Genomic DNA, 57,671 nt, shown 5'->3' with positions numbered 1-57,671 from the left:
GAAACCAGACATGGTGGCAACTGGCAAAAGAGGCGCAAAAAAGTGACAGCAAACAGAATGCGCCTCGCTTAATCCAGATTGATAGCTCCTCAGATATCACGCTGTATCAGATAACCCTCAAAAACGCGCCGAATTTCCACGTAGTGGGCAACCGCAGCAACGGGCTGACCCTGTGGGGGATCACTATCGACACCCCCGCTTTCGCACGTAATACGGATGGTTTTGATCCTATGGGCTCGACGAACGTGACGCTCACCCACAGCGTGATCGACACCGGGGACGATAATGTCGCCATTAAAGCCGGGAATGCCAGCGCATCCCATATCTCCATTGTGGATAACCGCTTTGGCTCCGGGCACGGCATGTCCATTGGTAGCGAGGTCAATAAAGGTGTGAGTGATGTGGACGTCAACCAGCTCACCCTGAACGGCACAACCAACGGGCTGCGCATTAAAAGCGACCGTTCGCGCGGTGGTCTGGTCACCGGAGTCAACTATCGCAATATCTGCATGGAAAACGTGAAAAACCCGATTGTTCTGGACACGCGCTACGAACCTAAAGAAGGGCATCTGCTCCCCATCTTTCGCGATATCACGTTTGATCATGTGAAAGTGCTTACGGCAGGTACGCTGACATTTCAGGGAGACAGCGACAGCAATCCGATTGTGACCACCCTGAAAAATGTGACGCTTGCCAGGGGTTCGGAAATGCACAAAAAATACGCCATTATCCAGGACACAATCGCGCCAGGCCCCACGGGATCATGCCCTTGAGATAAACACATGGGAACATCGCAAAGCAAAATATGGCCGTCATAGCGAAAGACCTCATCACTGCTGCAAAAGTGACGGCGCTAAAAGCCAGCAATTCCGTGCTCACCCAGCCAGGCCACCAGCGTCTTAACCACCGGCTCCTGAATAAAAGTCGTGACCTGGCGGGCTTTCCGGGCACCGATGCCCGGCAGGCGCTGCCACGCCTGGTCGCTTCGGTCCTGCATCTGCTGCCAGTGGGTATCCCCGGCGGCCTGAATTGCCGACGTCGTTAACGGCAGACCAAGGGCATAAACCCAGCGCACAAAGGGCCGCTCCCGGGCAAGTTCGAAGCGATGCCAAAGCTGCCGTCCGCGAGCAGGTGTTATCCCGGCTGTTTCCTGTAGCTGCGTTTCTGTTAACGCCAGCCAGGAAAAGAGATGTTCAAACCGATGCGCCTGATGCAATACACGCCAACCCGCCTCCCCCAGCCCTTCAATATCCAGCGCCTGCTTTGAACTCAGCCACGTCAGCCGGGCCAGAAATTGCTCCTGACATTCTGGCGAGGCATAAAAACAGGTGAGCGGCGTGAAAACCGGGGCAGGCGGCTGCGGTTTAACGCGAACCTGCCCGCGCCAGACCACATCATCAATGCGTGGGATCCCTTGCCCTGCCAGGCTTACCACTACCCGATCGCCAGGCGCAATATCCAGTTCCTGCCAACGCCGCACGGAACCAACATTGACCCGCTGCACACGTTTATCGTCCAGTTGTACCGGCTCCAGATGGGCAACGACGGCAATTTTCCCGGTACGCCCGACGGTAAAGCGGATATTTTTCACCTCGGCGACCTGTTCGACTGGCGGATATTTCCATGCCGCGACCCAGACACCCTGCCCCGGGAGCCACTGTTTTCCTTGCGGCTCTTGAGCACTTCGTACCACCACGCCATCTGTCACAAAGGGCAGCGCGGTAGTGAACCAGCGCTCGCGAAGGACCGCAACCTCATTGATATTGCTGACGGGCACACTGTAGCGTTCCACCCAGTCAAACCCTGCCTGCGTTAATAATTGCAGGCGATGCGCTAACGCTTGCGGCCCGTCCGGCCAGCTCCAGACAAAGACGGCAATGTCGCTTAACACATCCGACCCACCTCGTCTCATCATGGCGCCCGCCACTTTGGCCCGGGCGTTCATGCCACCCATCTGTTTTTGAATATGACCATCCCGCTTTAAAAACAGCTCGCCCTGTAAGACGCTGTTTGCCAGTGCGCCGGTAACAGTTTGCGGCAGTGCGGGAATACGGCGGGCATTCTCCGTCCAGTCTTCGCCTGCCAGGCCATTCCCCCGACTGATGACCCGCTCCAGTTTGCCGTGGCGATAGACCAGTGTGACCGCCACGCCGTCCACTTTCGGCTGTGCCCAAAGCGCTGCTTTACCCGCCATCCATTTACGCAGCGCGTCTTTATTACGCAGTTTATCAACCCCCGTATGGGCAATCGGGTGCCTTACCGTACCGCCCGCTACGGCTGGCGCATCACGGACCGTCTCCTGCCCAAAACAGCGCCGCCAGTTCGCAAGCTGGGCATTGAGATTGTCGTAAACATCGTCGCTCACGGCGCTCGCGCCCTGCAACCAGTAATCCTCATTCCACTGCGCCATCTGTTTTTCCAGTTGTGCAATCTCTTGTTCTGCTCGCGCTGGCGCCCACACCGGGCAGGCCGCGTTACTGCATACGCTCCAGACCACCGCGCCGATCATCATAAATATCCTTATCCACATTTCGCCGTCTCCTTAGCTGAATGCAGCGGGTATATCGCGACGGAAATAGGTTTTCGAGACAGTAAAACAGAGTTTGCGAGGTGGGTTCCGGCGTTTTTCACCGTTTGCAGAAAAAGGGTGGCAAATCAGGGAAAAGGCGCGCAAAACACCATTATCCACAGTAAAAAGTGTGACGAGGGCTACGTCACGTTGCGCCGTTGTGTATAATAGGCACGTATGTAAGTTTCCTTTCGCAATTCACATACAAAAGACTCTCATGGCTCAAGGCACGCTTTATATTGTTTCCGCCCCCAGTGGCGCGGGTAAATCAAGCCTCATTCAGGCTTTATTAAAAACCCAACCGTTGTATGACACCCAGGTTTCTGTTTCACACACCACGCGCGCGCCGCGTCCGGGTGAAGTGCACGGTGAACACTATTTCTTCGTTAATCATGCCGAATTTAAAGCGATGATTGATGATGACGCCTTCCTTGAACACGCCGAGGTATTTGGCAATTATTACGGCACATCGCGCGCTACGATTGAGCAAGTTCTTAAAACCGGCGTAGATGTATTCCTGGATATTGACTGGCAGGGCGCGCAGCAAATCCGCATGAGAATGCCGCAGGCGCGCAGCATCTTTATTTTGCCGCCGTCGAAAATCGAGCTGGACAGACGTTTGCGTGGTCGCGGTCAGGACAGCGAAGATGTTATCGCAAAGCGCATGGCGCAAGCAGTTGCGGAAATGAGCCATTACGCAGAGTATGATTACCTTATTGTGAACGATGATTTCGATACCGCCCTGGGCGACCTCAAAACCATCATTCGCGCCGAACGTCTGCGTATGGGCCGCCAGATGCAGCGACATGACGCTTTAATCAGCAAACTGTTGGCAGACTGAACTCACATTCAGTATCATGCCCAGTCCATCACCATCTGTGGAGCATTTTAAATATGGCACGCGTAACTGTTCAGGACGCTGTAGAGAAAATTGGTAACCGTTTTGACCTGGTACTGGTCGCCGCGCGTCGCGCTCGTCAGATGCAGGTAGGCGGAAAGGATCCGCTGGTACCGGAAGAAAACGATAAAACCACCGTTATCGCGCTGCGCGAAATCGAAGAAGGTCTGATCAACAACCAGATCCTCGACGTACGTGAGCGCCAGGAACAGCAAGAGCAGGAAGCCGCTGAATTACAAGCCGTTACCGCTATTGCTGAAGGTCGTCGTTAATCAATAAGCGGGTCGCCCTTGTATCTGTTTGAAAGTCTGAATCAACTGATTCAAAACTACCTGCCGGAAGACCAGATCAAGCGTCTTCGGCAGGCGTATCTCGTTGCACGTGACGCTCACGAGGGCCAGACACGTTCAAGTGGTGAACCCTATATCACGCACCCGGTTGCCGTAGCCTGTATCCTGGCCGAGATGAAACTCGACTACGAAACGCTGATGGCCGCGCTGCTACATGACGTGATTGAAGATACCCCCGCAACCTACCAGGACATGGAACAGCTATTTGGCAAAAGCGTTGCCGAACTGGTAGAAGGGGTGTCAAAGCTTGATAAGCTCAAGTTCCGCGATAAGAAAGAGGCGCAGGCCGAAAACTTTCGCAAGATGATTATGGCGATGGTGCAGGATATCCGCGTCATTCTCATCAAACTCGCCGACCGTACCCACAACATGCGCACGCTGGGCTCTCTTCGCCCGGATAAACGTCGCCGCATCGCCCGTGAAACTCTCGAAATTTACAGCCCGCTGGCGCACCGTTTAGGTATTCATCACATCAAAACCGAGCTTGAAGAGCTGGGCTTTGAAGCGTTGTATCCGAACCGTTATCGCGTCATTAAAGAAGTGGTAAAAGCTGCGCGCGGTAACCGTAAAGAGATGATTCAGAAGATTCTTTCTGAAATTGAAGGGCGTCTGCAGGAAGCGGGAATTCCGTGTCGCGTCAGCGGTCGCGAAAAACACCTGTACTCCATCTACTGCAAGATGGTGCTCAAAGAGCAGCGTTTTCACTCGATTATGGATATCTACGCCTTCCGCGTTATCGTCCATGATTCCGACACCTGCTATCGCGTGCTGGGCCAGATGCACAGCCTCTACAAACCGCGTCCAGGTCGTGTTAAAGATTATATCGCCATTCCAAAAGCGAACGGCTATCAGTCTCTGCACACCTCGATGATCGGTCCTCATGGCGTCCCGGTTGAAGTACAAATTCGCACCGAAGACATGGACCAGATGGCGGAAATGGGGGTCGCGGCGCACTGGGCCTATAAAGAGCACGGCGAAACCAGCACCACCGCGCAAATCCGCGCCCAGCGCTGGATGCAAAGCCTGCTCGAACTGCAACAGAGCGCAGGCAGCTCGTTTGAATTTATTGAGAGCGTTAAATCTGATCTCTTCCCGGATGAGATTTATGTTTTCACCCCGGAAGGCCGCATCGTGGAACTGCCAGCAGGCGCGACCCCGGTCGACTTCGCCTATGCGGTTCACACCGACATCGGCCACGCCTGTGTGGGCGCACGTGTCGACAGGCAGCCGTATCCTCTGTCGCAGTCGCTTTCGAGCGGGCAAACCGTAGAAATCATTACCGCGCCGGGCGCTCGTCCGAACGCGGCATGGCTTAACTTTGTCGTGAGCTCAAAAGCGCGTGCCAAAATTCGTCAGTTGCTGAAAAACCTCAAGCGTGATGATTCGGTAAGCCTTGGCCGCCGTCTGCTCAACCACGCACTGGGTGGAAGCCGTAAGCTGGCGGAAATTCCGCAAGAACATATTCAGCGCGAACTGGACCGCATGAAGCTTGCCTCGCTTGACGATCTGCTGGCGGAAATCGGCCTCGGCAACGCCATGAGCGTGGTAGTGGCGAAGAACCTGCAGCAGGGCGAAGCGACGGCGACAGCGCAAAGCACCGGTACCGCCGCGAGTGTCAGTGCCAGTGGCGGACATTTGCCGATCAAAGGTGCGGATGGTGTGCTGATCACCTTCGCGAAGTGCTGTCGTCCGATTCCCGGCGACCCGATTGTAGCGCATGTTAGCCCCGGCAAAGGGCTGGTTATCCACCATGAATCTTGCCGTAACATCCGTGGCTACCAGAAAGAGCCAGAGAAGTTTATGGCCGTTGAGTGGGACAAGGACACCGCGCAGGAATTTATCACCGAAATCAAGGTAGATATGTTCAACCATCAGGGCGCACTGGCGAATCTGACCGCGGCAATCAACACCGCGTCTTCCAATATTCAAAGCCTGAATACGGAAGAAAAAGACGGCCGCGTTTACAGCGCCTTTATCCGTCTGACGTCTCGCGATCGCGTCCACCTGGCGAACATCATGCGCAAAATCCGCGTCATGCCGGATGTGATTAAAGTCACTCGTAACCGAAACTAGTATGTCCTACACCAAAGCATTCGAATTGCATCGAGGCAGCAAGCGAATGAACCCCCAGGCGCGAACAGAAGTACGTAACTGGGGCGAGAGAGTGCAGCTAACGCTGAGGCAATTTGAAGGATGAAGTGTATATGAATGCACAACGTTATGCGCGAATCCGCGAGATGCTAGCCAGACGTCAACCGGACCTGACCGTCTGCATGGAGCAGGTCCACAAACCGCATAACGTTTCTGCCATTATCCGCACCGCAGACGCCGTCGGCGTACATGAAGTTCACGCCGTCTGGCCGAGTCGTCGCATGCATACCATGTTGTCATCCGCTGCGGGCAGCAACAGTTGGGTGGAAGTGAAAACGCACCCGACCATCGGTGACGCCGTTTCCCAACTGAAAGCGGCTGGCATGCAGATCCTGGCGACACACCTCTCAGACAAAGCCGTAGATTTTCGCGAGATCGACTACACCCGTCCCACCTGTATTTTGATGGGGCAGGAGAAAACCGGGATCAGCCAGGAAGCATTAGATTTGGCGGATCAGGACATTATCATCCCGATGATCGGTATGGTGCAGTCGCTGAACGTCTCCGTCGCCTCGGCGCTTATCCTCTACGAAGCCCAGCGCCAACGGCAAAACGCCGGCATGTACCTGCGCGAAAACAGCATGCTGCCGGATGAAGAACAGCAGCGTCGGCTGTTTGAAGGTGGTTACCCGGTACTGGCGCGCGTGGCAAAACGCAAAGGTCTGCCTTATCCCCGCGTCAACGAGCATGGCGAAGTGGACGCCGACGACGCCTGGTGGGCCACCATGCAGGCTGCGAGATAACGCCTATGCAAGGTCGCCTGTTGGATGCCGTTCCCCTCAATACCCTTACCGGCGTTGGCGCGGCGCAGGCCAGCAAACTTGCAAAAATCGGCCTGCACACGGTGCAGGATTTACTGCTGCACCTGCCTCTACGCTACGAAGATCGCACCCAACTCTACCCCATTGCCGACCTGCTGCCGGGCATTTATGCCACGGTGGAAGGCGAAGTGCTGAACTGCAATATTACCTTTGGCGGGCGTCGGATGATGACCTGCCAGATAAGCGACGGTTCCGGCATTCTGACTATGCGTTTTTTTAACTTCAACGCGGCGATGAAAAACAGCCTCGCGACCGGGCGTCGCGTGCTGGCCTACGGTGAAGCAAAACGCGGGAAGTTCGGCGCAGAGATGATCCACCCGGAATACCGTGTTCAGGGCGATCTCAGTACCCCGGAATTACAGGAAACCTTAACGCCTGTTTATCCGACGACCGAGGGGATAAAACAGGCGACGTTGCGCAAGCTCACCGACCAGGCGCTGGACCTGCTTGCCACTTGCGCGATTGCTGAACTGCTACCGCCAGAGCTGGCACAGGGGCTGATGACACTGCCGGAAGCCTTGCGCACTCTGCATCGTCCGCCGCCGACACTGCAGCTTGCTGAGCTGGAAACCGGGCAACACCCGGCGCAAAGACGTTTAATTCTCGAAGAGTTACTGGCACACAATCTCAGCATGCTGGCGTTGCGTGCCGGGGCGCAGCGTTATCACGCAAAGCCGCTGAATCCTCAGGATACGCTGAAAAATGCCCTGCTGGCCTCGCTGCCGTTCAAACCTACCGGCGCACAGGCGCGCGTGGTGGCAGAAATTGAACGCGATATGGCGCTCGATGTGCCGATGATGCGCCTTGTACAGGGCGACGTGGGTTCCGGGAAAACGCTGGTGGCGGCGCTGGCGGCATTGCGGGCGATTGCCAACGGCAATCAGGTGGCCCTGATGGCGCCGACCGAGCTGCTGGCTGAACAACACGCCAACAATTTCCGCAACTGGTTCGCGCCGCTCGGCGTGGAAGTGGGCTGGCTGGCGGGTAAGCAGAAAGGCAAAGCACGCCAGGCGCAGCAAGAGGCCATTGCCAGCGGCGAGGTACAAATAATCGTCGGCACGCACGCCATCTTCCAGGAACAGGTGCAGTTTAACGGCCTTGCGCTGGTGATCATCGACGAACAGCATCGGTTTGGCGTACATCAGCGCCTGGCGCTGTGGGAGAAAGGCCAGCAACAGGGCTTCCATCCCCACCAGTTGATCATGACTGCAACACCCATTCCGCGCACCCTGGCGATGACCGCCTATGCCGATCTCGACACCTCGGTTATCGACGAACTCCCACCGGGCCGAACGCCTGTGACCACCGTTGCCATTCCGGATACCCGACGCAGCGATATTATCGATCGCGTACGCAACGCCTGTACCGGGGAAGGTCGCCAGGCCTACTGGGTCTGTACGTTGATTGAAGAGTCCGATCTGCTGGAAGCCCAGGCAGCGGAAGCCACGTGGGAAGAGTTAAAGCTGTCCCTGCCGGAGCTAAATATCGGCCTGGTCCACGGACGCATGAAGCCTGCGGAAAAACAGGCGGTGATGCAGGCCTTCAAACAGGGCGAGATGCATCTTCTGGTGGCGACCACCGTGATCGAAGTGGGCGTGGACGTGCCCAACGCCAGCCTGATGATTATCGAAAACCCGGAGCGTCTGGGTCTTGCGCAACTCCACCAGCTACGCGGCCGTGTCGGACGCGGCGCGGTAGCCTCACACTGCGTGCTGCTCTACAAATCACCGCTGTCGAAAACCGCGCAAAAACGCCTGCAGGTACTGCGCGACAGTAACGACGGCTTTGTGATTGCGCAAAAAGATCTGGAGATTCGCGGCCCCGGCGAACTGCTCGGCACCCGTCAGACCGGGAATGCCGAGTTCAAAGTGGCTGATTTGCTGCGCGACCAGGCGATGATCCCGGAAGTGCAGCGCATTGCCCGTCATATTCACGAACGCTATCCCCGGCAGGCCGAAGCCCTTATCGAGCGCTGGATGCCGGAAACAGAGCGCTATTCAAACGCCTGATTACTGTTTGTGATAGACGTTATCAAAACTGACGTTCATGCCGCCGCAATAGCCGCTATCACGAACGATTAAGTTGCCATTAACCAGTTGTGCCGCCCCGCTGCAAGTGTATTCCTCTTTCGGGTTTCCCCAGTGCAGCGCATTCCCTTGTGGCGTTATTGTCTCATCGAGATCGCCGGTATGGACAATGTCATATCCTTGCGAATCTTTTCCGCCATACCAGGTCGCCTGTCCCTCGATGTTAATCTGCCCTTTCCCCACAGACGTAATATGAATTTCATTGTCACCCAATTCGGCATGCCATTTACCGGTCCATTCGGCGAGCGTCGCGTTGTGAATCGGCTGCTTTTCTAAGGACTTAGTGGGCATCCAGCCGACAAATTCATGCTTTTTCCCTGAGTACCAGACGCAGCTCCAGCCCGGCACTTCTTGTGCTACCAGTACCGTGTCACCCGCCACCAGATACGGTTTTGTTGCGCACACTTCACCCTGTCCCGGGCAGCCGTCATCGTCGCGGTAAAAATGCACGTTGGCATTGGCATCAGTTTTCACTTTCGCCTGGTTGAAGACGCCTGGCCAGGTGGGGAAACTGCCATTACGACAGGTATGCAGATCGTATTCGTCAGCGAGACATCCGGCGGAGAAAAAGGCCAGGGCGAGCAGTATTTTTCCTTTCATATCAATCCCTAATTTTTAATTATCATGCGCGATTGCCGATGATTTTAGCATTGCGCAAATTCTGCGGAACGATAAAAGCGCGAACCACCTAAAATCGGGGGGCCTTAGAACCCAACTTGCCGCTCTCAACATTCTTTATAAAAGTACGTTTTATTGTTTAGCAACCGTTTGCTTTTACCAAACAGTCCGATAGAATCTCCGCTTTTCCATCAGGGGATTGTTTGCGATGTCTGTCAACACCATCGAGTCCGAAAATGCGCAAACGGTTGCGCATACCCAGCCCAGTGAGCTGATCTACCGCCTTGAAGACCGCCCACCGCTGGCGCAAACCATTTTTGCCGCGCTACAGCACCTGCTGGCGATGTTTGTTGGTGTTATCACGCCAGGCCTGCTGATTTGCCAGGCGCTGGGTTTACCGGCTCAGGATACGCAGCACATCATCAGCATGTCGCTGTTCGCCTCCGGCGTCGCATCCATCATCCAGATTAAAGCCTGGGGCCCGGTCGGGTCCGGCCTGCTGTCTATTCAGGGCACCAGCTTTAACTTCGTTGCGCCATTAATTATGGGCGGAACCGCACTGAAAACAGGCGGCGCCGATGTGCCGACGATGATGGCCGCCTTGTTCGGCTCCCTGATGTTGGCAAGCTGTACCGAGATGGTCATCTCCCGCATTCTGCCGTTTGCCCGCCGCATCATTACCCCGCTGGTCTCCGGCGTGGTGGTGATGATCATCGGCCTGTCGCTGATTCAGGTCGGCCTGACGTCTGTGGGCGGTGGCTTCGGCGCGATGGCAAACCATACCTTTGGCGCGCCGAAGAACCTGCTGCTGGCAGGTATCGTTCTTGCCATCATCATTCTGCTGAACCGCCAGCGTAACCCGTACCTGCGTATCGCCTCCCTGGTCATTGCGATGGCGGTCGGCTATCTCGTCGCCATGATGATGGGTATGCTCCCGGCTTACAACGCGCCGGGCAGCACCTTTATGATCCCTACGCCACTGTATTATGGCCTGAGCATCGACTGGAACCTGCTGCTGCCGCTGATGCTGGTGTTTATGATCACCTCGCTGGAAACCATCGGTGATATCACTGCAACCTCTGACGTTTCTGAGCAGCCGGTTTCCGGCCCGGCCTATATGAATCGCCTGAAAGGCGGCGTACTGGCAAACGGTCTGAACTCCTTTGTTTCTGCGGTGTTCAATACCTTCCCGAACTCCTGTTTCGGGCAGAACAACGGCGTGATTCAGCTCACCGGCGTCGCCAGCCGTTATGTGGGTTTCTTCGTTGCCGTCATGCTGATGGTGATGGGTCTGTTCCCGGCCGTTGCCGCCTTCGTTCAGCAACTGCCTGAGCCGGTACTTGGCGGTGCAACGCTGGTGATGTTCGGTACCATTGCCGCATCTGGCGTACGTATCGTTTCCCGCGAGCCGCTGAACCGCCGCGCAATCATGATCATCGCCCTGTCGCTGGCCGTTGGCCTGGGCGTCTCCCAGCAGCCAATGATTTTGCAATTCGCCCCTGACTGGCTGAAAAACTTGCTCTCTTCCGGCATCGCTGCCGGTGGCATCACCGCTATCGTACTGAACCTGGTTTTCCCTACCGATAAGCAGTAATCCCAACAGAGGCAGCGGATGTTTTCCGTTGCCTCTGTAACGCTCTTTCACCATTCGTGCCTTGAGGAATGCGCATAAATCGTGCATAACTCCTGTACAGGCTTACGAGGGTGGAAGATCATGAAATTTATTGGAAAGCTGCTAATTTTCGTCTTTGTCGTCCTGCTGCTGGCGATGGTGGCCGGTTATTTCCTGCTGCAGACCCGCTGGGGTGCAACGCAGGTTACTAACTGGGTAAACGAAAAGAGTCAATATCACCTCACCGTTGAGGCCATTGACCACCAGCTTTCCTCGCCTTCCCATGTGCTGTTACGCAACGTCAATTTTGGCCGTAAAGGGCAGCCCGCTACGCTGGTCGCCAAAACCGTTGATATCGGCCTGAGTAGCCGCCAGTTCACCGATCCTCTCCACACCGACACCATTTTGCTGCAGGACGGCACGCTGAATCTGTCCCCGGCCACCGCGCCGCTCCCCTTCCAGGCTGACCGTCTGCAACTGAGCAATATGGCTTTTAACAGCCCGGCGACCGGCTGGGATCTGAGTGCGCAACGCGTCACCGGCGGCGTAAGCCCCTGGCAGCCTGTCGAGGGCAATGTGCTCGGCACGCAGGCGCAAATTCAGATGAGCGCGGGTTCGATGACGCTTAACGGCGTGCCCGCCAGCAATGTGTTGATTCAGGGCAGCATTGATAAAGGCACGGTCACATTAACCACCATCGGTGCAGATATGGCGCGGGGTTCGCTGACCGGGAATGCACGACGCGACACGGATGGCGGCTGGGTGGTGGATAACCTGCGGCTGACTGATATTCGCCTGCAGAGCGACAAATCGCTGAAAGATTTCTTTGCACCGCTCACGACTCTGCCGTCGTTGCAAATCGGGCGGCTGGATGTGACCGATGCCCGTCTGCAGGGGCCAGAATGGGCAATTGCCGATCTGGACCTGACGCTGCGTAACCTGACGCTAACCAAAGGCGACTGGCATACGGATGACGGCCAGTTGTCGATGAATGCCAATGAGTTTATCTACGGTTCGCTGCATTTGTTCGACCCGATTATAAACGCGGAATTTACCCCGGCGGGCATCGCGATGCAGCAGTTCACCACCCGCTGGGAAAACGGAATGGTGCGCACATCCGGCTACTGGACGCGCAGCGGAAAAGCGCTGGTGCTGAACGATGCGGCCATCGTCGGGCTGGAATATACGCTGCCTGCCAACTGGAAGCAGTTGTGGATGGACACCCTGCCCGACTGGCTGAATAGCGTCACGCTGACCAGGTTCAGCGCCAGTCGCAACCTGGTGATTGATATCGACCCGGCTTTCCCGTGGCAGTTGACGTCACTGGATGGCTACGGCACCAACGTGCAACTGGCTCGCGACCACAAGTGGGGCGTGTGGAATGGCGATGTGAAGATCAATGCCGCCGCTGCGACCTTTAACCGGGTGGATGTGCGCAGGCCGTCGCTGGCGTTAAGCGCCAACGGCAGTTCGGTGAACATTACCGAGCTGAGCGCCTTTGTCGAGAAAGGGATGCTGGAAGCCACTGCCGTGGTCGGTCAAACGCCGGACCGCACCGTGCGGGTGAGCCTGAACGGGCGTGGCGTGCCGATGAATGTATTGCAGCAGTGGGGATGGCCCGCGTTGCCGATCGGTGGCGACGGTAATCTGCAGTTGAGCGCCACGGGCCGTATTCAGGCCGATGCGCCGTTAAAACCAACGGTTGATGGTGAACTTTCCGCCGTGAATGCCCAGCAACAACAGGTGAAACAGACGATGCGCGGCGGCGTGGTGTCAGGTGGTGAAGCGGCCGCGCCCGCGTCGGCACCTGTGCCAGCGCCGGCTGAGACACAGCCCACGCCATAACCCTTTTCCCCGGTGGCGCTTCGCTTACCGGGGCTACCGTTGAGGAGGGACGCGTTGTTTACGCCGCCATCCGGGAACCTGGCAACCGTGCCGCCAATGCCCCTCACCCCTGCCCTCTCCCTCAAAGGGAGAGGGAGAAAGGCACGCCGCATCCGGGAAAATCACGTCACATTCAAACGCCCATACTCATGGCATAACAACCACTTCACGGGTACATCCTCGTCGATGGTTGGGAAACGCCCGCCGGGCTCGAGGAAATGGTTATCGCGCTTATCGTCATTCACCATCGAAATCTCCCAACCGAGCACAAACGCTTTCTCGGCCCAGAAACGGTGATACAGACGCGGCGGCAGACACACCCCCTGCCCCGGTTTTAACACCAGCGTCTCACCGGGCTTAAACGTACGCCGCCGCCCGTCCACACGCACCTCCACCGAACGCCGCTCGTCAAACAGCGCCTCATCCGTCGCCCAGCCGAACTGCATACACAAATCGCCACCGCCCCGGTTCAGAATGTCTTCCATTTTATGGCGATGAAAATGCCACGGCGTCTGCTGCTCCTGCTGGATTTGCAGCATCTTTTCGGCATACGGCTTCGGGTAGGCGGCTGAATTCAGCGCACCGTTACGCAACGTCAACAGCGTCAGGCCGGTTTTGCTAAAATCGCCGCGGCCAAAATCGGTGATATCCCAGCCCAGTTGCAGATCCAGCACCTCACTCCATTCATCCAGCCGCTGTTTTCGCCAGGCATCGACGGTGAAAAAGGCAAACTCCGGCAGGCACACCCGGAACGTCTCGGCGATGGCGTGCGCTTTATCAATGGCATAGTTAATCTGTGAACGTTTCATTCTATTCTCCCGGTTCGAATGGCAAGCCAGGCAGCGCCGCGCATGCCGCTGCTGTCGCCGTGATGGGCTTTCACGATAGGGGTAGAGAAATGATCGGTAAAAACGAAAGGGGCGACGTCAGCTTCAAGATTCGCGATAAGCGGCTCTGCATTCGACAACCCACCGCCAATCACAATCACGCCAGGGTCGAGAAGATTCACCACCGTTGCCAGGGTGCGGGCAAGCTGTTGGCGAAACCGCGTCACCTGCCGCACGGCGTTGGTTTCACCCTGCTGCGCCAGCGCCACAATCGCATCACCTGTAAGATGTTGCCCACTGAACAACCTGTAGCGCTCGCTCAACCCCGTCCCGGAGACAAACGACTCCACGCAGTTATCCTTACCACAATAACAACGCACCGGCGGGCCATCGTGCTGCTCGCGGTATCCCGGCAGGGTAATGTGACCACACTCGGCGGCATTTCCCCACGCGCCAACAAATGGCTGGCGGTGAATGGCTATCCCGCCGCCGCAGCCGGTACCGAGCGTGATACCAAACACCACTTCATGCCGCTGCCCCGCACCGTCACAGGCTTCCGACAAGGCGAAACAGTTGCCGTCGTTCGCCATCACCACTGTCTGCCCCAGTAACTGCTGGAGATCCGCCTGCAACGCGCGGCCATTAATGACCTGAATATTGGAATTTTTAATCAGCCCGCTCAGCGGCGAGACGCTCCCCGGCAGGGCAATCCCCGTCATCATCGGCTGCTGCATGTCATGGCGAATCTGGTCAATAAAGGCGACCACCGACTCCACAAACTGCGGATAGCTCGCTTTTTGCGTCGGGCAGCGGTAGCGCGCCTTTTCCTGCCCTTGCGCATCCATCACCACTGCCGCGATTTTGGTGCCGCCGATGTCCAGCCCCAGGTAGTACATATCCCTTTCCTTATTGCGAAAGAGGCGGGCGAACCCGCCTCCATGGCTTTAGTAGAGTGACGCTTTCCCGGTTGATCCAAACAGCTTCATTTTGTAGCGGATCACCTCCCGAGCGGCGTTGATCGCGTCCGGGTAGATCACGTTCGGATCCCACCAGGTTTCGCGGGCGAGGATCTCACGCACTTTCTGGAAGTAAGCGTATTTCATGTCGCTGGAGATGTTGATTTTGCCCACCCCCAGGGTCACGGACTCGGCGATTTCCGCATCCGGGTTCGCCGAACCGCCATGCAGCACCAGAGGAATATCCAGACGCCCGGCAATGTCGCGCAGAATGTTCATTTGCAACTTCGGCTGCATGCCTTTCGGGTAGATACCATGCGCCGTACCGATCGCCACCGCCAGAGTGTCTGCCCCGGTGCGGGCAATAAAATCCTCTGCCTGTGCCGGGTCGGTATAGGTGACTTCCGACACACCGCCTTCCACGGACGTGCCCGTTTGCCCGATGGTGCCCAGCTCCCCTTCCACCGAAACGCCCACCGCATGCGCCAGGCGCACCACTTCTTTGGTCAGCGCCACGTTCTCCTCATAGGGTAGTAGCGAGCCGTCAATCATCACTGAGGTGAATCCACACTGGATCGCCCGTAACACATGCTCGACCGATGCGCCGTGATCCAGATGCAGGGTGAACGGCACCGGGCTGCGCATGGTGATATCGCGGACATAGCCGAAAAAGCTATCCCCGACAAAATCGTGTTCGCTGGGGTGGATGGAGATAATCGCAGGCGTGTTGGTGGCTTCCGCTTCTTCCACCACCGCGCGGATGAAGCAGCTATCCGCCACGTTGAACGCACCAATGGCGAAACCGTGCTGGCGGGTGGGTTTCAGTAACTCTTTCATCGAAATTAACATGTTAATTCTCCAGTTTCGGGGTGTAGCAAGCCCTGCCGGTGCGTCGTTGCAGAGGCATAGAAGGCGTAACAGAAAAAAGAATCAGGCTTTGCCGATAGCGCCGCTGGCCTGTAGATACGGGATAATGGCTTCTTCGCTGGCCTGCTCCATGGCGATCAGCACATCCACCAGTTCGCGGGAACTGTCATGACACAGGGTATGCAGCAGCGCGGCCTTTCCAGCTTCGAACACCGCCGCGCCGACATTGATCTTGGCGACGCCAAAGGACGGGCAACGCTGCATCTGGTCAAACGGAGTGCCGCTGCCGCCGTGCAATGCCAGCGGGACCGTCGATTTGCGGGCAACCTCTTCCAGGCGCTGAAAATCGATAGCTGGCGTGATGCCGGGGGCGTACATGCCGTGCGCGGTGCCGACGGAAACCGCCAGCAGATCAATCCCGGTCTGCGCAATAAACGGTTCAACGTCGGCGGCCTGCGTCATGAGATCCGCATTGGTGGCGTGGTCATAGCGCGGCGCATCGGCCAGATGGCCCAACTCCCCTTCCACACACAGCCCGGCACTGGCGGCCAGCTCAACAACTGCGCGGGTCTGGCGGATGTTCTCTTCCAGCGGGAAGGCAGAGGCGTCAATCATCAGTCCGCTAAACCCGGCGCGAAACGCCTGGCGAATGCGCACCGGATCTTTCCCATGGTCAAGGGCCAGCGTGACCGGCACCGTGGCCTCGTCGGCCAGCGCTTTCACCACCGCCACGGCAACCGGTGGTGGGAAATGCGCCAGATGTCCCTGATACAGGTTCAGGATAATCGGCGCGCGATGTTTCTCGGCAACCCGCACCGCCGCGCGGGCGCTTTCGAGGTTCATACAGTTGATGGCCAGAAGCGCATAATGTTCACGCCAGGCTTTGGTCACCATACTTTTCATGTCGGCAAACATACGGTCTCCGTTTATTCCAGGGTGAAGGTGATCTCTTCGTCTTTCAGTTTCTTATCGCTAAGCTCGTCAAACTCTTCGTCACGTTCGGTCACCGGTTTCTTCCACAGCGAGAGCATCACGCCGCAGATAACCGTGCCTATCCCCAACGCCAGGCAGAACAGCAGCGGATGGGTAAACAGCGGCACCACAAACATGCCACCGTGTGGAACCGGGCTTTCCACGCCCCACACCATGATCAGGCCACCCGCAATCGCCGAGGCCACCACACAGGAGCCGACCACGCGCAGCAGGTCACGCGCCGCAATCGGGATAACCCCTTCGGTAATCATGCAGATCCCCATCGGGAAGGCGGCTTTCAGCGCTTCACGTTCGGCGCGGGTGTATTTGTGGCGCGTCAGCAGGAAAGAGAGGGTGATGCCGAACGGCGGAATAATGGAGCCGACAAATTTCACCGCTTCCGGCCCGTATACACCGCTGACTAGCAGACCATCGGCAAACAGCGACATGGTTTTGTTCACCGGGCCGCCGAAGTCAAACGTTGCCATCGCGCCAAGGATCGCCCCCATCAGGAAGCGAGAACCGCCCTGCATCGACTCCAGCATGTGGATCAGCGCTTCCTGCAGCCAGGCGATGGGTTTGCCAATCAGGGTCATCATCAACAGGCCGCCGATAATGGTGCTCAGGACGGGCAGTACCATGATGGGCATCAGCCCCTGCATGGATTTCGGCAGACGGATGTAGTGTTTAAGCAACAGGACGGTGTAGCCCACCAGGAACCCACCCAGCATCCCGCCGATAAACCCGGTATGAATTTGCCCACAGACAAAGCCGACAATCAGGCCCGGCGCGAATCCGGGACGGTCAGCAATGGAGTAGGCAATGGCAGCGCTGATCAGGGGGACAATCAACCCCATTCCCCAGCCGCCAATCTGATTGAGCATCCAGGGGATGGTGCCCGTTTTTTCTCCAACGTTTGTGCCGCCGAGTACCTGGCCGAGGGCAATACAGATGCCCGCCGCCACAATTAACGGAATCATCCACGAGATGCCCGTCAAAAGATGTCTTTTTATTTCCTGCGAAACAGGAACTTTATTTTCACTCATGTGACCTCCAGATAAGGATCACGCATTAGCTAATGATTTCTCGACCTTTTCAAGAAACTGAACGGGTGATTTAATGACAATTTCGGTTTTAACTCGCACGATACGCTTATTAATGAAACGTTCTTCTCCTTTTATTTTGACATCGACCGCAAGAATAACGACGTCGGCTGCGGAAATATCTTCCACCAATAACTCATTTTCAGTACCGATAGTGCCCTGAGTTTCAACTTTAATATTATGCCCAAGCGCTTTTGCGCCTTTAATTAACTTCTCGCGGGCAATATACGTATGTGCAATACCTGCCGTACAGGCAGCGACACAAACAATATTCATAAGATGCTCCACTTTTTATTTAGCAAACATCGGATTCGGCATATTGACTAAACAAGTCAATAATCTTTTGTGGACTACGTTCGACCAGTAATTGCTCGATGATCTCTTCATCCGCCAGTGCACCCGCCACCTGAGAAAGCAGGCGAATATGCGTCGTGTTTTGATCTTCAAGCCGTACAGCAAATAAAATAATGCAGCGCACATTACTGCCATCCAGGGTTTCCCAGGGAATATCCTGGCGTGTGCGTCCAATCGCCAGGGTGGTATTGACCACCGCTGAAGATTTACCATGAGGTATCGCGATATGGTTTTCGAAGCCGGTCGACCCTTCTGATTCACGTTGCCAGACATCCTGAATAAACGTTTCCCGGCAACTAATAGCGCCATCTTTTTGCAACAGGTCGGTTAATTCCTCAATCGCCTCCGTTTTATTTGTAGCTTTCATATCTAAAATAACGCGATTCGTATTCAGGATTTTTGTTATGTCCATTAAACATACCTCATGGATTCAGATATTAATGTTCGACGACCAGAGACGTCGCACGATGCAATTTTTCCGTAATAACCGTTTCCGTCACACGCTTAATATCGGCATCATTAAAAAAGGCGGTGACGTATACCACCGGCAGAGCAATGGCCGGCAGATTGATCGTCGAGACAACCAGTTCAATATCGTCCGTCAGAACGGACGGCAGGCTTCCCGCAGAGACCACGCCAACGATGGTCCAGTCCGGGAAGGCGCGCAGAATGCGGCTTTTCAACAGATGTGAGGTTCCGATACCCGTCGAGCAGACCAGCAATACGCGCTTGCGGGCGATCTGTCGCTCCATCGCAGCCTGAAAATGGACGGTCAGATAACCGATTTCATCCTCCGACACCGCCTGTTCCCCCCAGCCGCTGAATACCCGATTCACCGCGCACTGGGTCAAGCGCCAGACGTCCTGCAATTCGCCTTTGATATCATCAAGCAGCGGGTTACGAATGCGAATCTGGTAATTCAGGCGGTTAATCAATGGCTTAATATGAATCAACAGCCCGTCATAGAGCGCGACATCCTGGCTAAAGTCGCTGTCGACCATATCGGCGAAGGTCGCGATAAGCCGGTGAGTAATCAGCCGGGCTTCGTCGCTGGAGTGCATATGGCCAATCATGCTGACGTCGTTATGCTCTTCAATCACCACACCGGACGAGATAATGTACTGATAAATAAACCAGACTTCGTCTTCCGGCAGCGGATGGGCGATGCGCTGTTCAATCCGCTGGATCATACGACTGGCAACGGCAAAGATGTTTTCATCAAAGGTACTGGCGTTGTCGTCTTTTTTTGGCAGCGCATTGCCGCGGGTAATGCGGTACATCATGATCAAAATATGGGTGAAAATATTGACGTAATAGGGTTCACCCAAAGACCAGCAAAGATCGTTTTCCATCTCCTGCAATAATGACTGAACGAATAAAACATCTTCTTCACCAAAGTAATGGACCAGCGCGTTATAACTGCCCGGATCGAGGCGGGAATAGATTACGCTTCCCGGTTCGTTATGGTTAATAACACCATTGATCAGCGAAGCCATTGCCTGACGCACGCTACTTTCGCTGCCTTCGATATGCGTTCCGCTCTGGCTGCGAATTAACGTCAATCCCAGCGGGGCAATCCAGGACTCAATCACTTTCAGATCATTCACAATTGAGGCGCTACTGATAAAATAGCGCTCCGATAATTTGCTGATGGACGTTTCATGTGGCGTTTCGCTTAATAATTGCGACGCTATTTTCACGCGCCGGGAATTGTTCATCATGCCGTCTGCGTCATCACCTTCAGTGCCAAGCAACTGATCGAGGTGCAACAGGTCAGTGACATTGTCTGCGCTGAGCATGACCCCTGCACCGGCACGCTTATTAATGCCGATATTCCATTCTGCCAGCCACGGTTCAAGGATGCGTAAATCCCGCTGAATAGTTTTTTCCGATACATTTAAGTATTCAGCGATTTTCAACAATGTAATAAATTCCCTTCGCGGAAGAAGGAATTTCAATAATCTGTTTTGTCGCGAGGTAATCATTTGCATTCTTTACCCTTACACAGATTAAAAATAATGATGAAGCTCTAAAACAGATAAGCTCCGCTTGCAATCCGTGATGATAAATATAAAAGGGCATTGAAATAACGACAATACTAAATCGTGTCCTGCCTTCCGGACAAAAAATAAGACAACAAGCGGGATCTCAGAGATATTTACAGCGCAGATCACACTTTTCGCGCTAATTAACGTGATAGCGCTCGCAAATATGGAGGAATAAAAATTTTAAATAAGGTGATTTTTTTCGGGATGTCTGGAAAGACGTGGCGGGGTACAAAGCATCGCGCACATCACGTCCGAACCATCGCCCGGATAAGACGCCTGTGCACCGCATCCGGGGCAGGCAGCAACACGGCAATCAGGCCAATACCGTCACTACTCTTTCGTCACAGAAGAGTTCCCCCTTTACACTCAAGGGTTCTTTGAGGCGACAACCGCTATCGCCAACCATCAACATTTGCAGCGGAATAGCGTATTTAGCTACCGAATTGGGCTTGTTGTTTACTATGACGGCGATTGTGCCGTAAGAAGAAAATTTAGTAACCACATGAATAAGTTAGCATTTAACTCAAACGTATGGAAAAGCGGACAGCAGACCGAGAAAAAAGTGTGATGGGGGATGTGGTAAATGGTTGAAAGTGGCTATAATGCGCCCCGCCTCCATGTAGCAATCGAGGCGCGGAAGATCGTCGTCTCCGGTGAGGCGGCTGGACTTCAAATCCAGATGGGGCCGCCAGCGGTCCCGGGCAGGTTCGACTCCTGTGATCTTCCGCCAAAGTTGCTCCGCACCCATCCGAGAAAGTCTAAAAAACGTTTATTTTCAATAGAGTTATAAAATAATCCATCCGTAACAGTCCGATACGTTCTCCCTGAATCCATGAAAAATATGTATAGTGATGTGTATAGATTTTTTATACACATTTTTGACTTATACACATGGCACTGACAGACATACAAATCAAACGAGCAAAGCCCCAAGACAAGCCCTATACATTGAACGATGGACAAGGCTTGTCATTACTCATCAATCCAGATGGCTCAAAAGGATGGCGCTTCCGTTTTCGCTTTGCTGGTAAAGCGCGGCTAATGTCATTTGGTAGCTACGATTTAGTTAGCCTTGCAGAAGCCCGTGAGAAACGCGATTCAGCCCGTAAGCAGGTAGTAAACGGCATAGACCCCGTAGAAGAACGTAAAGCCCAGAGGCTGGCACTGCGACTCTCAACAGAAAATTCATTCGAATCTATATGTCGCGAGTGGCACTCAAATAAAGCAGATCGATGGACGGTGGACTACCGCGAAGAAATCATTAAAACATTTGAGCAAGATGTTTTTCCGTTCATTGGGCAGCGCCCTATAAGTGAGATCAAACCTCTAGAACTGCTTGAAGTGCTACGACGAATAGAGAAGCGCGGAGCGCTGGAGAAGACCAGAAAAGTGCGCCAAAGATGCGGTGAGGTTTATCGTTATGCGATCATAACGGGCCGAGCCGAATACAATCCAGCGCCTGATTTAGCCATAGCTCTGGCCGTTCCTAAACAAAAACACCATCCATTTTTATCAGCTGAAGAGTTACCTCATTTTATTCGGGATTTGGAAGCGTATACCGGTAGTATCATCACGAAAAATGCGACGAAGATTGTAATGCTTACTGGTGTACGAACCCAAGAGATGCGCTTTGCTACATGGGACGAAGTAGACTTAAATAAAGGAATATGGGAGATACCAGCGGAGCGGATGAAGATGCGCAGGCCTCATCTAGTACCGCTATCTACTCAGGTTATTGAGCTGTTCAGACAACTGAAACCTATTACAGGGCACTACCCTTACATTTTTATTGGTAGAAACAACCGCAGCAAACCAATATCTAAAGAGACTGTGTCGCAGGTAATTGAGTTGCTTGGCTACAAAGGACGTGCAACAGGTCATGGATTTCGTCATACCATGTCAACAATTTTGCATGAGCAAGGGTTTGATAGTTTGTGGATTGAGATGCAATTAGCACATGTTGATAAGAACAGTATTCGCGGCACCTATAATCATGCTCAATATCTTGAAAAACGTAGAGAAATGATGCAATGGTATTCAAATAGCATAATTAATGGGCATCTAAAATGACAGTAATATTGAAGCAAGATGGTTTTAATGATTCCGAAAAATACTTAGCGGAACTGTGCAGCAAGACTTTTTTAAGTTTATGGAGTTATCCTAACGTCTATACCGATGAAGGTAAAAAAAATGATAAGGGTGATGGAAAAGAACTATGTGATTTACTGGTAGTATTCAACCATCACGTCATTATATTCTCTGATAAAGATATCGGTTTTAAAGATACTGGAAATATCGAAGTTGAATGGGGTAGATGGGTCAAGCGAGCTGTATTAAAATCGGCAAATCAATTGTATGGTGCAGAGAGCTGGATTCTGGAACGATCAAACAGAATATATCTTGACCCTAAGTGCAAAAATAAATTCCCACTTAACTTTCCCGCATCTAATGCTATAAAAATACATAGAATAGCCGTAGCTAAAAATGCAACGAAGAGATTTGCTTCGATAGTAAGAGGATCTGGCAGTTTAATAATAAATCCACTTATAACAGGGAATGAGCACTTAAAAAACCCATTTATGATTGGAATTCCAATTCCAGGCAAGCCCTATATTCATGTTTTTGATGATGTTGCACTAGATGTTGTGTTACATGAATTAGATACAATATCAGACTTTGTTGATTACTTAGAAAAAAAAGAAGAACTCATAAATTCAGGAAAACTAATTTCTGCTGCTGGTGAGGAAGATTTGCTGGCTTTTTATTTAATGAGTGCAGAAAAAAAACGCCCACCAGGTTTCTATATTGAGGCTGGTACTAAAGCAGTTATTTTAGAAGGACAGTATGAATCTTTAAGAAAATTACCTCAATACCATATAGGTAAAGAGCATGACAAAATCTCTTACTTCTGGGATGGCTTCATTGAACATTTCGCCGGACATGCTTTAGGTGGAACTTTATTATATGAGAATAAACGTCCATTGTCAGATGCTACCTTAGGACTTCAAGTGATGGCATCAGAGAGGAGAATAGCCCGTCGAGCATTATCAAAGTCGATTTTAGAAAAAGTTGAGAGCACTCCCCCCAATAAGAAAGCCGTTCGTATAATGTTTTCGCCAACCAATCCTAACCACGGGTATATTTGGCTGATATTACCAATCCCACCTCAAGCGCAATCCTATGAAGAGTACCGACATTACAGAAAGGAATTTCTTTACATTTACTGCACATCAGCAAAATTATTATACCCCAATGTTAAAACCATCATTGGGATAGCCACTGAACCACGAGGCGGTGGGGGCGGGGAGGATATGATATACCTTGATACGACCAGTTGGGAAGCGGCTGATTTTGAACAAGCGGAGATAGACAGGAAAGTTTTTGGGGTATTATTACCCGAAAATGTTCAGCAATTTTCCGGTATCGAATATCAGTACCCAGTCATTGAAAGTAAGGATTTAGATTTAGCGAATAAATCACGAGCCGCGACTAAAACCAAGAAAAAAAAGAAAGCCCAAAAGAAATCCAGAAAACTAAATCATAAACGAAAATAATCTAACTTGATGATAATTTGAACATTACCAATAAGGTTTTATTATGGATAAATACTTTAGAATACAACCTCAGTGGAGTTTAGTAGAAGCATTTGAACAAACAAACAAATACTATCAGCCAGGGAGTATGGTGACAGGTGCTGCTCGTAATGTCCAAATTGAGAATTGGGGTATTTTAATTGGCAGAACTCGGGCTTTAGCAGAAATTAAATACGCCATTGAGTCATTCGGTTCAAAAAATAAATTATGTAAACACATACAAATGTCATCAAAGTATTTCAATATGCTTGAAGATTTCTATAATGAACTACCGGATGATAAAAAGCCGGGGAAAATATATCAAGGAATGACTATATCAGGATACTTCCTTTTAAGAAAAATTGGTGGTGGTGGTAATGCTGTCGTATGGGAAGCAAGAGATTCTACAGGCAAAACCCATGCTTTGAAAATACTAAAAAAACCTAATGCAACATCAATCCATCGTTTCAATGACGAAATAGGGACTCTAAAAAAAATTGAGAGTTTAAATGACAACACAATAAATGTAATAAATATTATAGATAGTTATCAGCCAGCCGAAAAGGACGTTCCGCCATGGTATGCAATGCCCAAAGCAACCTCCTTAGAAAATTATATTGAAAAGCATTCCGTTACCCCATTAAATATATTAAAAGGAATGCTAGAAATATGCACAACAATTGAATCCCTTCACAAACAAAAAATATTTCATAGGGATATAAAGCCTGACAATATTATTATTTACAAAAACAAATGGCATCTATGTGATTTTGGCATTGCTACTTTCCCAAACAAACAAAAAATCACAAAGGAAGGAGAGAAGCTAGGCTCTTTGCATTTTCATGCACCAGAAATGCTAATGACCACAGAGCAAAACTCGGGGGAAGGTGCAGATATATATAGCTTTGCTAAAACACTATGGGTGCTTTTGAGCGGATACAAATTTCCGATTGCAGGCGAATTACGAATAGATCGCCCTGAGGCTTTAATATCGACCTATTGTCAAATGAAAAACATCCATTATCTGGATTCAGTTATTTCTGAATGTACACGGTTTACCCCAAGCGAAAGACCAAAAATGGAATCGGTAAGGCGTTACCTTGAAAAAGTAATAGAGGAATAAATATCTTAGAAGATAGCGCGCAGTGCTTTCCCCGCCTCGCCTGCCCGCTTAACGGGGCGGTTTTAATGCAGGTGCATGAACCGGCTCAGGCCGCGCCGGGACTGGTGCGGGAAGGGGCAAAAAAAGTGCGTAAACGCATGCAAAACCATGCACCCTGTGGATGCATGGCGTGATTCAGAAAAAATAGCGGGATTTTCGGTGATTTTCAGGCGGGGTGCTGCGCGGCCATGTCTGCACACCGGCGAGCATAAATCTGGTTCTGTGCAGGCGTATATTTTTCCTGATTATCTGCCCGCGAAGCCGCGTCAGGCCTGTGTCCGGCTGCGGTTAAAATGTCATTATCCTGTGCACAATAATGAATTTCATGACCGGTGTTCAGCCATGCGGCCAGCGCGTCACGCAGATACGAGGTTGCACGGTCGAGGGCACGGCGTTTAATAAATTCCGGCTGGCCGTTAAGCGCTTTTAATTCCGGGGCCAGCACGGCGGCCAGTGTTGCGCCGTGCTGCTGCATAAATCCCTCAAGACCGTTTTGTATGCTGACGTGCTGTAAAGTTTCATGCGAGCGGATATAGCGACCGGCGGCCCGGTTAATCTGCCATTTATTCACCTCAATGCGCCCGCGCAGTGCCGCCACCCTGACGGGGCAGTTTTCACTGTCCCCGGAAAGGTGGTCGTTCAGTGCCTGCTCGGCCTGTGCCCGTTCCGTTTTCAGGTTGAGCCAGGCGGTTTTGTCGGCCTGACAGATGTCAAAGGCCTGCTGTGGTGTGAGTGTGGTCAACGGTGTTCTCTCCGTGGTCTTTAACAGTGTATGAGAGGGGTATTTACGGTGCCGGCGGGCTGTCCGGCTCCGGGGACGGTACAAGCACCCCGGCACGTATCACCCCGTCAACCGATTCGGTGGTACGGAACGTGGCCGAGCATTCAATATTCCGGCACTGGTGATAACGGCGTTTGACGTTTTCCGACAGGTAGCTGCTTGTGCGCGAATGGGCGGCGTGTTTGCAGAACGGGCAGTGAAACATGATTTATACCCCCGTCCCGTTAGCGGCTTTTTTTGCGGCCAGTGCCTGAGCGAGTTGCGTACGTCTGGCCGGGCTGTTATAGAGCTTCATATCCAACCCCGTCAGTGCCGGGCGGTACAGACCGGTGACGGACAATACCGGCTCCTGTGCCATATCAAACTCGTGAACAGCCTTCATTCTCCCCAGACTGTCCGTGAGTTCACTGGCCGCAGTGGCATATGCTGATTCGCTGCCGCTTAATTCCAGCGAACGGATGCGCAGCACAAAAGCGCGTATCAGTGCCGGGTCAATGGCCGTAAGGGCACAGGCCCATTCACCGTCGGCATACGTGGTGAATGCGGTGTTGTGGGCGGTTGTGTACTGATGCGCTGACCTGCATGCGCCGAGCATCGCACTGTCTTTGTCGTCTTCCAGTTCGGCAATCAGGGCGGTGAACTCTTCCGCCAGTTCGCGGTTCGCAACGCGCTGTGAGTGTTCGGCTTTCATTTCCGGGGTGAGGTTACCGCGCAGACTGCGGAACCGGCTGCGCCAGTTCTGTTCCGCTTCCGCGCTTTCATCCAGCGCGGTCTGCCGTTCCTGTTCACTGCGGCGAATGGCCGCCTCGGTGTCATACAGTTTTTTCATGCTGGCCGTGTGGGCGTCACGGGCCTGCGTGAACGCCTCCAGGGCAACGGTCACGCGCTGTTCGTTCTCCTTCCTCTGCTTCTCTGCTGTCGCTTTCATGGCGGCGGCAATAATGTCTGCGGGCTTCATCATTTCAGGCTCTCCGTGTGTGTTGGCTGAGGTCATTCTGCCGTGCACCACACAACGGGGCGATTCATTACGGTTGTGGCAGGGATGGCACAAAAGGGACGGAACCCCGGCTCGCCAGAAAGAGGTCGCAGGAAAACCTTACTCACCGTTTATTTTTTTACTGATAACTGTTCACTACTGTTCACCGGAAATAAAAAGATAAGTAATACAGTAAGTTAAATGGTGAACAGTTGAGGGGTTAACTGTTCACCGACTGTTCACTACTGTTCACCGAAGCAATATTTAAATATTGGTCAGTTAATAAAAAAATGAATGTTTATTCCTGTTAATAAAGCGAAATCAAACACCATAATATATTGTACTTTCCTGTTTTCCTGACTCCTCACCACTATCCGACATTATTCAGTAATATCCGGCATCCCGTTGTTTTTTGAGCCTGTGTTGTGTCAGTGGCAGGCGCATTTCGCCTTGTTGCCATGACTGAAAATATGTACAAAATAGGGAGCTACCCGAAGCCGGACAGACATGCCCGGCGCTGTATAAACCCAATGAGGTAGCCCGATGCACACTGCTTTTTCTTCTCCATCTTCCGCACCGCTTACTCCGGTGATGCCCGTCCCTGACAGGACTCAGGAGCGCTTTTTACGCCTGCCCGAAGTGATGCATCTTTGTGGCCTGTCCCGTTCGACCATTTATGACCTCATCAGCCGGAGCGAATTTCCGCAACAGGTCTCTCTCGGGGGAAAAAATGTCGCCTGGGTACATTCCGAGGTCAGCGCCTGGATGGCGGATTGTATCGCCCGTCGTAACGGAGGGATGTGCGCATGATTATCCTGACCATTGGCGAACAGAAACACACCCTTACCCCCGAAGATGCGCATCTGCTGAGTCTTGCCCTGACCTCTGTCACGGAAGGGAAAAGCGCCAGCCGGGGCTACAGAGTGCGTTCACCGGCGTTCAGTGTGGAGCGTGCCGCCCCACAGAGTGAGCAGAAGCATCACCGTTCCCGCCCCGCCGGGAAAGACACGCTCACTGACTGCTGAGGTGCCGTTGTGTTAATTATTCTTTTCCCTGGCTTGCCTGCCGGGGTTTTTTACGGGTATAGTTTCCGCGCTGTCGCAAAATCGGCAGCCGGGCGTAGGAACCCGTGTAATTCACAGGCGACAACAGACGCGCCATGCGTCTTTTTTTACGTCGTTGCTCAGGCACACCCATTTTTCGGGCTGTGGCTCTTATGCCATAGCTGCTGTCAGATAATGGTGGTCCGGGCGGGGCAGCCTTCGGGCTGGCCGGTATTCTGTGAAGCCGGTATTCCTACCCCCGTCCGGGTCACCACCCATGAGCGTAGGAACTCCGGTGGTGGCAATAACCGCTATTCACAGGAGGTTGCCGCTATGGCTACGACCCTCACCCCGTCACACCCGCAGTTTGTCTTTGTGTTTGCCGCCGTTCGACGTGCAGACCGTAAACCCCGTATCTGTATGCTCCGCACCGTGGCCGGTGATGAACAGGCCGCCCGCCTTGCCCTTGTCCGTGATTACATCCTGTCGTTTGCTGGCCGCCTGCCGGTTGCGGAGGTGCGCGCATGAACGAACTCACCCTGACCATCACCCGTGCTGACCTCCAGCACCTTGAACACCTGCGTAATGTCGGCCAGCTTGTCGGCGAACTCATGCAGGTACAGGACTGCACGACCTCCCGTCGTGACCCGGCACAACAGTTACAGCTCGCTTCCGTCATTCACCTGATGACCGCCCGGCTTGATGATGTGGTCGAACGCTGCAATGCACGCTGGCTCACTGAGGAGGTACGCGCATGAAACAGCCCTTACCGCCTGTCTTACGTGCCGCCCTGTACCGCCGCGCGGTCGCCTGTGCCTGGCTGACCCTGTGTGAACGTCAGCACCGCTATCCGCATCTCACCCTCGATGCGCTGGAAAGCGCCATCGCTGCCGAGCTGGAGGGCTTCTATCTGCGCCAGCACGGCGAGGAGAAAGGCCGCCAGATTGCCTGTGCGTTGCTGGAAGACCTGATGGAAGCCGGGCCGCTTAAGGCCGCCCCGTCACTGTCCTTTCTGGGACTCGCCGTCATGGATGAGCTTTGCGCCCGCCATATCAAAACGCCTGTGCTGCACTGAGGGAAAAACAATGAACATGAACGTAACGGAAACCGTCAACCAGGCATGCGGCCACTGGCCGCGCATTCTCCCGGCGCTGGGGGTGAAGGTCATTAAAAACCGGCATCAGGCCTGCCCGGTCTGTGGCGGGAGTGACCGCTTTCGCTTTGATGATAAGGAGGGGCGCGGCACCTGGTTCTGTAACCAGTGTGGTGCGGGTGACGGGCTGAAACTGGTCGAAAAGGTGTTCGGTGTGAAACCGTCCGAGGCCGCCCGCAGGGTGAACGCCGTTACCGGCAGCCTGCCACCAGTTGCCACTGAGGTGATTACGGCCACTGAGGACGCAACGGAGGCTGACCGGAAAGCCGCTGCAACGCTTGCCAGCTCACTGATGGAGAAGACCCGCACGGCCACCGGTAACGCCTACCTGACCCGCAAGGGCTTTCCCGCGCATGAATGTCTGACCCTGACAGCCACGCACAAAACCGGCGGCGTGACGTTCAGCGCCGGTGATGTGGTCGTGCCACTGCATGACGGGACCGGCGCACTGGTTAACCTCCAGTTTATCGATGCTGATGGTCTCAAACGCACCCTGAAAGGCGGGGTGGTGAAAGGGTGCTGTCACACCCTTGAAGGGAAAAAACAGGCCGGGAAACGCCTGTGGATAGCGGAGGGGTATGCGACCGCGCTTACCGTGCATCACCTGACCGGCGAAACCGTTATGGTGGCGCTGTCGTCCGTCAACCTCCTTTCTCTGGCGAGCCTGGCCCGTCAGAAGCACCCGGCCTGCCAGATTGTCCTCGCCGCCGACCGTGACCTCAACGGAGAGGGACAGACAAAAGCCGCAGCGGCCGCAGACGCCTGTGGGGGCACGGTTGCCCTCCCACCGGTGTTCGGTGACTGGAATGATGCGCTTGTCCGCCAGGGCGAAGAGGCCACGCGTAACGCGATATATGACGCCATCCGGCCACCGGCACAAAGCCCGTTTGACACCATGAGTGAAGCGGAATTTACCGCCATGAGCGCCAGCGAAAAGGCCATGCGGGTTCATGAGCACTACGGTGAAGCGCTGGCCGTGGACGCGAACGGTCAGCACCTGTCCCGCTATGAAAACGGTATCTGGAAAATCATTCCCCCGTCCGATTTTGCCCGTGACGTGGCCGGGCTGTTCCGGCGTCTGCGCGCCCCGTTCTCGTCGGGGAAAATTGCCTCCGTCGTGGAGACGCTGAAACTGATTATTCCGCAGCAGGACACCCCGGCACGGCGTCTGATTGGTTTTCGTAACGGTGTGCTCGACACGAAAAGCGGGACATTCAGCCCGCACCACAAAGCGTACTGGCTGCGCACCCTGTGCGATGTCGATTTCACCCCGCCGGTGGCGGGGGAAACGCTGGAGACCCACGCCCCGTATTTCTGGCGCTGGCTTGACCGGGCGGCCGGTGGCCGCGCCGACAAACGCGATGTGATTCTGGCGGCGCTGTTTATGGTGCTGGCGAACCGCTACGACTGGCAGCTCTTTCTCGAAGTGACCGGGCCGGGTGGCAGCGGGAAAAGTATCCTTGCCGAAATCGCCACGATGCTGGCCGGGGAAGATAACGCCACGTCGGCCACCATCGAAACGCTGGAATCGCCCCGCGAGCGCGCAGCCCTGATTGGCTTCTCGCTAATCCGCTTACCTGACCAGGAGAAATGGAGCGGTGACGGGGCCGGGCTTAAAGCCATCACCGGCGGCGATGCGGTCTCCGTTGACCCGAAGTACCAGAACGCCTATTCCACCCACATTCCGGCGGTGATTCTGGCCGTGAACAACAACCCGATGCGCTTCACCGACCGCAGCGGTGGTGTGTCCCGTCGCCGGGTGATTATTCACTTCCCGGAACAGATTGCCCCGGAAGAACGCGACCCGCAGCTAAAGGACAAAATCGCCCGCGAGCTGGCCGTGATTGTGCGCCAGTTGATGCAGCAGTTCAGCGACCCGATGAGCGCCCGCACACTGTTGCAGTCTCAGCAGAACTCGGACGAGGCACTGAGTATCAAGCGCGACGCTGACCCGGCCTTTGATTTTTGCGGTTATCTGCAAGCCCTGCCGGAGGCTGACGGAATGTATATGGGGAACGCCAACATCATCCCGCGTCAGCCGCGCCTGTATCTCTATCACGCCTATCTGGTGTACATGGAGGCGCACGGCTATAAAAACACCCTCAGCCTCACCATGTTTGGCAAAGGACTCTCGGCCATGCTGAAAGAGTACGGCCTGCATTACGACAAACGCCGGACGAATCAGGGGATGCAGACCAACCTCACACTACGGGAGGAAAGCAACGCCGACTGGCTGCCGAAGTGCGATGACCCCGCAGCGAAATAAACTACCCTGACCGGCAACAGCCGGTCTTTTTTTACCTGCAAAACGGCAAAAGTGAACAGTGAAGTGTTCACTGCTCACCATGTATTCACCCGCTAACCATATGAAAATAATGAATAAAAATACCGAGTGAACAGTGTGAACAGTTTTTCCAGAAAAAACTTTTTTCCCTCAAAAGGGAACAGACCACTTAGTGCCAAGAGCTGACGTAGCTATACTCAAACAATAACTAATAAGGTAAAGTTGGCGAAGGTGTTTTAACTTCCCCCCTTATGAAGGAACGAGCGAAGATGTATTTTTCTGATGATTTTTTTTTGCACTCTCAAAGTGGCAGAAAGGATGGAAAGAGGATCAAGAACAGCGTAATTTATTGGCTGTAGACTTATTGCAAACAACACAAAATTTGGATAAAAAATTCAAAAGCGTTACAAAACCTTGCTATAGAAAACGGTTTCTTCATCAGGGAGAACTCGTTGATATCGTTTTGAAAGACCAAAAAGATGAAGGAGTGGTGAGTTGGACTTTAGACCAAGAATATGCTGAGAGATTCAAAAAACTTTATAAGGAAAACGCTGTTTCTGGAGCGATTTTTGAACACACGCCCACTGAAAATGAAGTTGTTGTAAACATATGTGAATTATGGAAAGACCCTGAATTTATTGCAGCAGCCATAGATTTTCAGAATAGATATCCTGAAGATGCAATACCTCTTTTTCATTTCAAGGATACGCAGAGTGAAGTGATCCTTACATCCCCATTGAAAGCTTCGGAAATCATAGCTCTCACCGGAGCATCTAGCCCATTTGATGATTTATGTGATCAGGCTGGAATACCGGATGATTCATCCAGAGATGATTTGTTTTCAAAATTAGTTGAAAGTGGTGACTGCCCGGGGGAATTAAAATACACAAATAGAGAAAGCGCACAACGAATTATAGATAATGTGATTCGGAAGGTACATGATAAAATTACAGCTTTCAAAAATAACAGCTAAACTAAATAGTTAGCGCAAAGTTCCGCTTTTCGCTCATTGCAGACTAAGCTGTCCGCTTGGTGCTAGAAGCGGATATTGCATACAGCAGACTTTATTAATCAATAGGAATCAGGTCAGGAGCTATATTAATTGATGTCTGGTGTCAGAGTTTCATTATCACTTGACCTGGTTGCCTCAAGCTCTAGAGACACTATTGATGTTTATGCATAATACCCGTTTTTGATAGGACTCATTCAGACCTGTAAGACAAACTGTACCATTATTCTTTTTTGACCCTGTCCACAATCAGATCTTTGACGGAAACACCGTCATCTTTTGCTTGATGATATAATACATAAAATGTTTCCTCATCAATCCTGATGACGAAAGTGCGTTTGATGATCCTGTCGTAAAGGTATGTGCCTGCTAAAATAAGCAAGAAAGTAAGAGAAGCGATTAATAATGCAATAGTTCCTTTATCAATATAGGTAGCAAGGAGAATACCCACAGGAGCAAGGAATAGAATAATATGACCCGCTAGAAACAAAGTTGCAAAGCCAAGCCCACTATTCTTGAACTCATTTCTCGTTTTTATCATTACAGCTTTAGATACAAGAAAAAAAGGGATCAGAACTAACCCGGCTCCCATATGTTTCAGATAATCCAACGCAGTTAGAGCGATCATTAACTTTTCCTGACAGGGACTCGAGATCGTTGAATGCTTAGGTAAAGTTACTATAAAGGGAGCACCGGAAGATGTCCATGGAGGGTGTTGTGAACAACTGCGAACTTCCGTTGTTCGCTCACAGCAGACTATAGCGTCTGCATCTATAAACCTACGGAGGTGAGCAGTAAACTGTTCACTATTCACCGACCATTCACTGATTATCTCAATGAAAATAAAAGAAAAAAACCTCAAGTGAACAGTGTGAACAGTTTTTCCTAAAAAAAGTTTTTTAGATCAGATTAGCCACGGGTGCTCCATCTATAGATAGTTTGTAGTCAAGCAAATGTGTATAATTATGTGTATATGAAAGAAAATTAATATCAATAAAAACCAATAAATACATATGGTTAAAAACCAAATACCACTCCTGTGATCTTCCGCCAAAGTTCCTCATATATATCCCCCCATACGTTAATTTTAAAGAAAAGACGGTAACTCATTTTCTTTTAAACTTAGCGCATGATTTATCATCAGAATCACAATCAAAATGTATAAATAAAGCATTTGAGTTGATAGCTACATCAGAAAAATAGCGATGTGAATCGTTCTTTTGATTCTATTAAAGGTGTGATCTCGAATAACCCAGATGCGGCGCAACGCCTTATCTGGGCTACCGTTCGTAGCCCCGGTAAGCGCAGCGCCACCGGGGTTTTGGTGCCCAGAAATACGCTCAAATCATATTCTATTTTTTTGAACGTTATCGGCAAATACTTTAGATTTTCATCACCCAATGGTCGGTCTATTATCTATCACATCAGGGCAACACGCCCTATCCTGAACAAATAACTTAAGGAATACGACCATGAAATCCATCAAAATTTTCGTTGCAGTTGCTGCTCTTTCCGTAATGTCTTTCGGTGCTTTCGCACAAAGCGTAACCGCAAGCTCCTCCACCATCGACGGTGCAGAAGCCAAAATTGCAGCGCAGGCACACCAGGCCGGTGCGTCTTACAAAATTACCGAAGCGACCGTGAACAACGTTGTTCACATGACCGCTGAACTGAGTAAATAAGACCGAATGGTCGCAGAGGGAACTGCCGGACAGGTCGCCGCAAGGCGGCCAGGTTCGCCCTCAAAGAAAACCCTTCAGGCCCCTTCGGGGGCTTTTTTGCGTTTGTGGTTCGGTAAATATTGCTCTGGTGGATCCCCGGATGGCGGCGCAGGTATCTTGTCGGTCAATAGGTGTTATGCCCATATCAGTTGTTCACCTAATGAACCGCAGGCTGTGTTTCTGGCATACTTGATAGATTCGGCTCGCGATTCGGAGGTGGCATGACAAATGGAGAATTAACCCAATCCCCCGCAGGTGAATTCTTAATGTTTACCAGCGGCGACGGGAAAGTGCGTATTGAATGTCGCTTCGAGAACGATACTCTTTGGCTTTCTCAGGCAATGATTTGCGACCTGTATGGCAAAGCCAAATCCACTATCAGTGGGCATATAAAGAATATCTTCGAAGACGCAGAGCTGGACGAAAATTCAGTTGTTCGGTTTTACCGAACAACTGCCGTCGATGGAAAAACATACAATGTTCAATTCTTTAGTTTGCCGCTAATTCTCGCCATCGGCTACCGCGTCCGTTCCATTCGAGGCACGCAATTCCGCCAGTGGGCAACACAAACGCTTCAGGAATACCTTGTTAAAGGTTTCGTGATGGATGATGAGCGTTTGAAAAATCCACCCGTGGGTTCTTCAGCTGTTCCTGATTATTTCGATGAGATGCTCGAACGCATCCGCGATATCCGTGCCAGTGAGCGCAGGGTTTATTTACGGGTTCGTGAGATCTTTGCCCTTGCCGCTGACTATCAACCTTCGCTCAAAGAAACCACGCTTTTTTTTCAAACCATCCAGAACAAACTGCATTTTGCCTGCACCGGCCATACTGCGGCGGAACTCATCAACCAACGCGCTGACGCCAGTAAACCTCATATGGGGTTGACCAGTTACAAAAGTGAAGAAGTACGCAAAAGCGATGTCACGGTAGCCAAAAATTATCTCAATCCTGAAGAGATCGGCGAACTCAATCGCGTGGTCAATATGTGGCTGGACTTTGCCGAAGACCAGGCCCGCCGACGCAAACAGGTTTTCCTGCATGACTGGCAGATAAAATTGGATCAGTTTCTGCAATTTAACGACCGTGAGGTGTTAAAGGATGCGGGTTCAGTCAGTAAGAAGGCCGCTGACGAAAATGCACAGGCTGAATATGTTCAATTTGCCGAGCAGCAACGTCGCCTGAAAGAGGCAGAGGGTGAAAAAGATATTGCAGGATTGGTCCAATGGGAAACAAAGGCCGGGAAATAGCATTTAACCCGGCAAGTATCGCGCCGCCAGGTTCCTTCCCGGATGCGGGGTAAAAATCTTATTCGGGCTACAAACACCCTTCATCCAACACTCACAGACACGCTAAAATAATATTCTAATTTTTTGAACGTTATCGGCAAATAGTTTAGATTTTCATCACCCGATGGTCGGTCTATTATTTATCACATCAGGGCAACACGCCCTATCCCGAACAAATAACTTAAGGAATACGACCATGAAATCCATCAAAACTTTCGTTGCAGTTGCCGCTCTTTCCGTAATGTCTTTCGGTGCTTTCGCACAAAGCGTAACCGCAAGCTCCTCCACCATCGACGGTGCAGAAGCCAAAATCGCCGCTCAGGCACAGCAGGAAGGGGCTTCTTACAAAATTACCGAAGCGACCGTGAACAACGTTGTACACATGACCGCTGAACTGAGTAAATAAGACCGAATGGTCGCAGAGGGAACTGCCGGACAGGTCGCCGCAAGGCGGCCGGTTTCGCCCTCAACCAGACAACTGTTCAGGCCCCTTCGGGGCCTTTTTTGCGTTTGCGGTTTGGTGAATATTACGCGGTGGATCCCCGGATGCGGCGCAAGCGCCTTATCCGGGTTATATCTGTTGCCACCAGACTTACAAATATTCATCTAAAGAAGAGGAAAAGTGACCAAATAAAGTGTTGGTATCAGGGACACTAACTCCAAGACCCTTTGCAAAGTCACGCAGCCAGACCAGTTCGTCTTTCAGTGAAGTGACCAGTTCGTTTTCAATAATATCGTTTACCGTCGTGATATTTTTGATAAAACCGTCGCGGGTAAGCTCATGCTGTTTTGCCAGTTCGACTTTTTTATTTTCGAACGCTGCGGCTGCCCTTTTAACCTTCTCAGTCAACTTATCTTTAATAGAGGCGTCATGCTTAATCTGCTGCGTCGCCGTTTCAACCGTGCGGGAGGTACTGGCAGGGTTTTTGATGAGATTCAGCAATACATCCAAGTCAACATTTTGGCTCAGAATGGTCTGTTGAGAAGGCACTAAACCTGTATTCGCAGCGATTGGCGCTAAATACTGGGCATTATCTTTGTTGTTTTCGATAATGATAGATTGCAATCTTTCCGGTAACCCCGGATTTTCAAGATACTCCGGAACGAAAAATGCACCAAAGATCCTGTTGAACATTAACTTGAATCCCTTATCTATCTTTCCGTAATTAAACTTACCAATTGACGGATTACACAATAAATCGTCGTGGTATTTTGTTGACGCAACCATTTCGTTGAAGAGGTCTTCACTAAGGTTTTCATTTCTGCAAAGCTTATTCTTGACCCGTTCATCGCGGTCGCCCGCCGATGTGTAATAACTTCTGGAATACAATGTCCGCTGTGCTTTTGGTGAAATGTTAGGGTTAACGGTCAGACTCTCATCAATTCTGATTCGATTAATTGCCAGCAACATATCGCACACGCTTTCCCCAACGACCGGGTTCCGCGCCATAATCGCCAGCACATCGCTGTCTTTATGCCCGACCGCCATCAACTGTACCTCTTCGCAGAGCGACGCGTTCTGCATCAGGCTTTGCTGGGTGGCCTTCCGGCCATTCTGATACAGATAAACCTGCACGGTCGGCACCAGCGCGGGGTTAATAGCCAGCGCATCGCGCACCGCCGGGTTGCCTTCACTGGCAAGAATTTGCTGAGTCTCTGCCGTTAATTTCGGGTTCACCGCCAGGGTCGCCAGCGCCGCTTCATTCGTCACTTTCTGAGCAAACCGACGTTGCACCAGCGCGGAAAGATTGCGCCGCTCCGCCAGCGCCAGTAAAGCGTGAACATCGCCTTTGTCGAGCTGTGCCAGCAGCGCGCTGTCATCATTGCCGCCGCCAGCGCTCTCCTGCGCCGGTGCGTCGGGTTGCTTCTGCGCCTCTTCCAGGGCATCCACCACCGCGCTGTCATTGTCCTGCGCCAGTTGCTGTTTTACCTCTTCGGCCAGCGCCGGGTTTTTCGCCAGCGCGATACGCACCACGGACTTATTGTCCTTGAGCAACACCGCCTGCTGTGCGGCAGTGAGCGCCGGGTTAAGCGCCACGGCGGCTCTCAGTGCATCATTTTGCTCGTAGAGATACTCTTCACGCTGCGCTTCCGGGCAGTTGGCGTGACGTAACACCGCCTGCTGCAACGCACTGTTTTTACGCGATAACAGCGCATCCAGCACGCTCTCCACGCAGTGCGCTTTCTCTGCCAGTTGCAGCAAAATCTCATCATTAAGCTTGTTCTTCTGAATCAGCGACAGCAGCAGGTTAGTTGGCGCGTTATGGTGTACGCAGGCCAGCGCCAGCGACGTTTTATCGTGAACCTCGCCGGTTTCCGCCGGGGCAATACAGGCCGACAGGATACGCGCGGTGCAATACGGGTTGCTGTATACCGCGTGGCGCACTTCTGCATAACTGTCTTTCGCCAGTTTTTCGAGCAGGTCTTCGCTGCACTCTTCTGCCTGCGCTACCCGCAAACGCTCGTGCGGGTTGGTATCATCCGCCAGGCGGATCATCTCCGCCAGGCTGAGCCCATCGATATGCGACGCCGCTTTCAGCTTCATCTTCTCGAACAGCGCTTCATACTGTCCCACCTGGTCACGCAGGGTCTCACGCAGCGGAACCGTGCGCTCCAGCGCCCGGCACAGGCGGGAATAATCGATATTCACCCCGGCCAGAAACGCGCTCTCGCGGGCATCATTCACCGCGTTTTGAATATCCGCTCCGGCAAAATTACGGCACAGCACCGCCAGTTGCTGTTGCTGTTCTGCCGTGAAGGTGTGCCAGGCTGCTTTCAGGTGGATACTGAGAATGGCTTTACGCTCAGCCAGATACGGGAAGCCGACGTAAAAGACATCGTCGAAACGCCCCTTACGTAGCAGCTCCGGCGGCAGTGCGGTAACGTTATTGGCCGTTGCCACCACAAATACCGCGCTGGTTTTCTCCTGCATCCAGGTCAGGAAATAGCCCAACAGCCGGGATGTCACTTCCGATGCATTAGAAGACCCGATCCCGACGAACGCTTTTTCCAGTTCATCCACCCACAGTACGCAGGGGCTGATGGTCTCAGCCATCGCCAGCGCCCGGCGCATATTGTGCTCACTCTCCCCGACGTATTTACCCAGCAGGGAGCCGATGTCCAGACGCAGCAGCGGCAGCCCGAACAGGTTGGCGACCGCCTTGGCGGTAAGGGATTTACCGCAGCCCGGCATCCCCGCCACCAGCACCCCTTTCGGTGCCTGCAACCCGGCCTCTTCCGCCTCCGGCAGACGCTGCAAAATAGCGGCTTTACGCTCCAGCCATTTTTTCAGGTTCTCCAGCCCGCCGATGTCCGTCAGGTTCTCGCGCACCTTGACCATTTCCAGCACGCCGCTTTTGCCGATGATCTGCTCTTTTTCCTGGAGCAGCGCGGCGAGCGCTTTCTCGTCAAGCTCACCGTGTTTTTCCAGAGCAACGGCCAGAGACTGGCTAATCTGGCTGGCGGTCAGGCCGGTCAGCGTGGTACTGATCCTGTTAAGCAGTGCGTCAGACACGGTTAACCGACGCTCGCGGGCGAACTGTTCCGCCTGCTGGCGAATGGCCTCGCGGCGCGGAAGCGGCAATTCAACCAGAGTAATCAGCGGTTCAATCAGTGAGGGGATGTCCACGCGGTCATCCACGCAAACCACGCAGCACTCACCGCTGTGGTGACGGCGGATACGCAGCAACAGTTGTTGCAGACGCGCGGCCACCAGTGGCGAGGAGTCCAGCACGGTTCTGATATTGCGAAACACCAGGATGGTATTTTCCAGATCATCATCCAGCAATCCGGCCAGCATCTGATCGGCCTGTGGAGGGGCTGAAACACCGGAAGCCACCAGCGGATGACGATCGTCGAAATCCACCCAGCCCCAGGCCAGGTTCCATTCCCGCAGCCGAAAAGCGGTCTCTTTGGCCACCGCGCTTAACAACGTATCAATGCGATCATCTTCACCGCTGTGCAGATAAAAACCCGCGTGTCCGGCGCGGATCCAGGTTACCAGCCGGGTCGTTAACAGACTGTCCATTCTTCCCCCTTACCAAAAACTGCTCAGGAAACTGCCCACGGAACTGACGACGCTCGAGACGCCCCGCCCAATCGCAGACACGCTATCGGCAACCGCAGAGACCGCTGCTTTGGCGACCGATTTCCCGGCCTTGTAGACTTTGTCTGCCACAGTACTGCCCAGCATCCCGCCGATGACGCCGCCCGCCAGACCACCCAAAAAGGTGCCCACCGGGCCGAAAACAGTGCCAATGGCCGCGCCAATTCCGACGCCCGCCTCCGCCGCTGCGATGCCTGCCACAGTTGTAACGGTGGTGTTGGCGACGCGATCCAGCGCCTCTTCTTTGGAGATGTTGCCTTTCGCCAGGTCGTAGAGGTTCTTGAGGTTATCCACCGCCACCGAACCGATCATCGCAATGCGTCCGGCTGGCGTGTTTTTCATCACGCTGCCCAAAAAGCCCCGGCGGGAGGCCACCAGCAACGCCCCTGAGGTGGCAACGGTCAGCATGGTGCTGCCAGCGGTCTTGAGTGAGTCTTCAACAAACTCCTGCACATCTTCCCCCGCCGATGCGTTTTCCTTGCCGGTCAGGCTGTTCCACAGGCGACGGGCCAGAATGCGCCCTCCCTGGAAGCAAACCCCGAGGCCAGCCGCCACCAGCGCAGTTTTACCAATCTGTTTGCCAACGGTGATGGCATCCGCGTTATGCCAGTCCATCTCGCTGATCTGTTTCTCTTTATGCGCCTTCTCGCGCTGGCGGACCGCCTCTTCTTTCGATAACGGCGTGGATTCCACTCCGTCATAATCAATGGTTTCCACCGCTTTACGCTGCATGTCCGCCGAGTGGCCTTCCGGCACCAGGGAACCCTGGCCGCGATAATCGCCGTGCTCGAACAGTTTTTCCGTGCTGCCCGCATCCGCGCCATATTTCGCCTGGTAGCGACGCACAACTTTGCCACTGCCATCTTTGATCTGAATATCCACGGAGTTTTTGCCGAACGCCTTGCCCGGTTTCACCACCAGTTCAGCCCGCGCCGAGGAACCTGCTGCCTTCGCGTTGATATTAAAGGTGTTGACGTGGTGCACCTCGGCGATAAACCCGTCGAGATTGCGCGCCATGCTGATCTGCCCGTCGTTGCGGGTGATAGTGTCGCGCAGCAGGTTATTGGCATGCGTCAGCGCATTATCAATTGATTGCCCGTACTCCCCGGTGCTGAGCACACCATGGCGCTGGGCCGAATGCTGCATCTCTTTGCCAAGCCAGTTGTCGCGGCTTTTGCCCTTCTGCCGTGCGGCTTTCAGGGACGCTTTCAGTTCTTGCTGGCGTTTTACGGTTTCGACGATTTCGCCGGCATCGCGGGTGAGCGCGTCGTCATTCGCCCACAGTTCCGCATGCTGGCGAAACTGCACCTGTAGCCAGATAAGCGGGTCGGCATCCGACGAATGGCTCGCCTGCTGCGTAAACTGTCGCAGCAGTTGCGTCGTCGCCTGCGGATCGCCACCCGCATCGCGCCATGCTGCGTCCATATCCTCCGCCAGTTGTTCCTGATGTGTCTCGTCTAAGAGATCTAACGGCGCTGGCGTCGCGCGATGTTGTTCGCTAATTACGTCATTTTCAGCCATGTGTAACACTCCTTTTTAATGTTTATCTGGCGATGCGAAAGCCGTCAGCGCGTCGGCCAACTGTGTCTGCAGGGTCGCGTGTAACGATGCGGGGGAAAGAATGGTCAGGTTGGGCAGCCAGTAGCGCACCCAAGGTAATAGCTGGCGTTCATCGGCAATTTTGCAGGTAATTTCCAGGCTACCGTCGCTGTTTTGCGTGTCGATGACCTGCCCTGGCAGCACATCACGACGCAGGAAATAGCCCGCCACGGAAGCATTCACATGAAGGCGTACCGGGAATTTGTTGAGGCTGAACCAGACGTCATCTTCTTCGTCGATGCACTGCTCAATGCGTGCTTCCGGCACGAAGGTCTCGTCACACAGTTCCAGCCACTGCAGGCCGCTCAGCAAAAAGCCTTTGAGGTTTTCCTGTTCCATGGCCGCCAGGTACCAGACGTTTTTCACGTTCACCAGGCGGTACGGCTCAACGACGCGCGACTTCTCTTTATAGAAAAATGTGCATTTGCGGCGTTCGCTAATGGCCTGGCGGAGCAGGCTGAAATGACGGGACAGCGCATTTTCACTCTCGTGTTCCGCCGCCGGGTGTTTAATCGAAAATTGTGGGATGCCTTCGGTCTGTAATAGCGCCGACCAGAATGCCGGGTTCTGCCCGGCAAAAAGCGGTGAAACGCCCGCTATGTCCAGCAACTGGCGAATATCGCGGGTACGCAACGCCTGATGATATTGCGGGGCCAGGCAGTAACTGTCGCCGCTGATGTGTTCAATGATCGCGCTCAGGCGGCTAAGGTCGCGAAAGACAGTGCGCCCGGAAACGTTAAATGTCTCGGCTAACTGTTGTCGCGTTACCTGCTCTTGCTGGTGAAACAGGATGATTGTTTCGGCCAGTCGGTGCGCCAGCTTTTCATATGCTCCGGTTGCTTTCCCCACTTCGAATCCCTCACTCGCAGAAAATAACCGCAGTGTAATGGCAGCGGATGACACGTTATGTCAGTGAGCGTGGAATAAAAACACATTTTTTATATTCTGCGACACCCGAAGGAACTTAAGTCAAATTACTCTCAATTATCTTTTCCCGAGGCGAAATTCACACACGAACGCTTACTGTCGTTATCGACGGAAGGAATATTTTACTAAATGGATTTTTAGTCTATTGAGCATCCTGCTCATGTTTAGAAACTAAATTTTCTCTCAAAAAAGTGACGTTTACTTTCGAAAAGCAAAAATAACAATAGCATTAGGCGAACTTTTTATTCTGCCTGGCTAAATCATCCACAACGCATCACACACACATATATATGCATGTTAAATTATTTACCACATAAATATCACCTACCAAAAATATATATTTAGCCTCGCCTGCACCCTGTAAAAAGGAGGGCCCGATAATTTACGCCCCATTCAGGGAGGTTGGGTATGAAGATACTTATTTCCACCTTATTCACACTTACACTGTTCCTGTCTTCAGCACAGGCAGGCATCCTCATCGACACTACGCGGATTATCTATCCTGCGGCCAAGCAGGAAGTAACGCTTAACATGACGAATAATGCAAATTCCCCGCGTCTGATTCAGACCTGGGTAGATGACGGCGGTCCTGATTCCAACACCGATAATGCGAACATGCCTTTTATTGTTACCCCGCCCATTTTTCGCATTGACGCAGCGAAACGTCAGACTTTGCGTATCATGTATACTGGCAGTAAGGTGCCGCAGGATCGCGAATCGGTCTTCTGGCTTAATGTCCTTGAAATACAGCCAAAATCCTCAGCACAAAAAGAAAGTGCGAATGATTATGTGCAGTTTTCCATCCGTTCGCGCCTGAAACTTTTTTATCGTCCCAAAGGACTGTCTGGTTCATCAGAAGAGGCGGTTTCCACACTACGCTGGCGCGTCGCGCATGGCGGAGTGGAATGTATAAACCCTTCTCCATTTAACATTTCTTTCCACAAGATAAGCCTTTCACCGGCATCAGAAAAAGATACTGAATACCAGCATGGAATGTGCCAGGCAAAAGGAACAACCGTCTTCTCATTTCAGGAAAAGGCAAATGAGAAAATCTTTTTTACCACGATAGATGATTATGGCGGTTTAAAGAAACACGAAGCAAGACTGAGCCATTAAAAATCACCGGGATAATATTATGCAGAAATATATCTATTCTATAGCGATTATTTTTTTAGCATTACTGCTTATGCCAGTTAGCTGGGCAGGTTGCACGGTAAGCAACCCAACAAGTTATACAGCAACCATTCCAGCCACAACAATTTCTATCGGGCAAGATAAACCATGGGGGCCGATTGGCGACGTTATAAGTATTCCGACCGGGCCTGATGCAGGCGTCGTTTGTACAAATCCACCCGTACAAGTCATGTTAAAATATGGAACAGCGATGCCGCCTTCACCTTTCTTCCCGGATGTATATAACACGAACGTACCGGGGATCGGCATTAAAGTTTGGGATGACTTTGTCTCGTCGACAGGCTGGGCCTATGGCTTCGATATTGCGGTCAATAATAATCTTCAGTACTGGTATTCCTGGCCACCAGGCTACCTGAATTTACCTAACCGTCTCACGGGTATGAAAATTCAGTTTTATAAAATTGGTGAAGTTACTACCGGGAAAATACAATTACCTTCGCCACTAGTTGAAGGCTGGGTTAATACGAGTGTCAGCGCCGCTGGGGCGGTTCGCTATGGCGTGGTAAATGTAGTCAGTTCTAACATCTCTCTGAAAATTGCGGCCTGCCAGACACCCGATATTTCCGTTGATATGAAAAAAAATTCCTATTCCGATTTCCCTGCTGTCGGCTCTACCAGCAAACCAGTACCCTTTAAATTTCAAATCAATAACTGTGATGCAGGCATGAGTGCGGTAAGTTATACCTTTAAACCCGCATCCGGGGTCACGCTCCAGGGTAGTGGTACCGGGCAGTATCTCACCCTGAAAAATGACTCAACGGCCAGCGGTGTAGGAATTCAGTTGCAGTATGAGAATGGAAACAATGTCCCCTTTAATACCAAAACGAAATTCACGGGCTACAGCGGCGCAGGCAGTTATACCGTCCCGATGCAGGCTCGCTTTATCCGTACCGGGAAGATCAAAGGCGGCACGGCTAATTCAGCCGTACAGTTTGAAATGACCTACGAGTAGGCTTCGCTGTTAAATTTCCCCTCTCTCTCAGGGAGGGGAGACACCGCCTTCCCTTCTTACCCAGGCAATTCCCCCATTATTCAAAACCTCGCTATAGATCACGTTTCCCCGCCCTAACTCGGTTCAGCCTGTTGAACCACATGTATTCTCCCTTACACAGGATGGATAAACTTTTACTCAATCAATAGAGGAGCCGTTATGGGCGGTAAAGGGTGTAATTCACTTATTCGGGCTGAGAAAATACTGACTTACATTGCCTATGTTGGCGCGGCGAGTTTTATGGAGCTGCTACGGGAATTTCAGTATCCGAAGAGCAGCCTGCTGAATTTATTAAATGTCATGGTTGATTGTGGATTTCTAACGAAAAGCGATCGCAATCAATATTCCCTTGGCATTAAAAATTATGAGCTTGGCTGTCAGGCATTACACCGCAAAAATATTTTTGAGGTGACCAAACGCCCGATGCAGGAACTCTCGCAAAAAAGCGGCCTGGTCTGTCATTTAGGGGCCATTGAAGACTGTTACGCCATTTACCTCGATAAAGTGGAAAGTCCCGGTTCCGTACCCACGAAAAAAAGCTGGATTGGTAAGAAATTAGAATTACACATCACGGCGCTCGGCAAAGCGTTACTCGCCTGGAAGCCCCGTGAAGAGATGGATTATTTTCTGGATGCGTTAGCGCTCACCAAACATACCGAAAATACCTTTACAGATAAGAAGTTATTTCGGGAAGAGTTGCAAAAAACGCGTCTACGCGGATGGGCCATAGACAATGAAGAATCAACCTATGGCGCTGTATGTCTGAGTATGCCGGTATTCAATATGTATAACCGGGTTAATTATGCGATCTCACTGTCGGGCGATCCGGTGGTGTATTCAGGAAATAAGATCGATGGTTATCTCGAATTGCTCCGCCAGTGCGCCGGGCAAATATCATATGGGCTGGGATACCGGAGTGAAAGTGAAAACCTAAGAAAAGGAAACTGATGTAATGAAAAAGTTCAGGGGAATTATTCCGCCGGTCTCCAGCACCTTTGATAACGACGGAAATATCGATAAAACCGCCATGAAAGCGGTCGCAGATTTCCTGATTGAGAAAGGGGTCGACGGACTGTTTTATCTGGGGACCGGCGGGGAATTCAGCCAGATGAACACCAGCCAACGGATGGCGCTCGCCGAAGCGGCGGTCGCCACAGCGGATAAACGCGTTCCTGTGCTGATTGGCGTGGGCTCTCCCTCCACCGACGAAGCGGTAAAACTGGCGCAGCACGCTGAGGTTTGTGGCGCGGATGGCATTGTTGCCATCAACCCCTATTACTGGAAAGTCGCCCCGCGCAACCTCGACGATTATTACCACCGCATCGCGCAAAGCGTAAAGCTGCCGGTGATCATCTATAACTTCCCCGACCTGACCGGCCAGGACTTAACGCCGGAGACCGTCAAACGCCTGGTTTTGCAAAACGACAACATCGTTGGCATTAAAGATACCATCGACAGCGTCGGTCACCTGCGCGCAATGATTAACACCGTCAAAGCAGTGCGCCCGGATTTCTCCGTTTTCTGCGGCTATGACGACCACTTACTCAACACGTTGCTGCTGGGCGGTGACGGGTCGATTACCGCCAGCGCCAACTTCGCGCCGGAGTTATCCATCGGCATCTATCGTGCCTGGCAGGAAAACGACCTCGCCACGGCCGCCACGCTCAATAAAAAATTGCTCCAGTTGCCGTCGATTTATGCGCTGGAAACCCCGTTTGTCTCGCTCATCAAATATGCCATGCAGTGCGTGGGGCTCCCGGTGAACACGTATTGCCTGCCGCCGATTCTGGAAGCGTCGGCGGAAGGAAAAGAAAAAGTGAAGGCGATCCTGGCCTCTCAGGGAATTTTAAAACAATAAGGGGAACACCATGTCTGTTCGCGAAATATTTGATAACGACAACCGGGAGATTTACCGCGTCAGGACGCATGCCGCTGGCCCGCAAGGCGAGCTGCCTCTGACCCCGGATATGCTGATCAACCGACCCAGCGGCGATATTTTTGGTATGACGATGAATGCCGGGATGGGCTGGTCGCCAGACGAGCTTAACCGTGATGGCATTCTGCTACTGAGCACGCTGGGCGGGCTTCGCGGGCCAGACGGGAAACCTGTCGCGCTGGCGCTTCACCAGGGCCACTACGAGCTGGATATCCAGATGAAAGCGGCGGCAGACGTTATCAAACACAATAACGCCCTGCCTTACGCGGTCTATGTCTCCGACCCGTGCGATGGCCGCACGCAGGGCACGACCGGGATGTTCGACTCGCTGCCCTACCGCAACGACGCCTCAATGGTGATGCGCCGCCTGATTCGCTCCCTGCCGGATGCCAAAGCGGTGATTGGCGTGGCGACCTGTGACAAAGGGCTGCCCGCCACCATGATGGCGCTCGCCTCTCAGCATGACAAAGCCACGGTGCTGATCCCCGGCGGCGCGACGCTGCCTGCGTTGCACGGCGAAGATAACGGCAAAGTGCAAACCATTGGCGCGCGTTTTGCCAATGGCGAATTGTCATTGCAGGGCGCTCGTCGGGCGGGATGCCAGGCCTGCGCATCATCCGGCGGCGGCTGTCAGTTCCTGGGCACGGCGGGCACCTCGCAGGTGGTGGCCGAAGGGTTAGGGCTGGCAATCCCCCACTCCGCTCTGGCGCCATCAGGCGAACCGGTGTGGCAGGAAATCGCCCGCGCTTCCGCCCGTGCAGCGCTGCAACTGACCCGGAAAGGCATCACTACGAAGGATATTCTCACCGATAAAGCCTTTGAAAACGCCATGATGGTTCACGCGGCCTTTGGCGGTTCCACCAACCTGCTGCTGCACATCCCGGCGATTGCCCATCAGGCGGGTTGTCATATCCCAACCGTGGAAGACTGGATCCGCATTAACAAGCAGGTGCCGCGCTTAGTGAGCGTGCTGCCGAACGGCCCGGTCTATCACCCGACGGTTAATGCCTTTATGGCAGGCGGCGTGCCGGAAGTGATGCTGCATCTGCGCAGCCTGGGTTTACTGCATGAAGATGTCATGACCGTCACCGGCAACACGCTCAAGGAAAACCTCGACTGGTGGGAGCAGTCTGAACGTCGACAGATTTTCAAAGAGCTGTTATTTAAGCAAGAACAGGTTGCAGCGGACGATGTGATTATGTCGCCGCAACAGGCCGCTAAACGTGGGCTGACGTCTACTATTACTTTCCCGGTGGGCAATATCGCGCCGGAAGGATCGGTGATTAAGTCCACGGCTATTGATGCGTCGGTGATTAATGAAGAGGGCGTCTATTACCATAAAGGCGCGGCGAAAGTGTACCTCTCGGAAAAAGCCGCCATTTACGATATCAAACACGACAAAATTAAAGCGGGCGATATTCTGGTGATTATTGGCGCAGGCCCCTCCGGTACGGGAATGGAGGAGACCTATCAGGTCACCAGCGCGCTGAAACATTTGTCATACGGTAAACATGTCTCGTTAATTACCGATGCCCGTTTCTCCGGCGTCTCAACCGGGGCCTGTATTGGTCACGTCGGGCCAGAAGCTCTGGCGGGTGGGCCGATTGGTAAGCTACGTACCGGAGATATTATTGAAATTAAAATCGACTGCAAACAACTTCATGGGGAGGTGAATTTCTTAGGAACCGATGTCGATACTATTTTGCCATCGCGTGAGGAAGCGGCCGCAATATTAAATGCCCGCAATACGCATCCGGATTTAATGCCTGACCCGGAATTGCCGGATGATACACGTCTCTGGGCAATGCTGCAGGCCGTGAGCGGCGGGACATGGCGCGGCTGTATTTATGACGTTAATAAAATTAGTGAAGCGCTACAGGACTATATTAATAAACCCTGAGTTAAGACATACCCATTATTAAATTATTTATTATTCGGCTGCCTGATTCAGGCAGTCTGGTAGATCACATCTGTATCCTGGAAAGAGAGGACGTTATGCCACTATTTATCGTCGTGGCAGGTATTGCTGTACTCCTGCTTTTAACTATAAGAATAAAATTAAACACCTTTGTTTCGTTAATTATCGTCTCAATCGGGGTCGCCATCGCCAGTGGAATGAACCTGAATAAAGTTGTCACCTCGGTCGAATCTGGCCTTGGCGGTACGCTGGGCCATATTGGGTTGATATTTGGTTTCGGTGTGATGCTTGGGCGTCTGTTGTCTGACGCGGGTGGCGCACAGCGTATCGCGCTGACCATGCTGAAATATTTCGGTGCGAAGAAACTCGACTGGGCGGTGGTCTGTTCAGCGTTTATCGTCGGGATTGCGCTCTTTTTCGAAGTCGGCCTGATACTGCTGGTGCCGATTATCTTCGCCATCGCCCGGGAAGCGAAAATATCACCGATGTATATGTGCGTGCCGATGCTCTCCGGTTTGCTGGTTGCACATGGTTTTCTGCCGCCGCACCCAGGCCCTACCGTGATCGCCCGTGAATATGGCGCAGATGTCGGGATGGTGCTGATTTACGGCATTATCGTGGGTATTCCGACCTTTATTCTCTGCGGTCCGCTGCTGAATAAAGTGTGCCAGCGTTTAATTCCGGATGCCTTTAAAAAAGAGGGCAATATTGCCTCTCTCGGCGCGACGAAAAGTTTTAGCGAGAGCGAAATGCCAGGCTTTGGCATCAGCTTTTTAACCGCCATGCTGCCAGTGATTTTGATGGCGCTGGTGACCATTATGCAAATGGCCCGCCCGAAAGACGCAGGCGATCCTGGCACGCTCTATAACATCTTTCTGTTTTTGGGGAACTCCACTATCGCCATGCTGATTTCGCTGTTGTTCGCGATTTACACCATGGGTGTGGGGCGTGGAAAAACCATTTCGGAACTGATGGATTCTTGTAGCAAAGCGATTGCCGGGATTGCTGGTCTGCTGTTGATTATCGGCGGCGGCGGTGCGTTTAAGCAGGTGCTGATTGACTCCGGTGTGGGTCAGTACATTTCCACGCTGGTGTCGGGGATGGATATCAACCCGATTCTGATGGCCTGGGGTGTGGCGGCGTTCCTGCGAATCTGCCTGGGTTCAGCCACGGTGGCGGCGATCTCCACGGCCGGGCTAGTCATTCCGCTACTGGCGGCGCACCCTCATACCAATCTGGCGCTGATTACGCTGGCAACGGGGGCGGGCTCCTGCATCTGTTCGCACGTGAATGATGCCAGTTTCTGGATGATTAAGGATTTCTTCGGCCTGACCACCAAAGAGACATTGTTGTCCTGGACGCTGATGTCGACCCTGCTCTCCATCTGCGGCCTGCTGTTTATCTTGCTGGCGAGTATGGTGATGTAGGTCTTCCCCCCTCATCCCAACACTCAGAGAGAACAAAGTGTTGCCCGGATAAGCGTCAGCGTATCCGGGCTTTTATATTCCTTTTTTATATTTCATTGCATGAAAACCCAAATAATACAGCTTAAAAATATTGATGCGACATATAAAACAAACCCTATAATCACCCCTTAAAATATTTAAAAAACAAATAAAACAACCTCTAAAAATTCATTAAAAAAATACCATAGCGCTAAATAAAAGCAGCATGTGACAGCGCTCAATAAATTAGTATGGAACACAAACTAAATAAGCAAAAACACTTTACACAAACCTTATTCTTGGCAATAAATACGCAAAAAAGGACATCGAAGTCAGTTAATACTTACGATTAAGTATGGAAAGCAAACTAAAGGGTATTCATTATGACGCCTGTGGTTCCCAATACCTTACGCCAGATGAACGCAACGCTGGTGCTCAATATCATTCGTGAGCAGGGCCCATTATCACGCGCGCAAATCGCTAAAATCAGTGGACTGACCAAAGCGACCGTTTCAGAAATTATTAACGATTTACTGCTGGAGAAAATCATTTTTGAAGGCGGCGTCAGCGAACAAACCGGGCAGGGAAGAAAAGGCATTCTGATTAATTTTGATCCGCACGCCAGGCTGGGGATTGGCATCGATCTGGGCGGAACGAAAATTACCTTTTCGCTGTTTAATCTCGATGCCACGATTTTGTATGAAAAACGCGAAGCGACTTACCAGACCGGCGATCGTAATGCCTTTATTGACCTTTTATCCAACAGCATCGCCAGTTTTATCGTGGAAAGTGGCGTTGAACATCGCCGTATTGGCGTCATTGGTCTTGCGACGCCCGGCATTATCGATATCAGTAATGGCGTAGTACTGGAGGGCTCGCCCAATCTGCCTGACTGGTCCAGTCTTCCCCTGGCGGATGAGCTAACAAAGCGGCTTTCTCTGCCGGTCATCCTGGAGAATGACATTCGTGCCGCGCTGGTGGGCGAGATGTGGTGCGGAAAATGTCGCAACAGCAACAGCGCCGCGCTGATTGGCATCGGGACTGGCTTAGGATCAGCGCTGCTGATGGACGGTAAAATCATTCGTGGTGCCAATAACGCAGCGGGCGAGATTGGTTACATGATTTTTAACCGCGGCCAGCTCTATAAAAACTGGCGCAATAAGGGGTGCTTTGAAAGCTACTGCTCAGGCTCTGGTATCAGCGACAGGTTTAAAGAACTGACAAACCAGACGCTTTCGCTGGAAAAGATAATGTCATACGTACACAAGGGCGACCCACTGGCCTGCGCACTGCTCGATGAGATGGCCGATTATTTAGCCATGGGGATTATTAATCTCGTGGCGATGGCAAACCTGCAAAAAGTGGTGTTAACCGGCGGCGTCACCCACGTGGCGGACTATTTCTTACCCCGTGTGCAGGCCACTCTCGACAGACAGCTTTTCACCAATACCCACGTCACCGTGGAATTATCAGAATTACGCGAAAAAGCACCGCTTTATGGCATCGCCATTCTGGCGCTTTCCGCTATTTATCCCGCAATTCAATTTATGCCAGACGCACAAATTAATTAGTGCCAGTCACCTGACGACAAGGAGAACATAATGGCAGGAATCCATTTGCATCCGCACGATATTCTGGACGAAGGAATGGAGAACATTCTGCAACGCATAGACGGCATGCAGAACGTCGAACATTTATTTGTCGAATTAAATACCATTTTTGAACGTAATCCGTACCCCGTGGGCGTATTACCGCATAACCCGGTACACGAATCGGTAATGGGCAACGGCATGTTGCACGTCAATATTGATAATCCCAATACGCGTCTGCAGCAGAAAATAGATCCCGGCGTGCTGGCGGGCAACGACCCTTTGCGCCGGGTTCAACAGGCGACAGAAGGCACTCGCTATAAAGTGATTCCCTGGGTAAACATCCTGAACGGGGATTTTAGTGGTGATATCGCCAACAACCAGGTCGTTGATTATCGTGGCCGGGTCATCAAGTACTGGCTATGCCCCAATGCGCCGGATGTGGCCGATTACTGGCAAAAAACGTTCAGCCGCATCAAGAGCCTTTACGGTTACGACACCTTCCTGATTGACCGTATCCGCTTTCCTGACTGGGCCGGAAAAGAGGTCAATCCCGCCGGGCTTTTTACCTGTTTCTGCCCGCATTGCCAGCAGGCCATGAAAGCGCAGGATCTCGCGCCAGAGGTGGTCAAAGACGAGCTGGATAAAATCGCTGCCGCCCTTGCCGAAAGGGACTTCGCTTATCCCGTCGAGGCGTTTCGCGATAACCCCATCATTGCCCGTTGGGTTGCGTTTCGCCAACAAAGCGTTACCGGGCTGGTCGAACGTATCCTGAAAAACGCGAAAGAGAACATTGGCGATATCCATTTCTGGCTCGACCTGTGGCCACCGGCCTACAGTTGGATCCTCGGGCAGGATTATCGCGCGCTGACGCGTCTTTCCGGCACGCTGAAACACTTCCCTTACCACAAACTCGGGGGCGGTGCGGATGTACAGGGGCTGGTCAATTTCTTTGCCTGCGATGAAGCCGCGCATGAACCCGCTTTTGAGGCGTTTAAAAAGTTGTTCAACCTGCCTTACGCGCTCAGCTACGAGGACTTTAAAGCCTCCGGCTTCCCGATCAGTTTCGTCAAAGAGCAAAACGACCGGGTACGCCAGCTCTCGCAGAAAGGTACTTTTATTTTCAGCGGCATTCAGATGTGGAATCTGCCGCCAGAACAGTTGCTGGAAGCGGTACGCGCCGCAGAAGCCAGCGCCTGCGATGACCTGCTCTATTACTGCTACGGATGGGCAGATCAGGCGTTGTTTGACGCCATCGGAGAACATGAACTACGCAAGGAAGCTCAATAATGACGAATGCGCAAAAATGGAAAGTCTTTTTCCTGCTCTTTATGACCATGTTTTTGCTGGGCGGGATTCAGAACACTAAAGGGTTGATTCTTGAACAGGTACAGCACAGCATTGATCTCAATATGGGCCAGGTGGGGACGTTAATTACCCTGTTTCAGATTGGCTTTCTGATTTCCAGCCTGCTGACCGGCTACCTGACCGACAAAAAAGGTCTGAAAATCATGATGCTGGTCGGCTCGCTGCTGATGATTGTCGGCCTGATGGGCACCAGTCTTGCCTATACCGTGGCGCTGTTCTTTGGTTTCTATCTGGTGATTGGTCTGGGCATTGGCTCGATGATGGTCTCCATCGTGACCGTCATTCCGACCTTCTATAAAGACAAAGCCGGGATGATGTTCAATATTTCCAACGCCATGTTTGGCGTCGGGATGATTGTCACCCCGCTGATCCTGCATCAGTTGTTCGCCAACAGTGTCTCCTGGCGCGCCTTCTATGTTGGCATCGCCGTTATCGTCGCCGTGCTGGTGCTGGTTCTGAGCACGTTGAAGCTGGAGAGCAATGCCCAGTCCAGCATGAAGCTGAGCGACTTTATCGAGCTGCTGACCCAGAAACGCATCATGATCGTGATCGCCTTCCTGCTATTCTATGTGGCAGCCGAAGCGGCGTTCCTGAACTTCTTCCCGATCTTCTACGCCGCACTCGATATCGCAGACCTGGACGCCGCCGGTAAGGCTGCGAAAGCCGCTTATGTTATTTCCTCGTTTGCCGGGCTGTTTACCATTGGCCGCGTGATTGGCGGTTTTATCACCCTGAAACTGGGCGAGCGCCGGACGCTGATTTGGTTCTCGATTCTGTCGCTGGTTTCCATCATCGTCAGCCGCATGCTGGTAGTGGAGTTCGTCTACCTGTTCATGCTGTTCGGCTTTGCCATGTCCGTGCTGTTCCCGACGGCGGCAGCCATTGCCACGCGCCTTACCCGCAAAAGCGGTTCGGTGATGGGGCTGATTTATGTCGCCTCTGGCTTCGGCGGCGCGCTGGCCGGGTCGGTCATAGGCCAGGTCTCCGACAGTTACGGTATCTCGACGGGCTTTAACTTCATCATCGCTTTCGTCGCCGTGTTCTTTGTCCTTGCAATGCTAATAAAAGAAAAAGCGCAGTAAACGTTGTACTTTTGGCAGCAGTTTGCCCCTGGCTCTCCCGTGCAACTGCTGCCCTTTTTTAAAACCTACAGTGGCGCAATGACCGCTGCGGCTGACCGGTTATTTAGAGACATCGGTCCCGAAGTAGGTATTGGAAATCTTCTGGTAGGTCCCGTCAGCTTTAATGCCGTCCAGGGCTTTATTGATCGCCTGTTGCAGCTCCCCTTCATTCTTACGAATCAGGACACCCACCTGTTCTGCATCATTTTGCGACGCCACAATTTTCACCGGAGCATCCGGCTTGTGTTTCTTGAAGTCGAGGAATGAGAGGTTGTCGTTGATGGTGGCATCCGCACGCCCCTGGGCGACTAACGATACCGACTGGTCAAAGCCATCGGTCCCCACCACTTCCGCGCCGTATTTACGCGCCAGTTGCGCATAGTTACTGGTCAGCGTATGGGCAGATTTCTTGCCTTTGAGGTCATCGAAACTCTTGATCGCCGTGTTATTGCTATTAACAATCAGCACCGCTTTGGAGGAAATATAGGGTTCGGAGAAATCAAATTTCGCCTTACGCTCCGGGGTAATCGACACCTGATTGATGACCGCGTCGTAGCGTTTAGCGCCCAGCCCTGCAATCAGGCCATCCCATTTGCCTTCGACAAATTCCGCCTTCACGCCAACACGTTTAGCGATTTCTCGACCAATCTCCACATCAAACCCCACCAGTTTCCCGGAGGCATCATGGTAAGTGAACGGCGGGTAGGTGCCTTCAGTGCCGATTTTTAACACCCCGGCAGATTTGATAGTGGCCAGATCGTCTGCCGCGAAAGCAGCATGGGAAACGCTCAGTTGAATGGCGGTTGCCAGCAATGCAGTGACTAATACTTTCATCATTAGCTCCTTAAAGAGTTGCCGTGTTGTTGTTTTAAATTTCCCAGGAATCGGGAAGGGTGTCGGTCAGGGTGGAAATAAACAGTTGTGTTCGCGTCTTTTTCGCCTGGGTGAAGATGGCTTTCGAGGTGCCGCTCTCCACAATGTGCCCGGACTCCAGGAAGACAACCTGGTTGGCGATATTCGCCGCCAGCCGTAAATCATGTGTCGCCATCAACATGGTTGTCCCCTCCTGGGCGAGCTGGCGCAGGACGGCAACGACTTCCAGCGACAATTCAGGATCGAGCGCCGACGTCGGTTCATCGCAGAGCAAAACTTTCGGCGACGGAGCCAGCGCTCGGGCAATCGCCACGCGCTGCTGCTGGCCGCCAGAGAGCATGGCAGGCCAGGCGTCGCGTTTATGTAGCATGCCCACTTTAGTGAGTAACTCTTCCGCCCGCGCTTTGGCTTTGGCAACGGGCCATTTCTGCACCACCACCAGCCCACGCATGATGTTTTCCAGCGCGGTTAAGTGTGGGAATAACTGAAAGTTCTGGAAGACCATGCCGGTCTGCTGGCATATGCGCCGGATGTCTTTTTTCTTCGGTTTGGCGTGTCCGTTAAATGAAATATCTTCGCTGCCAATTTTCACCGTTCCGGCCTGCGGAATTTCCAGCAAATTGACACAGCGTAATAATGTACTTTTTCCACTACCGGAGGGACCAATTAATGCCGTAACGCTGCCCTCCGGAAGCGTAAGAGAAATATCGTGCAGTACTTTCTGCGAACCAAAACTTTTCTCAATTCCGGATAGCGTTATCATTATTATTTTCCTTAACCACGGTATTTCTTTCTAATCGGGTTTCCAGGTGCGACTGTAAATACGATAAGACGGAACTGATCAACAGATAGAGGAGCGCTGCTTCGCTATAAAGAATAAGCGGCTGGTAGGTGACGGCAGCAATACGTTGCGCGGCGAGAAACATCTCCGGAACCGTAATCACCGATGCAAGCGAAGTGTCTTTTACCAGCGAAATAAAGGTATTTGATAATGGCGGAACCGCCACGCGCGCCGCCTGTGGCAAAATGATGTGCCGCAGCGACTGGCTCCAGCTCATGCTGATGGAGTGTGCCGCTTCCCACTGGCCTTTTGGCACCGAGAGCAAGGTCGCCCGGATCACTTCCGAGGTATAGGCGCCAATATTCAGCGTAAAGCCAATCACCGCCGATGGAAACGCATCGAGCGTGATACCCGCATTCGGTAATGCATAGAAAATAAGGAACAGTTGCACCAGTAAGGGGGTGCCGCGAATAATCCAGACATAAAAGCGCACCAGGCTTTTCAGCGGCGCAGGTCCATATAAACGAATTAACGCCACAACGAACCCCAGAATTAATCCAAGGACGAAGGTAATCAATGTTAATGGAATAGTAAATGTCAGCCCGGCATACAGCATTGGCCAAAATGAATCTATTACTAACGATAACCAATCAGGCACACTTCACCTTCCCTGAAAATGATTATTTCAGTTGTTATAAATTAGATGACGCCGATATATTTTATAAGGCGAGTCTACCACGGGGTTATTGCGGATGTATCGAGATATACCAGGAATGGATAGTTACTTTTAACAATTGCTATTTATGGAAATGCTTTTGTGTTTTAGGCATAAAGGATTTATGCATCAACAATCCAGAGGGAGTCTATTTCTAAGACTCACCTCAGATATCATTGAATCGTCCAGTCAGACAAACGCATTCCAGGGACCCGCTCAAATTCGCGGGTATTGTTGGTATCCAGCATATATTTCAGCATTAAAAATCTTCCCTGTTTTGCTCCCCTGGCTGCTCTCGCGCCCCCATAAAGTCGGGACTCACGCTCTCGCCATCAAACCAACTATCCCAGGCTTCTCCAGCAGGAGTAATTATCCGTGTCCTGCCTAATGCCACAATCTCAACCTGTTTCACATCATCAAGCAGAGCAACCGCTTTAGGTAAACGTACGGCCTGGCTGCGATTACTTTTAAAGAGTGTCGTTTTTTCCATACGATCCTCTACTGGTGAAAATTTACACGATAAGCTCAAATAATGAACGGGATATGTCAATGGGATATACGTCATTGCCCCACACCTTTCCTTCCTGATGCGGGGCAACACTTATACATTAAATCTGCGCCAGGCCACCATCAACAAACAGCTCGATACCGTTGATGTAGCTCGCATCATCCGAGGCGAGGAACGTGATGGCGCTAGCAACCTCTGAAGGCTGGCCAATACGGCCTGATGGTACCTGTTCGGAGAGCCAGGATTTGGTGCCTTCCGCCTGCTCACCACCGCCAAACAGCTCATTCAGTCCGGCGGTATCGGTCAGGCCAGGGCTTACGGCATTGACGCGAATACGGCGCGGTTTAAGATCCAGAATCCAGCTACGGGCAAAGTTACGTACCGCCGCTTTGGTGGCCGAATAAACACTGAATGCCGGCGTACCTTTCACGCTGGTGGTCGAGGCCGTCAACACAATGGAGGCGCCATCTTTGAGCAGCGGTAGCGCTTTTTGCACGGAGAAAAGTACGCCTTTTACGTTGGTGTTAAAGGTCTGCTCGTAATGTTGTTCGGTAATTTCACCAAGAGGCGCAAAGTCGCCGCCGCCCGCATTCGCCACCAGCACATCAATCTGACCATGCTGTTGCTGAATCACATCATAGAGATGGTCGATATCGGCCAGTTGTCCCATATCGCCACGCACGCCGACCACGCTGCCGCTGATGGCCTGTACTGCATTGTCCAGTGCTTCCTGGCGACGCCCGGTGATGTAAACATGCGCCCCTTCTGCAGCGAAGGCTTTTGCTGTTGCCATGCCGATGCCGCTGGTACCGCCAGTCACTACCACCACTTTGTTGCTGTATCTGTTCATTTTAAGCTCCGGTTTATTCCGTTGGGTTAGTGATGATGAAGATACCAGTGGAACGATAGTGCAAAAAGATAGCAATTATGCTACATATCGTTCTATTAAAGGAACGATGAGGCGACAATGCGTACCGATCTGAATGACTATCGCTATTTTGCCGAGGTGGTGCGCCACGGGGGTTTTGCCGCCGCAGGCAGGGCACTACACGAACCAAAATCAAAACTCAGCCGCCGGATTGCCGAGCTGGAATCTCGCCTCGGCGTACGGCTGATTGAGCGAACCAGCCGCCGTTTTCGCGTCACCGAAGTGGGCGAGGCGTTTTATCAGCGCTGCCGGGCCATGTTGCAAGAGGCTGAGCAGGCAGAGGCGTTGATTATCAATGCCCATGCCGAGCCGCATGGCCTGGTGCGTTTTAGCTGCCCGACCGGGATGGTAGAGGTGGTTTCCGACACGCTGATGGCCTATATGCACCGCTACCCGAAGGTCCGGCTGCAAATCCTTGCTCTCGACAGGCCCGTGGATTTGATTAATGAGCGTATTGATGTGGCCCTGCGTGTGCGCACGCAGCTTAATAGCGATGCGGAACTCATCATGCGCACGCTGGGTACTTCGCACCGCATTCTGGTAGCCAGCCCTTCGCTGGCGCGGCG

At 52.5% G+C, this 57,671-nt stretch carries 53 protein-coding genes and 1 tRNA gene (2 of these 54 cut by a window edge); 32 read left to right on the top strand and 22 right to left on the bottom strand.

Going from position 1 to position 57,671, the window contains the following annotated elements:
- Positions 1-773, top strand: the 3' portion of a protein-coding gene (locus MRY16398_RS00555) for a glycoside hydrolase family 28 protein (protein ID WP_125123717.1). Its footprint begins 472 nt before the window's first position; the window shows 773 of its 1,245 coding nt (coding positions 473-1,245); the start codon falls outside the window, past its left edge; it ends in the stop codon at positions 771-773.
- Between the two features lie 80 nt (positions 774-853).
- Here the strand turns inward: MRY16398_RS00555 and ligB are convergent, their stop codons facing one another.
- Positions 854-2,530 (bottom strand): NAD-dependent DNA ligase LigB, encoded by a 1,677-nt coding sequence (gene ligB / locus MRY16398_RS00550; protein WP_255498896.1) that lies wholly within the window; start codon positions 2,528-2,530, stop codon positions 854-856.
- A gap of 256 nt (positions 2,531-2,786) precedes the next feature.
- Between ligB and gmk the strand changes: the two genes are divergently transcribed.
- The 5 genes from gmk to recG all read left to right on the top strand — a co-directional run bounded on the left by gmk (position 2,787) and on the right by recG (position 8,798).
- The gene (gene gmk, locus MRY16398_RS00545; RefSeq protein ID WP_039080107.1) at positions 2,787-3,410 is read left to right on the top strand and encodes a guanylate kinase; all 624 of its coding nucleotides are present in this window, start codon (positions 2,787-2,789) and stop codon (positions 3,408-3,410) included.
- A gap of 53 nt (positions 3,411-3,463) precedes the next feature.
- Positions 3,464-3,739: a DNA-directed RNA polymerase subunit omega gene (gene rpoZ, locus MRY16398_RS00540; RefSeq protein ID WP_000135058.1), complete on the top strand. Its 276-nt coding sequence runs from the start codon at positions 3,464-3,466 to the stop codon at positions 3,737-3,739.
- 18 nt (positions 3,740-3,757) lie between these two features.
- Positions 3,758-5,890: a bifunctional GTP diphosphokinase/guanosine-3',5'-bis pyrophosphate 3'-pyrophosphohydrolase gene (gene spoT / locus MRY16398_RS00535; protein WP_039080106.1), complete on the top strand. Its 2,133-nt coding sequence runs from the start codon at positions 3,758-3,760 to the stop codon at positions 5,888-5,890.
- A gap of 131 nt (positions 5,891-6,021) precedes the next feature.
- Positions 6,022-6,711, top strand: a complete 690-nt coding sequence (trmH, locus tag MRY16398_RS00530) for a tRNA (guanosine(18)-2'-O)-methyltransferase TrmH (RefSeq protein WP_039080105.1) — start codon at positions 6,022-6,024, stop codon at positions 6,709-6,711.
- A gap of 5 nt (positions 6,712-6,716) precedes the next feature.
- Positions 6,717-8,798, top strand: a complete 2,082-nt coding sequence (recG, locus tag MRY16398_RS00525; RefSeq protein ID WP_125123715.1) for an ATP-dependent DNA helicase RecG — start codon at positions 6,717-6,719, stop codon at positions 8,796-8,798.
- On the opposite strand, the gene MRY16398_RS00520 is transcribed toward recG, so the two are convergent.
- Entirely contained in the window at positions 8,799-9,476 is a 678-nt protein-coding gene (locus tag MRY16398_RS00520) for a hypothetical protein (protein WP_107222649.1), read from the bottom strand.
- A 226-nt stretch (positions 9,477-9,702) separates the two neighbouring features.
- Between MRY16398_RS00520 and MRY16398_RS00515 the strand changes: the two genes are divergently transcribed.
- Together MRY16398_RS00515 and MRY16398_RS00510 are read left to right on the top strand one after the other, a co-directional pair.
- Positions 9,703-11,088: a uracil-xanthine permease family protein gene (locus MRY16398_RS00515; protein WP_039080103.1), complete on the top strand. Its 1,386-nt coding sequence runs from the start codon at positions 9,703-9,705 to the stop codon at positions 11,086-11,088.
- A gap of 120 nt (positions 11,089-11,208) precedes the next feature.
- Entirely contained in the window at positions 11,209-12,951 is a 1,743-nt protein-coding gene (locus MRY16398_RS00510) for an AsmA family protein (protein ID WP_125123714.1), read from the top strand.
- A gap of 161 nt (positions 12,952-13,112) precedes the next feature.
- Here MRY16398_RS00510 and MRY16398_RS00505 read toward each other — a convergent pair whose 3' ends face one another.
- The 8 genes from MRY16398_RS00505 to MRY16398_RS00470 all read right to left on the bottom strand — a co-directional run bounded on the left by MRY16398_RS00505 (position 13,113) and on the right by MRY16398_RS00470 (position 20,060).
- A complete protein-coding gene (locus MRY16398_RS00505) occupies positions 13,113-13,799 on the bottom strand; it encodes a D-lyxose/D-mannose family sugar isomerase (protein WP_125123713.1) in 687 nt (228 codons plus the stop codon).
- Positions 13,796-14,713 carry an ROK family protein gene (locus MRY16398_RS00500; RefSeq protein ID WP_125123712.1) on the bottom strand — a complete coding sequence of 306 codons (918 nt, stop codon included), beginning with the start codon at positions 14,711-14,713 and terminating at the stop codon, positions 13,796-13,798. The genes MRY16398_RS00505 and MRY16398_RS00500 overlap by 4 nt, the downstream gene beginning before the upstream one ends.
- Before the next feature lie 48 nt (positions 14,714-14,761).
- Positions 14,762-15,622: a ketose-bisphosphate aldolase gene (locus MRY16398_RS00495; protein WP_039080099.1), complete on the bottom strand. Its 861-nt coding sequence runs from the start codon at positions 15,620-15,622 to the stop codon at positions 14,762-14,764.
- Between the two features lie 81 nt (positions 15,623-15,703).
- The gene (locus MRY16398_RS00490) at positions 15,704-16,555 is read right to left on the bottom strand and encodes a class II fructose-bisphosphate aldolase (protein WP_039080098.1); all 852 of its coding nucleotides are present in this window, start codon (positions 16,553-16,555) and stop codon (positions 15,704-15,706) included.
- Positions 16,556-16,566: 11 nt separating this feature from the next.
- Positions 16,567-17,658: a PTS fructose transporter subunit IIC gene (locus tag MRY16398_RS00485; protein WP_039080097.1), complete on the bottom strand. Its 1,092-nt coding sequence runs from the start codon at positions 17,656-17,658 to the stop codon at positions 16,567-16,569.
- Between the two features lie 18 nt (positions 17,659-17,676).
- Positions 17,677-17,991: a PTS fructose transporter subunit IIB gene (locus MRY16398_RS00480; RefSeq protein WP_079496886.1), complete on the bottom strand. Its 315-nt coding sequence runs from the start codon at positions 17,989-17,991 to the stop codon at positions 17,677-17,679.
- Positions 17,992-18,010: 19 nt separating this feature from the next.
- A complete protein-coding gene (locus MRY16398_RS00475; protein WP_039080095.1) occupies positions 18,011-18,481 on the bottom strand; it encodes a PTS sugar transporter subunit IIA in 471 nt (156 codons plus the stop codon).
- A 25-nt stretch (positions 18,482-18,506) separates the two neighbouring features.
- Positions 18,507-20,060: a BglG family transcription antiterminator gene (locus MRY16398_RS00470; RefSeq protein WP_079496885.1), complete on the bottom strand. Its 1,554-nt coding sequence runs from the start codon at positions 20,058-20,060 to the stop codon at positions 18,507-18,509.
- 692 nt (positions 20,061-20,752) lie between these two features.
- Between MRY16398_RS00470 and MRY16398_RS00465 the strand changes: the two genes are divergently transcribed.
- From MRY16398_RS00465 to MRY16398_RS00450, 4 genes are all read left to right on the top strand, one after another.
- A tRNA-Sec gene (locus tag MRY16398_RS00465) sits at positions 20,753-20,847 on the top strand.
- 161 nt (positions 20,848-21,008) lie between these two features.
- Positions 21,009-22,187: a tyrosine-type recombinase/integrase gene (locus MRY16398_RS00460; protein WP_125123711.1), complete on the top strand. Its 1,179-nt coding sequence runs from the start codon at positions 21,009-21,011 to the stop codon at positions 22,185-22,187.
- Positions 22,184-23,671, top strand: a complete 1,488-nt coding sequence (locus tag MRY16398_RS00455) for a hypothetical protein (protein WP_125123710.1) — start codon at positions 22,184-22,186, stop codon at positions 23,669-23,671. Before MRY16398_RS00460 ends, MRY16398_RS00455 begins: the two co-directional genes overlap by 4 nt.
- A gap of 43 nt (positions 23,672-23,714) precedes the next feature.
- Positions 23,715-24,812, top strand: coding sequence for a protein kinase domain-containing protein (locus MRY16398_RS00450; RefSeq protein ID WP_125123709.1), 1,098 nt, complete (start codon positions 23,715-23,717; stop codon positions 24,810-24,812).
- A gap of 205 nt (positions 24,813-25,017) precedes the next feature.
- On the opposite strand, the gene MRY16398_RS00445 is transcribed toward MRY16398_RS00450, so the two are convergent.
- The 3 genes from MRY16398_RS00445 to MRY16398_RS00435 are packed head-to-tail and all read right to left on the bottom strand — an operon-like array spanning position 25,018 to position 26,590.
- Positions 25,018-25,593 (bottom strand): phage polarity suppression protein, encoded by a 576-nt coding sequence (locus MRY16398_RS00445; protein ID WP_125123708.1) that lies wholly within the window; start codon positions 25,591-25,593, stop codon positions 25,018-25,020.
- A gap of 43 nt (positions 25,594-25,636) precedes the next feature.
- On the bottom strand, positions 25,637-25,837 hold the full coding sequence (locus MRY16398_RS00440) for an ogr/Delta-like zinc finger family protein (RefSeq protein ID WP_096980945.1): 201 nt from the start codon (positions 25,835-25,837) through the stop codon (positions 25,637-25,639).
- Between the two features lie 3 nt (positions 25,838-25,840).
- The gene (locus MRY16398_RS00435) at positions 25,841-26,590 is read right to left on the bottom strand and encodes a capsid protein (RefSeq protein WP_172600696.1); all 750 of its coding nucleotides are present in this window, start codon (positions 26,588-26,590) and stop codon (positions 25,841-25,843) included.
- Positions 26,591-27,151: 561 nt separating this feature from the next.
- On the opposite strand from MRY16398_RS00435, the gene MRY16398_RS00430 reads away from it, so the two are divergent.
- The 7 genes from MRY16398_RS00430 (at position 27,152) to MRY16398_RS00400 (ending at position 32,061) form a co-directional block, all read left to right on the top strand.
- Positions 27,152-27,418, top strand: a complete 267-nt coding sequence (locus MRY16398_RS00430) for a helix-turn-helix transcriptional regulator (RefSeq protein ID WP_125123706.1) — start codon at positions 27,152-27,154, stop codon at positions 27,416-27,418.
- Positions 27,415-27,633: a hypothetical protein gene (locus MRY16398_RS00425; protein ID WP_125123705.1), complete on the top strand. Its 219-nt coding sequence runs from the start codon at positions 27,415-27,417 to the stop codon at positions 27,631-27,633. Before MRY16398_RS00430 ends, MRY16398_RS00425 begins: the two co-directional genes overlap by 4 nt.
- Before the next feature lie 9 nt (positions 27,634-27,642).
- Complete coding sequence (locus MRY16398_RS00420; RefSeq protein WP_125123704.1) at positions 27,643-28,179, top strand: host cell division inhibitor Icd-like protein; 537 nt, start codon at positions 27,643-27,645, stop codon at positions 28,177-28,179.
- Positions 28,176-28,409 (top strand): hypothetical protein, encoded by a 234-nt coding sequence (locus MRY16398_RS00415; RefSeq protein WP_125123703.1) that lies wholly within the window; start codon positions 28,176-28,178, stop codon positions 28,407-28,409. The genes MRY16398_RS00420 and MRY16398_RS00415 overlap by 4 nt, the downstream gene beginning before the upstream one ends.
- Entirely contained in the window at positions 28,406-28,726 is a 321-nt protein-coding gene (locus MRY16398_RS00410) for a DUF5375 domain-containing protein (protein ID WP_110296593.1), read from the top strand. Before MRY16398_RS00415 ends, MRY16398_RS00410 begins: the two co-directional genes overlap by 4 nt.
- Before the next feature lie 10 nt (positions 28,727-28,736).
- A complete protein-coding gene (locus MRY16398_RS00405; protein WP_125123702.1) occupies positions 28,737-31,070 on the top strand; it encodes a primase-helicase zinc-binding domain-containing protein in 2,334 nt (777 codons plus the stop codon).
- A 367-nt stretch (positions 31,071-31,437) separates the two neighbouring features.
- The gene (locus tag MRY16398_RS00400; protein ID WP_197718600.1) at positions 31,438-32,061 is read left to right on the top strand and encodes a hypothetical protein; all 624 of its coding nucleotides are present in this window, start codon (positions 31,438-31,440) and stop codon (positions 32,059-32,061) included.
- Between the two features lie 259 nt (positions 32,062-32,320).
- Here the strand turns inward: MRY16398_RS00400 and MRY16398_RS30495 are convergent, their stop codons facing one another.
- The gene (locus MRY16398_RS30495; RefSeq protein ID WP_125123701.1) at positions 32,321-32,725 is read right to left on the bottom strand and encodes a hypothetical protein; all 405 of its coding nucleotides are present in this window, start codon (positions 32,723-32,725) and stop codon (positions 32,321-32,323) included.
- An 844-nt stretch (positions 32,726-33,569) separates the two neighbouring features.
- Between MRY16398_RS30495 and MRY16398_RS00390 the strand changes: the two genes are divergently transcribed.
- The 3 genes from MRY16398_RS00390 (at position 33,570) to MRY16398_RS00380 (ending at position 35,513) form a co-directional block, all read left to right on the top strand.
- Positions 33,570-33,779, top strand: a complete 210-nt coding sequence (locus MRY16398_RS00390; RefSeq protein ID WP_108700433.1) for a YdgH/BhsA/McbA family protein — start codon at positions 33,570-33,572, stop codon at positions 33,777-33,779.
- A 260-nt stretch (positions 33,780-34,039) separates the two neighbouring features.
- Positions 34,040-35,068 carry a virulence RhuM family protein gene (locus MRY16398_RS00385; RefSeq protein WP_145986164.1) on the top strand — a complete coding sequence of 343 codons (1,029 nt, stop codon included), beginning with the start codon at positions 34,040-34,042 and terminating at the stop codon, positions 35,066-35,068.
- 235 nt (positions 35,069-35,303) lie between these two features.
- Positions 35,304-35,513, top strand: coding sequence for a YdgH/BhsA/McbA family protein (locus MRY16398_RS00380; protein ID WP_039080090.1), 210 nt, complete (start codon positions 35,304-35,306; stop codon positions 35,511-35,513).
- Positions 35,514-35,699: 186 nt separating this feature from the next.
- Here the strand turns inward: MRY16398_RS00380 and MRY16398_RS00375 are convergent, their stop codons facing one another.
- Genes MRY16398_RS00375 through MRY16398_RS00365 form a run of 3 tightly spaced genes read right to left on the bottom strand, consistent with a single transcriptional unit; the run spans position 35,700 to position 41,660 of the window.
- Positions 35,700-39,134: an AAA family ATPase gene (locus tag MRY16398_RS00375; protein ID WP_125123700.1), complete on the bottom strand. Its 3,435-nt coding sequence runs from the start codon at positions 39,132-39,134 to the stop codon at positions 35,700-35,702.
- 9 nt (positions 39,135-39,143) lie between these two features.
- Positions 39,144-40,733, bottom strand: a complete 1,590-nt coding sequence (locus MRY16398_RS00370; RefSeq protein ID WP_052249300.1) for a hypothetical protein — start codon at positions 40,731-40,733, stop codon at positions 39,144-39,146.
- Positions 40,734-40,748: 15 nt separating this feature from the next.
- Positions 40,749-41,660, bottom strand: a complete 912-nt coding sequence (locus MRY16398_RS00365) for a helix-turn-helix transcriptional regulator (protein ID WP_125123699.1) — start codon at positions 41,658-41,660, stop codon at positions 40,749-40,751.
- 486 nt (positions 41,661-42,146) lie between these two features.
- Between MRY16398_RS00365 and MRY16398_RS00360 the strand changes: the two genes are divergently transcribed.
- From MRY16398_RS00360 to MRY16398_RS00320, 9 genes are all read left to right on the top strand, one after another.
- On the top strand, positions 42,147-42,854 hold the full coding sequence (locus MRY16398_RS00360; RefSeq protein WP_125123698.1) for a fimbrial biogenesis chaperone: 708 nt from the start codon (positions 42,147-42,149) through the stop codon (positions 42,852-42,854).
- Between the two features lie 19 nt (positions 42,855-42,873).
- Positions 42,874-43,884, top strand: coding sequence for a fimbrial protein (locus MRY16398_RS00355; RefSeq protein ID WP_082027099.1), 1,011 nt, complete (start codon positions 42,874-42,876; stop codon positions 43,882-43,884).
- Between the two features lie 198 nt (positions 43,885-44,082).
- Positions 44,083-44,871, top strand: a complete 789-nt coding sequence (locus MRY16398_RS00350) for an IclR family transcriptional regulator (protein ID WP_071195098.1) — start codon at positions 44,083-44,085, stop codon at positions 44,869-44,871.
- A gap of 4 nt (positions 44,872-44,875) precedes the next feature.
- Positions 44,876-45,781, top strand: a complete 906-nt coding sequence (locus MRY16398_RS00345; protein ID WP_110296012.1) for a dihydrodipicolinate synthase family protein — start codon at positions 44,876-44,878, stop codon at positions 45,779-45,781.
- A 10-nt stretch (positions 45,782-45,791) separates the two neighbouring features.
- Complete coding sequence (locus MRY16398_RS00340; protein WP_125123697.1) at positions 45,792-47,759, top strand: YjhG/YagF family D-xylonate dehydratase; 1,968 nt, start codon at positions 45,792-45,794, stop codon at positions 47,757-47,759.
- 95 nt (positions 47,760-47,854) lie between these two features.
- A complete protein-coding gene (locus tag MRY16398_RS00335; RefSeq protein WP_039080081.1) occupies positions 47,855-49,204 on the top strand; it encodes a GntP family permease in 1,350 nt (449 codons plus the stop codon).
- A gap of 401 nt (positions 49,205-49,605) precedes the next feature.
- On the top strand, positions 49,606-50,793 hold the full coding sequence (locus MRY16398_RS00330; protein WP_039080080.1) for an ROK family transcriptional regulator: 1,188 nt from the start codon (positions 49,606-49,608) through the stop codon (positions 50,791-50,793).
- Positions 50,794-50,823: 30 nt separating this feature from the next.
- On the top strand, positions 50,824-52,101 hold the full coding sequence (locus MRY16398_RS00325; protein WP_125123696.1) for a hypothetical protein: 1,278 nt from the start codon (positions 50,824-50,826) through the stop codon (positions 52,099-52,101).
- A complete protein-coding gene (locus MRY16398_RS00320) occupies positions 52,101-53,261 on the top strand; it encodes an MFS transporter (RefSeq protein WP_108700423.1) in 1,161 nt (386 codons plus the stop codon). Before MRY16398_RS00325 ends, MRY16398_RS00320 begins: the two co-directional genes overlap by 1 nt.
- Positions 53,262-53,360: 99 nt before the next feature.
- Here the strand turns inward: MRY16398_RS00320 and MRY16398_RS00315 are convergent, their stop codons facing one another.
- The 5 genes from MRY16398_RS00315 to MRY16398_RS00295 all read right to left on the bottom strand — a co-directional run bounded on the left by MRY16398_RS00315 (position 53,361) and on the right by MRY16398_RS00295 (position 57,027).
- Positions 53,361-54,134 (bottom strand): amino acid ABC transporter substrate-binding protein, encoded by a 774-nt coding sequence (locus MRY16398_RS00315; RefSeq protein WP_039080077.1) that lies wholly within the window; start codon positions 54,132-54,134, stop codon positions 53,361-53,363.
- A gap of 34 nt (positions 54,135-54,168) precedes the next feature.
- Positions 54,169-54,936: an amino acid ABC transporter ATP-binding protein gene (locus tag MRY16398_RS00310; protein WP_039080076.1), complete on the bottom strand. Its 768-nt coding sequence runs from the start codon at positions 54,934-54,936 to the stop codon at positions 54,169-54,171.
- Entirely contained in the window at positions 54,914-55,612 is a 699-nt protein-coding gene (locus MRY16398_RS00305; protein WP_272879237.1) for an amino acid ABC transporter permease, read from the bottom strand. Before MRY16398_RS00305 ends, MRY16398_RS00310 begins: the two co-directional genes overlap by 23 nt.
- Before the next feature lie 316 nt (positions 55,613-55,928).
- Entirely contained in the window at positions 55,929-56,159 is a 231-nt protein-coding gene (gene vapB, locus MRY16398_RS00300) for a type II toxin-antitoxin system VapB family antitoxin (protein WP_125125614.1), read from the bottom strand.
- A gap of 118 nt (positions 56,160-56,277) precedes the next feature.
- Entirely contained in the window at positions 56,278-57,027 is a 750-nt protein-coding gene (locus tag MRY16398_RS00295) for an SDR family NAD(P)-dependent oxidoreductase (RefSeq protein WP_125123695.1), read from the bottom strand.
- 117 nt (positions 57,028-57,144) lie between these two features.
- Here MRY16398_RS00295 and MRY16398_RS00290 point away from each other — a divergent pair, with 117 nt between their 5' ends.
- On the top strand, positions 57,145-57,671 hold the 5' portion of the coding sequence (locus MRY16398_RS00290) for a LysR family transcriptional regulator (RefSeq protein ID WP_039080073.1). The gene runs 373 nt beyond the window's last position; 527 of the gene's 900 nt are visible here — the first part of the coding sequence; it begins with the start codon at positions 57,145-57,147; the stop codon falls past the right edge of the window.

It is taken from the genome of Phytobacter sp. MRY16-398, assembly GCF_003925915.1.
GTDB classification, from domain to species: Bacteria; Pseudomonadota; Gammaproteobacteria; order Enterobacterales; family Enterobacteriaceae; genus Phytobacter; species Phytobacter diazotrophicus.
Note: the sequence above shows the minus strand (reverse complement) of the source record. Positions and strands in the feature narration are given on the sequence as shown.

Excerpts from the sequence above, each read along its gene's own strand:
- MRY16398_RS00435 (WP_172600696.1), bottom strand. The coding sequence starts at position 26,590 with ATGAAGCCCGCAGACATTATTGCCGCCGCCATGAAAGCGACAGCAGAG.
- MRY16398_RS00385 (WP_145986164.1), top strand. The coding sequence starts at position 34,040 with ATGACAAATGGAGAATTAACCCAATCCCCCGCAGGTGAATTCTTAATG.
- MRY16398_RS00375 (WP_125123700.1), bottom strand. The coding sequence starts at position 39,134 with ATGGACAGTCTGTTAACGACCCGGCTGGTAACCTGGATCCGCGCCGGA.
- MRY16398_RS00360 (WP_125123698.1), top strand. The coding sequence starts at position 42,147 with ATGAAGATACTTATTTCCACCTTATTCACACTTACACTGTTCCTGTCT.
- recG (WP_125123715.1), top strand. The coding sequence starts at position 6,717 with ATGCAAGGTCGCCTGTTGGATGCCGTTCCCCTCAATACCCTTACCGGC.
- MRY16398_RS00480 (WP_079496886.1), bottom strand. The coding sequence starts at position 17,991 with ATGAATATTGTTTGTGTCGCTGCCTGTACGGCAGGTATTGCACATACG.
- gmk (WP_039080107.1), top strand. The coding sequence starts at position 2,787 with ATGGCTCAAGGCACGCTTTATATTGTTTCCGCCCCCAGTGGCGCGGGT.
- MRY16398_RS00475 (WP_039080095.1), bottom strand. The coding sequence starts at position 18,481 with ATGGACATAACAAAAATCCTGAATACGAATCGCGTTATTTTAGATATG.
- MRY16398_RS00425 (WP_125123705.1), top strand. The coding sequence starts at position 27,415 with ATGATTATCCTGACCATTGGCGAACAGAAACACACCCTTACCCCCGAA.
- MRY16398_RS00410 (WP_110296593.1), top strand. The coding sequence starts at position 28,406 with ATGAAACAGCCCTTACCGCCTGTCTTACGTGCCGCCCTGTACCGCCGC.
- MRY16398_RS00370 (WP_052249300.1), bottom strand. The coding sequence starts at position 40,733 with ATGGCTGAAAATGACGTAATTAGCGAACAACATCGCGCGACGCCAGCG.
- MRY16398_RS00515 (WP_039080103.1), top strand. The coding sequence starts at position 9,703 with ATGTCTGTCAACACCATCGAGTCCGAAAATGCGCAAACGGTTGCGCAT.
- MRY16398_RS00490 (WP_039080098.1), bottom strand. The coding sequence starts at position 16,555 with ATGTTTGCCGACATGAAAAGTATGGTGACCAAAGCCTGGCGTGAACAT.
- MRY16398_RS00440 (WP_096980945.1), bottom strand. The coding sequence starts at position 25,837 with ATGTTTCACTGCCCGTTCTGCAAACACGCCGCCCATTCGCGCACAAGC.
- MRY16398_RS00315 (WP_039080077.1), bottom strand. The coding sequence starts at position 54,134 with ATGAAAGTATTAGTCACTGCATTGCTGGCAACCGCCATTCAACTGAGC.
- MRY16398_RS00330 (WP_039080080.1), top strand. The coding sequence starts at position 49,606 with ATGACGCCTGTGGTTCCCAATACCTTACGCCAGATGAACGCAACGCTG.
- MRY16398_RS00460 (WP_125123711.1), top strand. The coding sequence starts at position 21,009 with ATGGCACTGACAGACATACAAATCAAACGAGCAAAGCCCCAAGACAAG.
- MRY16398_RS00405 (WP_125123702.1), top strand. The coding sequence starts at position 28,737 with ATGAACATGAACGTAACGGAAACCGTCAACCAGGCATGCGGCCACTGG.
- MRY16398_RS00335 (WP_039080081.1), top strand. The coding sequence starts at position 47,855 with ATGCCACTATTTATCGTCGTGGCAGGTATTGCTGTACTCCTGCTTTTA.
- ligB (WP_255498896.1), bottom strand. The coding sequence starts at position 2,530 with ATGTGGATAAGGATATTTATGATGATCGGCGCGGTGGTCTGGAGCGTA.
- MRY16398_RS00415 (WP_125123703.1), top strand. The coding sequence starts at position 28,176 with ATGAACGAACTCACCCTGACCATCACCCGTGCTGACCTCCAGCACCTT.
- MRY16398_RS00380 (WP_039080090.1), top strand. The coding sequence starts at position 35,304 with ATGAAATCCATCAAAACTTTCGTTGCAGTTGCCGCTCTTTCCGTAATG.
- MRY16398_RS00505 (WP_125123713.1), bottom strand. The coding sequence starts at position 13,799 with ATGAAACGTTCACAGATTAACTATGCCATTGATAAAGCGCACGCCATC.
- rpoZ (WP_000135058.1), top strand. The coding sequence starts at position 3,464 with ATGGCACGCGTAACTGTTCAGGACGCTGTAGAGAAAATTGGTAACCGT.
- MRY16398_RS00430 (WP_125123706.1), top strand. The coding sequence starts at position 27,152 with ATGCACACTGCTTTTTCTTCTCCATCTTCCGCACCGCTTACTCCGGTG.
- MRY16398_RS00390 (WP_108700433.1), top strand. The coding sequence starts at position 33,570 with ATGAAATCCATCAAAATTTTCGTTGCAGTTGCTGCTCTTTCCGTAATG.
- MRY16398_RS00345 (WP_110296012.1), top strand. The coding sequence starts at position 44,876 with ATGAAAAAGTTCAGGGGAATTATTCCGCCGGTCTCCAGCACCTTTGAT.
- MRY16398_RS00310 (WP_039080076.1), bottom strand. The coding sequence starts at position 54,936 with ATGATAACGCTATCCGGAATTGAGAAAAGTTTTGGTTCGCAGAAAGTA.
- MRY16398_RS00355 (WP_082027099.1), top strand. The coding sequence starts at position 42,874 with ATGCAGAAATATATCTATTCTATAGCGATTATTTTTTTAGCATTACTG.
- MRY16398_RS00485 (WP_039080097.1), bottom strand. The coding sequence starts at position 17,658 with ATGAGTGAAAATAAAGTTCCTGTTTCGCAGGAAATAAAAAGACATCTT.
- trmH (WP_039080105.1), top strand. The coding sequence starts at position 6,022 with ATGAATGCACAACGTTATGCGCGAATCCGCGAGATGCTAGCCAGACGT.
- MRY16398_RS00520 (WP_107222649.1), bottom strand. The coding sequence starts at position 9,476 with ATGAAAGGAAAAATACTGCTCGCCCTGGCCTTTTTCTCCGCCGGATGT.
- MRY16398_RS00455 (WP_125123710.1), top strand. The coding sequence starts at position 22,184 with ATGACAGTAATATTGAAGCAAGATGGTTTTAATGATTCCGAAAAATAC.
- vapB (WP_125125614.1), bottom strand. The coding sequence starts at position 56,159 with ATGGAAAAAACGACACTCTTTAAAAGTAATCGCAGCCAGGCCGTACGT.
- MRY16398_RS00320 (WP_108700423.1), top strand. The coding sequence starts at position 52,101 with ATGACGAATGCGCAAAAATGGAAAGTCTTTTTCCTGCTCTTTATGACC.
- MRY16398_RS00295 (WP_125123695.1), bottom strand. The coding sequence starts at position 57,027 with ATGAACAGATACAGCAACAAAGTGGTGGTAGTGACTGGCGGTACCAGC.
- MRY16398_RS00500 (WP_125123712.1), bottom strand. The coding sequence starts at position 14,713 with ATGTACTACCTGGGGCTGGACATCGGCGGCACCAAAATCGCGGCAGTG.
- MRY16398_RS00450 (WP_125123709.1), top strand. The coding sequence starts at position 23,715 with ATGGATAAATACTTTAGAATACAACCTCAGTGGAGTTTAGTAGAAGCA.
- MRY16398_RS00510 (WP_125123714.1), top strand. The coding sequence starts at position 11,209 with ATGAAATTTATTGGAAAGCTGCTAATTTTCGTCTTTGTCGTCCTGCTG.
- MRY16398_RS00470 (WP_079496885.1), bottom strand. The coding sequence starts at position 20,060 with ATGCAAATGATTACCTCGCGACAAAACAGATTATTGAAATTCCTTCTT.
- MRY16398_RS00340 (WP_125123697.1), top strand. The coding sequence starts at position 45,792 with ATGTCTGTTCGCGAAATATTTGATAACGACAACCGGGAGATTTACCGC.
- MRY16398_RS30495 (WP_125123701.1), bottom strand. The coding sequence starts at position 32,725 with ATGATCGCTCTAACTGCGTTGGATTATCTGAAACATATGGGAGCCGGG.
- MRY16398_RS00350 (WP_071195098.1), top strand. The coding sequence starts at position 44,083 with ATGGGCGGTAAAGGGTGTAATTCACTTATTCGGGCTGAGAAAATACTG.
- MRY16398_RS00495 (WP_039080099.1), bottom strand. The coding sequence starts at position 15,622 with ATGTTAATTTCGATGAAAGAGTTACTGAAACCCACCCGCCAGCACGGT.
- MRY16398_RS00325 (WP_125123696.1), top strand. The coding sequence starts at position 50,824 with ATGGCAGGAATCCATTTGCATCCGCACGATATTCTGGACGAAGGAATG.